The organism is Hominimerdicola intestinalis (assembly GCF_054655215.1).
This window is the reverse complement of record NZ_BAAHNZ010000007.1, coordinates 1-57671: the sequence shown is the minus strand read 5'-3', so window position 1 is coordinate 57671 and position 57671 is coordinate 1. Positions and strand designations below refer to the sequence as shown.

General features: G+C 39.2%; 55 protein-coding genes and 4 pseudogenes (1 of these 59 running past the window's edge). 42 read left to right on the top strand and 17 right to left on the bottom strand.

All coding sequences use genetic code 11. The annotated features are described in order from the left end of the window. Window positions 1-224 carry the 5' portion of a hypothetical protein gene (locus ACYQ0H_RS07755; protein ID WP_459812269.1) on the bottom strand. It extends 52 nt beyond the left edge of the window, so the window shows 224 of its 276 coding nt (coding positions 1-224); it begins with the start codon at window positions 222-224; its stop codon lies beyond the left edge, outside the window. Between the two features lie 123 nt (window positions 225-347). Here ACYQ0H_RS07755 and ACYQ0H_RS07750 point away from each other — a divergent pair, with 123 nt between their 5' ends. The 12 genes from ACYQ0H_RS07750 to ACYQ0H_RS07695 all read left to right on the top strand — a co-directional run bounded on the left by ACYQ0H_RS07750 (window position 348) and on the right by ACYQ0H_RS07695 (window position 14233). After that, on the top strand, window positions 348-677 hold the full coding sequence (locus tag ACYQ0H_RS07750) for a helix-turn-helix domain-containing protein (protein WP_459812268.1): 330 nt from the start codon (window positions 348-350) through the stop codon (window positions 675-677). 405 nt (window positions 678-1082) lie between these two features. Beyond that, window positions 1083-3740, top strand: coding sequence for an alanine--tRNA ligase (gene alaS / locus ACYQ0H_RS07745; protein WP_459812267.1), 2658 nt, complete (start codon window positions 1083-1085; stop codon window positions 3738-3740). Between the two features lie 37 nt (window positions 3741-3777). Continuing rightward, a complete protein-coding gene (locus ACYQ0H_RS07740) occupies window positions 3778-4524 on the top strand; it encodes a hypothetical protein (RefSeq protein WP_459812266.1) in 747 nt (248 codons plus the stop codon). A 21-nt stretch (window positions 4525-4545) separates the two neighbouring features. Further along, complete coding sequence (locus tag ACYQ0H_RS07735) at window positions 4546-5124, top strand: PspA/IM30 family protein (RefSeq protein WP_459812265.1); 579 nt, start codon at window positions 4546-4548, stop codon at window positions 5122-5124. Then, entirely contained in the window at window positions 5117-5458 is a 342-nt protein-coding gene (locus ACYQ0H_RS07730; RefSeq protein ID WP_459812264.1) for a histidine triad nucleotide-binding protein, read from the top strand. Before ACYQ0H_RS07735 ends, ACYQ0H_RS07730 begins: the two co-directional genes overlap by 8 nt. Window positions 5459-5480: 22 nt before the next feature. Next, window positions 5481-7430: a ComEC/Rec2 family competence protein gene (locus tag ACYQ0H_RS07725; protein ID WP_459812263.1), complete on the top strand. Its 1950-nt coding sequence runs from the start codon at window positions 5481-5483 to the stop codon at window positions 7428-7430. A gap of 12 nt (window positions 7431-7442) precedes the next feature. Next, window positions 7443-8501 (top strand): DNA polymerase III subunit delta, encoded by a 1059-nt coding sequence (gene holA / locus ACYQ0H_RS07720; RefSeq protein WP_459812262.1) that lies wholly within the window; start codon window positions 7443-7445, stop codon window positions 8499-8501. Between the two features lie 99 nt (window positions 8502-8600). Next, window positions 8601-9209: a toprim domain-containing protein gene (locus ACYQ0H_RS07715; RefSeq protein WP_459812261.1), complete on the top strand. Its 609-nt coding sequence runs from the start codon at window positions 8601-8603 to the stop codon at window positions 9207-9209. A 2-nt stretch (window positions 9210-9211) separates the two neighbouring features. Then, the gene (locus ACYQ0H_RS07710; protein WP_459812260.1) at window positions 9212-10606 is read left to right on the top strand and encodes an MBOAT family O-acyltransferase; all 1395 of its coding nucleotides are present in this window, start codon (window positions 9212-9214) and stop codon (window positions 10604-10606) included. Window positions 10607-10618: 12 nt separating this feature from the next. Next, window positions 10619-11716: a DHHW family protein gene (locus ACYQ0H_RS07705; RefSeq protein ID WP_459812259.1), complete on the top strand. Its 1098-nt coding sequence runs from the start codon at window positions 10619-10621 to the stop codon at window positions 11714-11716. 217 nt (window positions 11717-11933) lie between these two features. Beyond that, a complete protein-coding gene (pyrB, locus tag ACYQ0H_RS07700) occupies window positions 11934-13019 on the top strand; it encodes an aspartate carbamoyltransferase (RefSeq protein WP_459812258.1) in 1086 nt (361 codons plus the stop codon). A 215-nt stretch (window positions 13020-13234) separates the two neighbouring features. Next, entirely contained in the window at window positions 13235-14233 is a 999-nt protein-coding gene (locus ACYQ0H_RS07695; RefSeq protein ID WP_459812257.1) for an N-acetylmuramoyl-L-alanine amidase, read from the top strand. Between the two features lie 113 nt (window positions 14234-14346). Here the strand turns inward: ACYQ0H_RS07695 and ACYQ0H_RS07690 are convergent, their stop codons facing one another. Continuing rightward, window positions 14347-14637 (bottom strand): hypothetical protein, encoded by a 291-nt coding sequence (locus ACYQ0H_RS07690; RefSeq protein ID WP_459812256.1) that lies wholly within the window; start codon window positions 14635-14637, stop codon window positions 14347-14349. 164 nt (window positions 14638-14801) lie between these two features. On the opposite strand from ACYQ0H_RS07690, the gene ACYQ0H_RS07685 reads away from it, so the two are divergent. The 4 genes from ACYQ0H_RS07685 (at window position 14802) to ACYQ0H_RS07670 (ending at window position 19502) form a co-directional block, all read left to right on the top strand. Further along, window positions 14802-15641, top strand: a complete 840-nt coding sequence (locus ACYQ0H_RS07685) for a polysaccharide deacetylase family protein (RefSeq protein ID WP_459812255.1) — start codon at window positions 14802-14804, stop codon at window positions 15639-15641. Window positions 15642-15801: 160 nt separating this feature from the next. Then, entirely contained in the window at window positions 15802-17844 is a 2043-nt protein-coding gene (locus tag ACYQ0H_RS07680) for a hypothetical protein (RefSeq protein ID WP_459812254.1), read from the top strand. 226 nt (window positions 17845-18070) lie between these two features. Further along, a complete protein-coding gene (locus ACYQ0H_RS07675; protein WP_459812253.1) occupies window positions 18071-18967 on the top strand; it encodes a nucleotidyltransferase family protein in 897 nt (298 codons plus the stop codon). A gap of 31 nt (window positions 18968-18998) precedes the next feature. Next, window positions 18999-19502, top strand: a complete 504-nt coding sequence (locus ACYQ0H_RS07670; protein ID WP_459812252.1) for a GNAT family N-acetyltransferase — start codon at window positions 18999-19001, stop codon at window positions 19500-19502. Here the strand turns inward: ACYQ0H_RS07670 and ACYQ0H_RS07665 are convergent. The 4 genes from ACYQ0H_RS07665 to ACYQ0H_RS07650 all read right to left on the bottom strand — a co-directional run bounded on the left by ACYQ0H_RS07665 (window position 19489) and on the right by ACYQ0H_RS07650 (window position 23718). Further along, on the bottom strand, window positions 19489-20568 hold the full coding sequence (locus ACYQ0H_RS07665; RefSeq protein WP_459812251.1) for an ATPase: 1080 nt from the start codon (window positions 20566-20568) through the stop codon (window positions 19489-19491). The genes ACYQ0H_RS07670 and ACYQ0H_RS07665 overlap by 14 nt on opposite strands. Window positions 20569-20724: 156 nt before the next feature. Continuing rightward, window positions 20725-21558, bottom strand: coding sequence for an alpha/beta hydrolase (locus ACYQ0H_RS07660; protein WP_459812250.1), 834 nt, complete (start codon window positions 21556-21558; stop codon window positions 20725-20727). A gap of 27 nt (window positions 21559-21585) precedes the next feature. Then, window positions 21586-22695 (bottom strand): M15 family metallopeptidase, encoded by a 1110-nt coding sequence (locus ACYQ0H_RS07655; protein ID WP_459812249.1) that lies wholly within the window; start codon window positions 22693-22695, stop codon window positions 21586-21588. A 216-nt stretch (window positions 22696-22911) separates the two neighbouring features. After that, window positions 22912-23718 (bottom strand): DNA-3-methyladenine glycosylase family protein, encoded by an 807-nt coding sequence (locus tag ACYQ0H_RS07650; protein ID WP_459812248.1) that lies wholly within the window; start codon window positions 23716-23718, stop codon window positions 22912-22914. Window positions 23719-23809: 91 nt separating this feature from the next. Between ACYQ0H_RS07650 and ACYQ0H_RS07645 the strand changes: the two genes are divergently transcribed. The 10 genes and pseudogenes from ACYQ0H_RS07645 (at window position 23810) to ACYQ0H_RS07600 (ending at window position 32509) form a co-directional block, all read left to right on the top strand. Next, complete coding sequence (locus ACYQ0H_RS07645; protein ID WP_459812247.1) at window positions 23810-24274, top strand: GNAT family N-acetyltransferase; 465 nt, start codon at window positions 23810-23812, stop codon at window positions 24272-24274. Between the two features lies 1 nt (window position 24275). Then, a complete protein-coding gene (locus ACYQ0H_RS07640; RefSeq protein ID WP_459812245.1) occupies window positions 24276-24959 on the top strand; it encodes a DUF6062 family protein in 684 nt (227 codons plus the stop codon). 524 nt (window positions 24960-25483) lie between these two features. Next, a complete protein-coding gene (locus ACYQ0H_RS07635) occupies window positions 25484-25750 on the top strand; it encodes a hypothetical protein (RefSeq protein WP_459812244.1) in 267 nt (88 codons plus the stop codon). A gap of 226 nt (window positions 25751-25976) precedes the next feature. Continuing rightward, entirely contained in the window at window positions 25977-26786 is an 810-nt protein-coding gene (gene rlmB / locus ACYQ0H_RS07630) for a 23S rRNA (guanosine(2251)-2'-O)-methyltransferase RlmB (protein ID WP_459812243.1), read from the top strand. A 24-nt stretch (window positions 26787-26810) separates the two neighbouring features. After that, a complete protein-coding gene (locus tag ACYQ0H_RS07625) occupies window positions 26811-29252 on the top strand; it encodes a hypothetical protein (RefSeq protein WP_459812242.1) in 2442 nt (813 codons plus the stop codon). Between the two features lie 349 nt (window positions 29253-29601). Continuing rightward, window positions 29602-30062: pseudogene (tnpA, locus tag ACYQ0H_RS07620) on the top strand (IS200/IS605 family transposase). A gap of 358 nt (window positions 30063-30420) precedes the next feature. Beyond that, window positions 30421-30927, top strand: coding sequence for a hypothetical protein (locus tag ACYQ0H_RS07615; protein WP_459812241.1), 507 nt, complete (start codon window positions 30421-30423; stop codon window positions 30925-30927). A gap of 121 nt (window positions 30928-31048) precedes the next feature. After that, window positions 31049-31744 carry a hypothetical protein gene (locus ACYQ0H_RS07610; RefSeq protein WP_459812240.1) on the top strand — a complete coding sequence of 232 codons (696 nt, stop codon included), beginning with the start codon at window positions 31049-31051 and terminating at the stop codon, window positions 31742-31744. Window positions 31745-31760: 16 nt separating this feature from the next. Beyond that, window positions 31761-32099, top strand: a complete 339-nt coding sequence (locus ACYQ0H_RS07605; protein WP_459812239.1) for a hypothetical protein — start codon at window positions 31761-31763, stop codon at window positions 32097-32099. Between the two features lie 2 nt (window positions 32100-32101). After that, on the top strand, window positions 32102-32509 hold the full coding sequence (locus tag ACYQ0H_RS07600; RefSeq protein ID WP_459812238.1) for a hypothetical protein: 408 nt from the start codon (window positions 32102-32104) through the stop codon (window positions 32507-32509). Window positions 32510-32764: 255 nt separating this feature from the next. Here the strand turns inward: ACYQ0H_RS07600 and ACYQ0H_RS07595 are convergent, their stop codons facing one another. Next, window positions 32765-33361 (bottom strand): flavin reductase family protein, encoded by a 597-nt coding sequence (locus ACYQ0H_RS07595; protein ID WP_459812237.1) that lies wholly within the window; start codon window positions 33359-33361, stop codon window positions 32765-32767. A 256-nt stretch (window positions 33362-33617) separates the two neighbouring features. Here ACYQ0H_RS07595 and ACYQ0H_RS07590 point away from each other — a divergent pair, with 256 nt between their 5' ends. Further along, complete coding sequence (locus tag ACYQ0H_RS07590; protein ID WP_459812236.1) at window positions 33618-33989, top strand: hypothetical protein; 372 nt, start codon at window positions 33618-33620, stop codon at window positions 33987-33989. On the opposite strand, the gene ACYQ0H_RS07585 is transcribed toward ACYQ0H_RS07590, so the two are convergent. The 3 genes from ACYQ0H_RS07585 to ACYQ0H_RS07575 all read right to left on the bottom strand — a co-directional run bounded on the left by ACYQ0H_RS07585 (window position 33984) and on the right by ACYQ0H_RS07575 (window position 35169). Then, window positions 33984-34289, bottom strand: coding sequence for a hypothetical protein (locus ACYQ0H_RS07585; RefSeq protein ID WP_459812235.1), 306 nt, complete (start codon window positions 34287-34289; stop codon window positions 33984-33986). The two genes, ACYQ0H_RS07590 and ACYQ0H_RS07585, sit on opposite strands and share 6 nt — an antisense overlap. Continuing rightward, window positions 34286-34453 carry an HAD family hydrolase gene (locus tag ACYQ0H_RS07580; RefSeq protein ID WP_459812234.1) on the bottom strand — a complete coding sequence of 56 codons (168 nt, stop codon included), beginning with the start codon at window positions 34451-34453 and terminating at the stop codon, window positions 34286-34288. Before ACYQ0H_RS07580 ends, ACYQ0H_RS07585 begins: the two co-directional genes overlap by 4 nt. A 308-nt stretch (window positions 34454-34761) precedes the next feature. Next, the gene (locus ACYQ0H_RS07575; protein WP_459812233.1) at window positions 34762-35169 is read right to left on the bottom strand and encodes a DUF3987 domain-containing protein; all 408 of its coding nucleotides are present in this window, start codon (window positions 35167-35169) and stop codon (window positions 34762-34764) included. A gap of 307 nt (window positions 35170-35476) precedes the next feature. Here ACYQ0H_RS07575 and ACYQ0H_RS07570 point away from each other — a divergent pair, with 307 nt between their 5' ends. The 5 genes from ACYQ0H_RS07570 to ACYQ0H_RS07550 all read left to right on the top strand — a co-directional run bounded on the left by ACYQ0H_RS07570 (window position 35477) and on the right by ACYQ0H_RS07550 (window position 41802). After that, window positions 35477-35755, top strand: a complete 279-nt coding sequence (locus ACYQ0H_RS07570) for a hypothetical protein (protein ID WP_459812232.1) — start codon at window positions 35477-35479, stop codon at window positions 35753-35755. A gap of 41 nt (window positions 35756-35796) precedes the next feature. Beyond that, a complete protein-coding gene (locus tag ACYQ0H_RS07565) occupies window positions 35797-36306 on the top strand; it encodes a hypothetical protein (protein WP_459812231.1) in 510 nt (169 codons plus the stop codon). A 31-nt stretch (window positions 36307-36337) separates the two neighbouring features. Then, window positions 36338-36472, top strand: coding sequence for a hypothetical protein (locus ACYQ0H_RS07560; protein WP_459812230.1), 135 nt, complete (start codon window positions 36338-36340; stop codon window positions 36470-36472). Between the two features lie 451 nt (window positions 36473-36923). Continuing rightward, window positions 36924-39965 (top strand): AAA family ATPase, encoded by a 3042-nt coding sequence (locus ACYQ0H_RS07555; RefSeq protein WP_459812229.1) that lies wholly within the window; start codon window positions 36924-36926, stop codon window positions 39963-39965. Between the two features lie 16 nt (window positions 39966-39981). Further along, window positions 39982-41802, top strand: a complete 1821-nt coding sequence (locus tag ACYQ0H_RS07550) for a DUF2357 domain-containing protein (protein WP_459812228.1) — start codon at window positions 39982-39984, stop codon at window positions 41800-41802. Window positions 41803-41818: 16 nt separating this feature from the next. Here ACYQ0H_RS07550 and ACYQ0H_RS07545 read toward each other — a convergent pair whose 3' ends face one another. Then, the gene (locus tag ACYQ0H_RS07545) at window positions 41819-42211 is read right to left on the bottom strand and encodes a hypothetical protein (RefSeq protein WP_459812227.1); all 393 of its coding nucleotides are present in this window, start codon (window positions 42209-42211) and stop codon (window positions 41819-41821) included. A 624-nt stretch (window positions 42212-42835) separates the two neighbouring features. Between ACYQ0H_RS07545 and ACYQ0H_RS07540 the strand changes: the two genes are divergently transcribed. The 10 genes from ACYQ0H_RS07540 to ACYQ0H_RS07495 all read left to right on the top strand — a co-directional run bounded on the left by ACYQ0H_RS07540 (window position 42836) and on the right by ACYQ0H_RS07495 (window position 54285). Continuing rightward, complete coding sequence (locus tag ACYQ0H_RS07540) at window positions 42836-43693, top strand: AraC family transcriptional regulator (protein ID WP_459812226.1); 858 nt, start codon at window positions 42836-42838, stop codon at window positions 43691-43693. A gap of 306 nt (window positions 43694-43999) precedes the next feature. Next, window positions 44000-44485, top strand: a complete 486-nt coding sequence (locus tag ACYQ0H_RS07535) for a hypothetical protein (protein WP_459812225.1) — start codon at window positions 44000-44002, stop codon at window positions 44483-44485. A 31-nt stretch (window positions 44486-44516) separates the two neighbouring features. Further along, on the top strand, window positions 44517-45029 hold the full coding sequence (locus tag ACYQ0H_RS07530; protein ID WP_459812224.1) for a SufBD protein: 513 nt from the start codon (window positions 44517-44519) through the stop codon (window positions 45027-45029). A gap of 33 nt (window positions 45030-45062) precedes the next feature. Next, entirely contained in the window at window positions 45063-45527 is a 465-nt protein-coding gene (locus ACYQ0H_RS07525) for a VOC family protein (RefSeq protein WP_459812223.1), read from the top strand. Between the two features lie 86 nt (window positions 45528-45613). Continuing rightward, window positions 45614-46561: an alpha/beta fold hydrolase gene (locus ACYQ0H_RS07520; protein WP_459812222.1), complete on the top strand. Its 948-nt coding sequence runs from the start codon at window positions 45614-45616 to the stop codon at window positions 46559-46561. A gap of 85 nt (window positions 46562-46646) precedes the next feature. Further along, complete coding sequence (locus ACYQ0H_RS07515; RefSeq protein WP_459812221.1) at window positions 46647-47060, top strand: DUF3795 domain-containing protein; 414 nt, start codon at window positions 46647-46649, stop codon at window positions 47058-47060. A 126-nt stretch (window positions 47061-47186) separates the two neighbouring features. After that, a complete protein-coding gene (locus ACYQ0H_RS07510) occupies window positions 47187-47786 on the top strand; it encodes an Imm26 family immunity protein (RefSeq protein WP_459812220.1) in 600 nt (199 codons plus the stop codon). Between the two features lie 595 nt (window positions 47787-48381). Continuing rightward, on the top strand, window positions 48382-49323 hold the full coding sequence (locus ACYQ0H_RS07505; RefSeq protein ID WP_459812219.1) for a tyrosine-type recombinase/integrase: 942 nt from the start codon (window positions 48382-48384) through the stop codon (window positions 49321-49323). 247 nt (window positions 49324-49570) lie between these two features. Continuing rightward, window positions 49571-51817: a glycoside hydrolase family 5 protein gene (locus tag ACYQ0H_RS07500; RefSeq protein ID WP_459812218.1), complete on the top strand. Its 2247-nt coding sequence runs from the start codon at window positions 49571-49573 to the stop codon at window positions 51815-51817. A 326-nt stretch (window positions 51818-52143) separates the two neighbouring features. Further along, the gene (locus tag ACYQ0H_RS07495) at window positions 52144-54285 is read left to right on the top strand and encodes a hypothetical protein (RefSeq protein WP_459812217.1); all 2142 of its coding nucleotides are present in this window, start codon (window positions 52144-52146) and stop codon (window positions 54283-54285) included. Between the two features lie 905 nt (window positions 54286-55190). Here the strand turns inward: ACYQ0H_RS07495 and ACYQ0H_RS07490 are convergent. The 6 genes and pseudogenes from ACYQ0H_RS07490 to ACYQ0H_RS07465 all read right to left on the bottom strand — a co-directional run. Next, window positions 55191-55271: pseudogene (locus tag ACYQ0H_RS07490) on the bottom strand (cysteine-rich KTR domain-containing protein); the annotation flags it as partial. A gap of 37 nt (window positions 55272-55308) precedes the next feature. Then, window positions 55309-55407, bottom strand: a pseudogene (locus ACYQ0H_RS07485) (TnpV protein); the annotation flags it as partial. Between the two features lie 161 nt (window positions 55408-55568). Continuing rightward, entirely contained in the window at window positions 55569-55889 is a 321-nt protein-coding gene (locus ACYQ0H_RS07480; RefSeq protein ID WP_459812216.1) for a nucleotidyltransferase domain-containing protein, read from the bottom strand. Next, window positions 55864-56403, bottom strand: a complete 540-nt coding sequence (locus ACYQ0H_RS07475) for a hypothetical protein (protein WP_459812215.1) — start codon at window positions 56401-56403, stop codon at window positions 55864-55866. The genes ACYQ0H_RS07480 and ACYQ0H_RS07475 overlap by 26 nt, the downstream gene beginning before the upstream one ends. A gap of 90 nt (window positions 56404-56493) precedes the next feature. After that, window positions 56494-57009: an HNH endonuclease signature motif containing protein gene (locus ACYQ0H_RS07470; RefSeq protein WP_459812214.1), complete on the bottom strand. Its 516-nt coding sequence runs from the start codon at window positions 57007-57009 to the stop codon at window positions 56494-56496. A gap of 318 nt (window positions 57010-57327) precedes the next feature. After that, window positions 57328-57671 (bottom strand): annotated as a pseudogene (locus tag ACYQ0H_RS07465) (hypothetical protein); the annotation flags it as partial.

Sequence of the window (57671 nt, the reverse complement as noted above, 5' to 3'; positions counted from 1 at the left end):
GCGGTCGATTTCTTTATGGGCTTTTTTATTATTAGGAGCAGCTCGCATACGGATAGAATCATCAAAGAAATGACGATCGGAAGCAGAAACAGGTAATCCGCCAGCCGTCCTTTCGGAACGCCTATGTACTGGAGCAGAAAGCAGAACAATGTTCCTGCTGTTAATATTACAGCTGCCAATATTCTTGCGGCATTAATTTTTTTTCTGAATTTATTATAATTCATAAATATTGCTCCTTTTTAAAATAACTTTACATTAATTATACCCTTAAAGTTGTATTTTGTCAACCCTATAAGATTATATTATTTACACTTTTTAAGGTGTATGCTATAGACAGGGGTGTTAAATTGTCAAATCTCGATTATATAAGCATAGGCAACAGAATACGGAAGCGGAGGGAGCTTCTTGGCTACAGCCGGGAGCGGCTTGCGGAAATGCTGGATATAACGCCGAAGTTCTGTTCTGATATTGAGATCGGAGCAAAGGGAATGTCTCTTGCTACCCTGAATAAGCTTTCCAATACTTTAATGCTTTCCGCCGACTATATTCTTTACGGAGAATCGGATGAAAGCAGTTCAGGGGAGATAGTAAGGCTCCTGAAAAAGTGTCCGGAGGATAAGCTGATCTATGCTGAGGAGATACTCAGAACGTATATCAAGTCATGTATCGGTGAATAAAATACAGGAAAGATATCAGAATGCCTTTTGGCTCACGGAATAAATTTCTGAAAAATGTAATGAGATCGATCGTAATTTGATTTCCGTGTTTTTTGCTGTCTGCCTATTGACAATTTTAAATGCAGGCTATATAATTAAAGTATATATAAAAGGCGTTGACGGAATTATCCGAAATTAAGGATCGAAGAGAAGAGGCGGTTGGTGCGAGCCTTGATCCGAAATTCGGTGGCTGCCCCGAGCATCGCTGTGAAAGCAGCGGCGTATCTCCTGCGTTAAAGGGTTCGAGCGGTTTCGGCATTAGATTTTATGACGAAGCAATTTGGGTGGTAACACGGAGTATCTGGCTTCGTCCCATATTATGTGGGGCGGAGCTTTTTAAATAGCTATTGAAAGGATATGAAATTTATGGAATGGACAAGTCTTAACGATCTGAGGGAGGCTTACCTCAAGTTTTTTGAAAGCAAGGGCTGTCTGAGGCATAAAAGCTATCCGCTTATTCCTCAGAACGATAACAGTCTTCTGCTGATAGTTGCGGGAATGGCTCCCCTTAAGCCTTACTTTACAGGTCAGGAGATTCCTCCCAGGAACAGAATGACTACCTGTCAGAAATGCATACGGACGGGAGATATTGAAAATGTAGGAAAGACCGCAAGGCACGGTACATACTTTGAAATGCTGGGCAACTTTTCCTTCGGAGATTATTTCAAGGAGGAGGCTATTGCTTGGGCATGGGAATTTTGCACCGAGGTGCTGAAGCTTCCTGTTGAAAGGCTTTATGTTTCCGTTTACGAGGACGATGAGGAAGCGGAGAAGATATGGCATGAAAAGATAGGGCTTCCTATGGATAAGATATTCCGAATGGGCAAGGAGGATAATTTCTGGGAAGCGGGAGTTGACGGTCCATGCGGCCCATGCTCTGAAATTTACTTCGACAGGGGAGAGGAATACGGCTGCGGTAAGCCCGGCTGTACAGTAGGCTGTGACTGCGACAGGTATATGGAATTCTGGAATCTGGTATTTACTCAGTTCGAGCGTCACGAGGACGGGACTTATACTCCTCTAGCGCAGAAAAATATAGATACAGGAATGGGTCTTGAAAGACTTGCCGCAATGATGCAGGGAGTGGATTCAATATTTGACGTTGATTCGATCAAGGCTGTCCGTGATCAGATATGCGCCGTTGCAGGCTGCAAATACGGAGAAGAATACAAGAAAGACGTTTCGATCCGTGTCATAACCGACCATATAAGAGCGGTAACATTTCTTGCTTCAGACGGAGTTCTGCCGTCAAACGAGGGAAGAGGCTACGTTATGCGCCGTCTTTTAAGAAGAGCTGTCCGTCACGGCAAGCTGTTGGGTATAAACGGGCTGTTCCTGAAGGATCTGGTAAAGACTGTTGTTGACTGCAATAAATGTGAATACAACGAGCTTGAGGAGAAATATGATTATATAGTAAAGGTACTTACTACTGAGGAACAGAATTTCAACAAAACTATAGACAGAGGAATGAAGATCCTTGAGGATTATATTCTAGCTGTGAAGTCTGAGGGAAAGAGCGTTCTGGACGGCGAATCATGCTTTAAGCTTTCGGATACCTACGGTTTTCCTATAGATCTTACCCGTGAGATACTTGAGGAAAAGGGTCTTAAGGCGGACGAAGAAGGCTATGCGGTATGTATGGAAAAGCAGAGAATTACCGCAAGAGAAGCAAGAGGCGGCTCTAAGTATATGGGTGCGGACGAAACCGTTTTTCATAAGATCGATAAGGAATTCCATACTGAGTTTACCGGTTATGACAAACTGAACGGAACGTCTGAGATCTCGTTTATAGCGACAGATGACGAGCTTATTGAAAATGCCGGAGCAGGTGAAACAGTATATATCGTTTCCGCACAGACTCCGTTCTATGCTGAAAGCGGCGGGCAGGTTGGCGACAAGGGAGTTATCGTTACAGCAAGCGGACGCTGTGAGGTCCTTGATGTACAGAAGGTCACAGCAGGAAAGTTTGCTCATAAGGTAAGAGTTATAGAGGGCGGTATTTCTGTTGGTCAGAAAGCCGAATTTGAGGTCGATGAAGCAAACAGGCTTGCAGTTATGCGCAACCATTCCTGCGCTCATCTTCTGCAATCGGCTTTAAGGACGGTTTTAGGCGAGCACGTTTATCAGGCAGGTCAGCTTGTCGACGCTAACAGGCTGAGATTTGATTTCTCGCATTTCAGCGCAATGACTGCCGATGAGAAAAGCAGAGTAGAAGCGCTTGTAAACAGCTATATACTCTCCTCTTTAAGAATAACTATGGAGGAAATGCCTATTGCAGAGGCTCAGAAGCTGGGTGCAATGGCTCTTTTCGGAGAAAAGTACGGAGAGTCAGTAAGAGTAGTTACTATGGGCAGCGGAGCTAAGACTGCTTCGATCGAGTTCTGCGGCGGTACTCATCTTGATAATACCTCAAAGATCGGATTATTCAAGATAATTTCAGAAAGCTCGGTCGCTTCGGGAGTAAGGCGTATAGAGGCTGTTACAGGTACGGGAGTGCTGGAGCTTTTCAACGAAAACGAGAAGTTAATACGCAGCTCGGCGGAAACGCTGAAGCTTGCAAATCCGTCTGAGCTTTCCGCCAGGTGCGCTGCTGTAATGCAGGAGGTGCGTACTCTTGAAAAGGAAAGGGATTCGCTTCAGTCGGAAATATCCTCGCTTCGTACGAGATCGCTGCTTGACAGCGCTGTAAATGTAGGCGGTGTTAGGGTAGTAACGGCTAAAATGACAGGGATAAAACCGGATATGCTCAGAAAAATGGGTGATGAGCTTAAAGCCAGGGAAAGCGATGTGCTGGCGGTTATCGCAGGAATTGACGGAGAAAAGGCGAACTTTGCCGCAGCGGCAGGAAAGGACGCCGTTGCAAAGGGTATCCATGCAGGAAAAATAGTCGGAAGAACCGCGGCATTAACAGGCGGAAAGGGCGGAGGACGTCCCGATTCAGCTATGGCAGGAGCAGCCGATATCTCAAAGCTTGACGAAGCGCTTGAACAGGTATGCTCTATTGCAGAGGAATTTATCAAGTAATTCACAACGGCTGTATCAGTCGGATACGGGGGTATTTATGAGCAAGGGCGGAAAATCTGCCGGCTTCGGGTCGGCAGCGGCGGTAATAATATTGATCATTATTGCCGTTAACGTTATCGGCGGAAATAAAACTGAGATCGGTAAGTCAACCGTAAAACGGGAGAAACTTGAAAATACGGTTTCGGTCCAGACTGAGTATTATACAGATGAGATTGGCTGGGTAGAAGCTCCGTCGGATCTTGAGGAGGGTATGAAGACTTTCTCAGAGAAAACGGGGGTTTTGCCTTATCTGTATATTATCGGAGAGATAAACGGCGGAACTTCGCCTGATAATTCTGATATGGAGGAATTCTGCAAAAGCAGATACGGCGAGCTTTTCAGCGATGAAAAGCATTTGCTGGTGGTCTTTTTCGAGCATGAAAAGGAGCATAAGGTCATTTGCTTCAGCGGAAAGGAAGCTGCACAGGTAATGGATAAGGAAGCCCAGAGTATTCTGACAGATCATATCGAAAAGTATTATTCCCGTTTCGGAAACCGTGCCAAGAAGCTATCCAAGGCCTTTGAAAAGACGGGGATCCGTATTATGAAAATAACCAGACCCGCTGTATTCTATTTATTTATAATGGCCGTTGGAATCACGGCTCTGGCGGTAACTCAGCATATGTGCAAAAAAGCGGTACGGAAAAACCGTCTTAAAAAAGAGAATATGAAAAAGCTGCTTGAAACTCCGATCGAGACCTTTGAGGACAGCGAAGCTGAGAAGCTTGCCGAAAAGTACGAATAGCCGAAAGGGGGAGCGTTTTATATGGGAATCTTTTCGAGAATAGGAGATATAATAAAGTCAAATATAAGTGATTTGAAGAACGATGAAAAAAACGCTGATGAGATCATATATGAAATGCGTCTGAAGCTAAGCGAAATAAACAGTCAGGCGCACGAATTGATAGAACTGGAGAAAAAAGCGGAAGCGGCTCTTGAAGAAAACCGCGCAGAGCGTAAAAAGTTCAGTATATACCGCAGCAAAGCGGAAGCGGCCGGAAATACGGACGATGCTGAGGTTTTCAGCGAAAAGCTTGAAAAGCTGGAGTACAGCAAAGCGATCCTTGAGTCGAATTATCAAACAGCTCATGAAAACGCAGAGAAGATAAAGACGGTTCATGACCGATTTGCAGGTGAGATAGCTAAAGCTGAAGGAAAGCTGAAAAATATAGGCGCTGTAAATTCAGTAGCTGAGGCAAATCAGATGTTAAGCCAGTTTACTCTGGAATACGGCGATGCAGGCAGACTTTCGTATATGCTGGAACAGATGGAGACCGAAGCTGAGCTGAAACAGGAAACCGCTGAATTTCTCAGCGGAGAAACAAAGGAGGATAAAGATGACTGATTGCTTGTTCTGTAAAATAATAAACGGAGATGTTCCGTCAAAGAAGATATATGAAGATGAAACGGTATACGTTTTTGAGGATATAGCTCCGACTGCTCCCGTACATTATCTTGTTATACCTAAGGAGCATATAGCGAAGCTTGACGAGCTTACTCCTGAAAACAGCGGGGTAGTTGCTCACATTTACGAGGTTATTGCGAAGCTTGCTGGTGAAATGGATTTAAAGGACGGCTTCAGGGTAGTGTCAAACTGCGGAGAACGTGCGGGACAGAGCGTTTTTCATATTCATTTTCATATGCTTGCAGGAAGAGATTTCGGCTGGCCGGCAGGCTGACCGTGAAATGTGAGGAGCGCCTGTGACGCGTAAATTCGCCTGGTGGGGATTATCTTTCCTTTTAGGGCTTTTGCTGTTTTCCGCCGACTGGGGAAAAAGCTTTGCACCGTTTGCAATATCGGTTTCTGCCGCAGGCGTTATATTATTTACAGCTCTGAAAAAATACAGGGTATATGTTTTATCAGCGGCAGTCTGCATATTGGCCGGTCTTTTTGTCGGAAAAATATATACTGTTTTATACTATGAGCCGATCATCTCTTACGATCAGAAGACGGTTTCGGTCGAGGGATATATTACGGATTTTCAGTATACGGGCGGTGATTCATGCAGAATTACCGTCAAGGGCAGGATCAACGGCGGAAAAAAGACAAGCATTACATACTTTGCCGCAGACGATAATTATGAATATTATCAAAACGTCAGAGTTACCGGAAAGGTTAAAGTTATAAGCGATACCGTAAGCTTTGATTCACTGAGCTATAACCGTCCCAGGGGAGTGTTTCTTGAGGGCGATGCCGTTCCTGAGGTGGAATTTACCGGAGGCTGCAAAAGCTGCTTTATGCGCAGTATAATGAAGTTCAGGGATTATGTATCACAGAGCATAAGGAACAGCACCGGCGAAAGAGAGGGAGCTTTTCTTACGGCTATGCTGTGCGGAGATAAGACGAATCTGGACGATTTGACTAAAACAATGCTTTACAGAAGCGGAATAGGTCATCTTTTCGCCGTTTCCGGCACGCATTTATCGGTAATAACAATGTTTTTCAGCGTAATAATTAACCGTCTGGTTTCCTCCAAAAGAATAAGGTTTATTCTAACAGAGTCGGTCATTCTGGTATTTATTGCGTTTGCAGGATTTTCGCCGTCTGTTTTAAGAGCGGGGATAATGATGTCTGCCGTATACTGTTCGAGTGTATTCAGAAGACGTGCCGATACTCTCAACTCTCTCGGAATATGTTCTGCGGTAATGTGTGCAGCTGAGCCTTATCTTGTAAGAAATGCGTCCTTCGTTATGTCGCTTACGGCTGCATTCGCTGTGGGAACGGTCGGTCCTGCGCTTTGCAAAACGGTATCGGTAAAAAGGTTTAGCAGAGCGGTATATTCTTTTATTTCTGTAACAGCGGTGCTTTTTGTAACAATGCCTTTAGCTGCGGCATTTTTTACCGAGGTTTCGGTCATAGCGCCGATAACCAATCTAATTGCAGTACCGCTTTGCACAATAGCGTTGATACTGGTTACGGCAGGAGCGCTGTTGGGCGGAGGAGCTGTTTCGGTATTCCTGTTTAAAGCAGCCGGATTGATAACGGGCATTGTGATAAAGCTTGCCTCCGGACTTTCGGCTCTTAGATTTGCCGCGGTTCCGTCATGCCGTTTTGCAGTAATTCTGATATTTTCAGCAGCTGCGGCGGCAGGTATAATTTATTCGGTAAAGTACAGAAAATTCAGAGTATACGCAATTATGACAGTTCTTGTATACTGCGGAATCTACGCTTCTGTTACCTTTGCTGAATTTGCCGGAAGAAGGACCGTTCATGCGGCAGTATTTCCCGGGAAGGGAAGCTGTACCGTAGTAATATATCAAGGCTCGGAAGCCGTTGTTATTGATCTGAGATCAAAGGCTTCGTATTCTCAGGCCGTGCAGAGATTTATTTCATACAACGGAATAGACAGGGTTGCCGGAATTTTCATAAGCAGCGGAGTAGATTACAGCAAAAGCGTTTACGAAAGTTCGCTTGTACCGTCCCCGGAGGATTATTATTCCGATTCCGGAATATCGGAAAGCTTAATTATGGACTCAGGCGCAAAGGCGGAGTTTCTGGACTTTTCTGTAGGATCAACTGAAAGCGGCTATATCGTAGCTGCTTACGGGAACAGGCTTGAGCTTTATTACGATCATATAAGCGTTAACGGTATACTGTACGACCTGTCCGATCAGACTTCAACAGTTACGTTCAGCTTCGGCAGTAAGTAAAGGAGATTTATTATGGCTTTTATTACCGCAGGCGATCTTTCCAAAAAAATTAAGGCTGGGGATATTGAAAGCCTGTATTATTTCTGCGGTCATGATTCCGGAGCATTGGAGGCGTATGTAAAAAAACTGATAAAAAGGCTTTGCCCAGCTGAAGAACAGACCATGAACCTTCACAGCTTTGATGGCAGGAAGCCTGATATAGCCGAAATTGCAGGAGCTTGCGAAATGCTTCCGATGTTTGCTCAGAGAGTAGTTGTAGCTGTAAACGATCTTAATATGGATACCGTTGTTAAGTCAGACGCAGACGATCTCAGAAAAATTCTTTCCGATCTTCCTGAAACGACTACGGTGATCATTTATTCCACAGGAGTTGATCTGTATAAAAACAAGCGCAGTCTAACGGATAAAAACAAGCGTTTTGCGGATTTCTGCGCCAAGCACGGAAGCGTTTGCGAGTTTTCATACAGGCGTGTGTCGGATATGGGAAAGAGCATAGCTTCAGCCGTAAAAAAGGCAGGCTGTGATATATCAAAGCAGGACGCCGAATACCTTGCGGACTGCTGTCTTTGCGATACCTCGTTTGTCGGACAGGAGATAGAAAAGCTTACCTCTTATGCGGCAGGCAGGAGAATAACTCGTGAGGATATAGACACTTTATGCGTAAAAAGAGTCGAGTCTGACGGATTTGCGTTGGCGCTCAATATACTCAGGAGCAACGCCCCTATGGTATTCAACCGTATGAAGGAGCTTTCAGATCAGAATTATGAGGCTTTTGAAATATTGGGAGTTATCAGCTTTTCCATGACTGATCTTTACAGAGCGAAGCTGGCAAGGTCATCAGGACGTTCGGTTTCCGACTGTACGACGGATTTTAAATACGGAAGAAACAGGGAATTTGCTGTAAAAAACGCTTATTCGGAATGCGCAAATATTACCTGTGAAAGGATCAGGCAGTCGCTTAAAATATTTTCCGATACGGATATACTGCTGAAAACGCGTTCCGGCGGAAAAAGCGCCGACCTACTGGTTCTGGAGCAGGCTGCCGCTAAGGCTATGGCGCTGCAGTGCTGATAATACTGACTGACATATAAAGCTTCGTTATATTTTGACGGGCGATGCTTAAAACTATAAAGGAGAACATATTCGCCTGAGTGCGTAATGGTTATTTGTATGGAAAAGATAAAGCTGAAACAGGCTGTCGTAGTCGAGGGAAAATATGATAAAATAAAGCTGTCCTCCTTTATTGACGGTGTTATTATCTGTACTAACGGATTCGGCGTATTTAAGGACAAGAAAACTGCGGAGCTTATTCGGTATTACGCTGAAAACTGCGGGATAATAATTCTTACAGACTCCGATTCGGCAGGCTTTAAAATCAGGGGACATATAAAAGGGATATGCCCGGAGGGTAAAATCATTAATCTTTATATACCGGATATTTTCGGCAAGGAAAAGCGCAAGGAACGTCCCTCAAAGGAAGGGAAGCTGGGCGTTGAGGGAATTGATACAGAGCTTCTGAGAGAAACCTTTGAAAGGGCGGGAATACTGACCTCTGAGCCGAAAAAGGCTTGTATTTCTAAACTCGATTTTTACGAGCTGGGGCTGTCTGGAAAGCCGAACAGCGGAGCTTTAAGAGCAAGGACGGCAGAAAAATTGGGACTGCCGTCGCTTATTACGGCTAACGCTTTGTTGGAAGCGGTCAATACTATGACGGATAAAACAGGCTTAGAAAAGCTTGTTAAGGAACTGAAGGAGAACAGCGAAACGGGGGAGAGCTGAAATTGACTTTTTCAAGCATATTGTTTCTGTATTTTTTTCTCCCTGTTTTTATGGGGATATACGGGATCTGCAAGCCTGAGCAGAGAGCGAAGATCCTTATGCTCGGTAGCTGTTTTTTTACTGCGTGGAAAGATCCTCTGGGACTTATAAACCTTTTTGCCGCTGTTTTGCTTGCTTACATAGGCGGGATATTGATATATAATTTCAGGACGGACGTGAAAAAGAGCAGAATTTTGCTTGGCTTATGCTGCGCTGTAAACGCGGCAATGCTTATAATTTTTTCCTACAGCGGATTCAGCAGAACAGGACTTTTCGGTTTGTTATCCGAAGCTGACGGGCGGTTCAGACTATATGCGGCGTTTGGAGTTACAGTTTATACGCTTCACAGCATTTCCTACTGTACTGATATTTACAGAGGGTTAATAAAGCCTGAAATTAAATTTTCCTGCGTATTTTCGTATGTGGGATTTATGCCTTCGCTTATCTGCGGTCCTCTGGTAAGATTCGGTGATATATCTGACGGACTTAGATCTCCGCAGATCAACAGTCAAAAGCTGTCAGACGGTATTCTGCTTTTTATGTTCGGATTAAGTGAAAAGGTGATAATATCAAATCAGTTGGGAGCTTTATGGAAGGATATAGCTTTAGTAGGAACAGATTCTATGTCGCTTGTAACTGCGTGGCTGGCGCTGTTTGTTTTCGGGTTCTGGTTTTACTTTGAATTTCTTAGCTTTTCACATATGGCCAGAGGCTTTGCACTTATGCTTGGATTTGAGGTAAACCCGAACTTCAGGCATCCGTTTGCAAAGAAAACGGTAAGGGATTTCTGCTCTTCCTTTAATATTTCACTAAATAGGTGGGCGGAGGATTATATATATTTGTCTTTTGGTAAAAGTAAGATATCCTCTGTTGCTGCTGCCGCAAAAATGCTGCTGTGTGCCTTGGCTGTAGGTTTGTGGTACGGAACAGGGATAAACTTTGTTCTCTGGACGGTTTTTATTGCTCTGCTCATATTAGCTGAGAATAGCCTGAAAAGCGTTTTATCGCGTATCCCTTCAGTAATAAGGTTCATAATGACTCAGCTTACGGTGCTTTTCAGCTGGTCGGTCTTGGCGGGCAGAGATCTTCACGAAACATTCGGATATATAAGGGCTATGTTCCGTTGGGAAATATCCTCCGGTGATAACGGATTGTGGTATTGGCTCAGATCCTCATTCCTGCTGTTCGGTATATGTATTTTACTGGCGTCACCTTTGCTCAAGACGCTGTATTCAAAGCTAAATGATCTGAAATTCAGCGTTATAAGCTTTTCAAAGCCTATGATAATACTGGCTCTGCTCATTCTTTGTACTGCTTTTATGGTTTCAGGAAACAGCAGAGCGGCTTTTGCTTTCTGACAGGAGGATAGAATGAAAAAAATATTGAATTATATATCTGTATTTCTGTTTTTCGCTTTTATTTTAATGTTTGCAGTAAGCACAGTTTTATTCCGTAATACTGGATCGGCTAAAGATAAGATCCGTGAGGGTGATACTGTTCAGAAGCAGCTGCAAAGCTATATAAGCAGCCGTTTTCCGCTCAGGAACAATTTCAGATCACTTTACAGTACAGTTATGGTAGGCTCGGGTCAGAATCGTCTGGGCAGTATTTATGTTGACGAGAACAGGCTTATAGAAATTTTCGATAAAACTGATGAAAAAAGGATAAACAACGCGGTAGGATATATCAACAGCTTTAAGGAAAAGCATAAAAACAGCGCAGTTTGCGCTATGCTCGTTCCAACGGCTTCAGGCATATATAAATCACAGCTTCCGTCCTTTGCTTCTGCAGTAGATCAGCAGAAGCTTATTGACGATATTTATTACCGTCTGGATAAAAGTATTGTAACTCTTGACGCATTTAATCCGCTTTTTGCGGCAAGGGACGACTATATTTATTTCAGGACGGACAGCAGATGGACTTCGTTTGGAGCTTACGCGGTCTATAAAAGCGTTATTCCAAAGCTTGGCTTTCAGCCGGTCGATCTTTCAAATTACGATATTGAATATGCCGACAGAAGCTTTTACGGCAACCTGTATTTAAAAACCTATTACGGAGGAGTATCCGCTGATACCATTAATATATTCAGAAACAAAAACGGAAGCTATGTTACCGGTACGGAAGGCTATAAGAATGAGCAGAAATTTACGTCTAAATCGGTATACTACGATTCTGCGCTTCAGTCCGGGGATAAGTACGGTATCTTTCTGAACGGAGATCAGTATAAAAAATATGTTGTAACTACATCCGTCAGTTCAGGGCCGGATATTCTTATTATAAAAGGCAGCTATGCTAACTGCATGATCCCTCTGCTTACGCCTCACTACAGGAGCATTACGCTTGTTGATCTTGATAAGCTTGAAAATGAGACCCTTGAAGATGTTGTAGATATTGAAAGCTATGACCAGATCTTGTTTTTGTATGATATAAAGCAGTTCTGCAGAAGCGGCAGCTTTGAACTTCTGTAAAAGTAAACATAATTCAGTCTTGATTTTAATATTTGAACGTCGGCTAGTTCTTTACCCTACGTCCTGCCGTAAAAAGACGGAAGGATCATATCATTCTCCCTGAAATTCCATTTGATTGCTATATATTTTATCCTCAGAAAATCAGCTGAACTATTGAAAATCGGGAGAATTTGTGGTATAATGTCAGAAACGTGTTTTTGATGAAAGGTTGGTTTATATGAGCGGCTATAATGATTTTATACATCTGATTGACCTAAACGACTATCCGGTTTCGTGGTGGAAGCAGCTTCTGGAGCTTGGTCATGCAATAAAGGAAGATCCTCAGGATTACAGTGAAGCCTGTAAAGGGAAAATAATGGGTACTCTCTTTTATGAGCCTTCAACCAGAACGCAGATGTCTTTTCAGACGGCTATGCTGAGATTGGGAGGAACGATCATAGGCTTTGATAACCCTGCGACCTCGTCTGTTGCAAAGGGGGAGAATATAAAGGACACTACCAAGATAGTATCCGGATATGCTGATATTCTCGTTATGCGCCATCCTGTTGCTGGTTCGGTAAAGGCAGCGGCGCTTACTGCCGAATGTCCGGTAATAAATGCTGGCGACGGAGGTCATCTTCATCCAACTCAGACGCTTACCGACCTGCTTACGCTCAGAGAGGAAAAGGGTACGCTTGAGGATCTGACTATCGGGCTGTGCGGCGATCTTAAAAACGGAAGAACTGTACATTCGCTTATTAAGGCGATGTCCTGCTTCAAGGGTAATAGGTTTGTGCTTATATCAACGAAGGAGCTGGCGCTTCCTATGTACGTTAAGGATTTACTTGCCGCAGGAGGTCATGAATATAAGGAGGTTTCAAGTCTTGACGAAGCTATGCCTGAACTGGACGTTCTTTATATGACAAGGATCCAGCAGGAGCGTTTTGCTTCTAGAGAGGAATACGAGGCTCAGAAGGGCAGCTATATCCTGGATAAGGCTAAGCTTATAAACGCAAAGCCGGATCTTGCGGTTCTTCATCCGCTTCCTAGAGTAGATGAAATAGCCGTCGAGGTTGATGACGACAGCAGGGCAATGTATTTTAAGCAGGCAAAATACGGAATGTATATCAGAATGGCGCTGATACTGACTGTTCTCAGCGGAAAAGGTACTCCTGCGCCGCTTGTATACGGCAGAGTCCTGCCGTATGTAAAATGCTCAAATCCTAAGTGCATTACAAATCACGAAGAATATCTGCCTAAATATTTTATCGGCAAAGGTGATACTGTTATATGCGAATACTGCGACGAGAGAACTCTGATATAAAGCGGATATGCTGACAAAGGCTTTTGGGCTTTACTATAACCGTGCGGCTCGGTATTATCTTTACCGTACGGTTAGTTTTTGTAATAATATTATGTAGTTTGGCGTCTTATTCCTAAATACATCTGACGTTCATGTAAAATTAGGTGTAACTTAATTGATTAAAGGTGTAAATTGTAGTATAATAATACTTATAAAATATAAGGAGTTAATTTTTCATGGCGAATATTTCAGATGAAGAATTTGAAAGACTGTACGGAAGACCGCCGGTAAGGACTGCCAGAAAGAAGAGAAAGATATACTGGAACCGGATAATTATAGCTGCTTTTATCTTTATACTTATAATTTTCGGGATATTTCAAATGATAAAAAGTATAATAAATCATTTTAAAAAGGAAGATAATATTCCTGCCGCAGCGCAGACCGACTCTGTTTTGGAAAGCGATACTCAGAGTACGGCAGAATCTCAGGTCAAAGTGTCCGAACTGCAGTTTAAGGTATGTATTGATCCAGGACACGGAGATACCGACGGCGGAACGGCAAATGCGGACAACACAAGGCTTGAAAAAGACGACAATTTAAGAATTGCCCTGCTGGTCCGAAAATATCTTGAGGAATACGGCGCGACAGTCGTTATGACAAGATCGGACGATACCTTTGTTGAGCTTGAGGAACGCTGTACTATCGCAAACGACGCAAAGGCGGATATGTATGTTTCGCTTCACCGCAATAGCTACGATGGAGATATTAGAGGCGTTGAGATCTGGGTACATAATAAAGAGCCTAAGGAGGATACCGTATTGGCTCAGAATATAATGAGCAGGCTTTCGGAAGCCGGAATTTCGGAAAACCGCGGCGTTCAGTACGGATATGTCGGAATTCCCGGAGATAATTATTATGTAAACGCTGATACGAAAATGCCAAGCTGTCTTGTTGAACTGGGATTTATAACCGACGAAACGGACAACAGGCTTTTTGATAAAAATATTGACGCTTATGCTAAGGCTGTTGCTGAGGGAATTATCCAGTCGGCAAAGGATCTTGGTGTTATTGATGATGACGGAACCAGACTCTTGAATCAGCAGCTTATTTCTAAGGATAAGGAATATGATTCATCTCTGACCGACAGTACGGGGTCAGGAGAAAACAGTGCATCAGATTTTCCGCCCGGAGGACATTTATATAATCAGGGAGAACAGCAGAATTATAACAGGTAATAATCGCAGATAAAACAGCAGCGCAAAAGCAGATTGCTAAAGCGCTGCTGTTTTTAATTGCGATAAATCAGTTTAGGATCAACAGCTTCTGATTTTCATTTATAGATGCAAAACTAAAAGCTTCCGCCGTTTCTGCGGTATTCGTCAGCCTTTTCGTTTATTTTTTTTGCAAGTTCGTCAAGCCCTGCGGGAGAGTATTCCTCATGAAATTCACAAATATAGCTTTCTGGTCCAGTCAGATCAAAGCACTTTTTTCCTAGCCAGATAACTCCGTACAATTCATCGGAGCCGTCGTTTTGTCTGTACATTATCCTATAGTTGAATTCCTGAAAGACGCTGCCTGTCCATATGTTTTTAAAATCAAAAAAGGTAAATGTAGGCAGATCCAAGTAACCGTTAAGCATTTTAATTCCTCCGTAGTCATGCATTTTTATGTTTAATGCTATTATATCATAAAAGCCGTTTTATATCAAGTTTAAAAAATACAGAATTTTCATAGACCTTTTCAGATAAGTTTTGAAATTTTAGTGGAATACTAATTTTAAAATATTTGAAAAGGAGCAATGAAATGAAAAAAGTTTTGTTACTGGCATTGGCTGCGGCTGCGGTGCTTACCTCCTGCGGCAAAACAGAAAATGCAGCTGACAGCAAATCCTCGCCTGAAACAGCGCAGTCCGAAAATCTCGTAGAACCGGTCATAATCGGCGCACAGACGGCTGTAAAGAATTTTTCGTCACTGTCAACTGAAAAGCACGGTTACGGTCAGGGAGTTCAGCTGGACGATAAAAACCGTCCGACGGGAGCTTTGGATTTTAACAGTGCATACGGAAAATATAACGCTAAAGCTATTACCGAAGATAAGGGAAAGATATATCTTACTTTTGATCAGGGCTATGAAAACGGATATACCGCACAAATACTGGATACGCTTAAAGAGAAAAAGGTAAAGGCTACGTTCTTTGTACTTCAGGACTATGCGGAGAAAAACCCTGAGCTTGTAAAGCGTATGATAGACGAGGGTCATACTGTCGGAAATCATTCGGTAAGCCATTATTCAATGCCTTCGCTCAGCGAACAGGAATGCCGTGACGAGATCGAGGGACTGCATAAGTATATCAAGGACGAGTTCGGCTATGAAATGACGGAATTCCGTCCTCCGATGGGAGAGTTTTCCGAGCTTTCTCTTGCCGTAACTCAGGACTGCGGCTATGAAACTGTTCTCTGGAGCTACGCTTATGCTGACTGGGATGTAGATAATCAGCCGTCTGAGGAGGAGGCTTTCGGTAAGCTTACCGGAGCGGTTCATGACGGAGCGATCTATCTTCTTCACTCGGTATCCTCAACTAATACTGAGGTACTGCCTGATTTTATTGACGCGGTAAGAGAAAAGGGATATGAGTTCGGCTGATCATATTAAAGGGTTATATTCCCTAAAGTGCGGAAACAAACAGTTTTCCGCACTTTTTTTGTTTCTGTTTTGTAATATATGACACCTTGACATTCTGTTAATAATGTGTTATATTTTATTTATTAAGTTATAATCATAATTAAAATTTGGAGGGAACAAAATGCTGAAAAAATCATTCTTGACGCCGGTGCTTTCAGGAGTTCTTGCGCTGACCGTAGTTGGTTCAGGCGTATTGTACTATTTCGACAGAAGCGGTGAAAAGGACGGCGGTAAAGATAAAACAAATGAGAAAGGCATTTCTCATGTATCCGAAAATATAGGGGATACTATAGATCTTGCGGAAAAAGCTATTAAGGGAGAGCTTGATTTTTCGTATTCAGCCGAAGCAGAGCTGAAGCTGGGAGAAGGGCTTACTAAAGATATCGGTTACGAGGTTAAGCCGTTTGCTGTTTCTGCGGCAACAAAGCAGAAGGGCAAGAAAACTGCTGCCGATATGAAGTTTAAATACGATTCCAAAGATATTGTTACCCTTAATACCGTTTATGATAATGAAACTGAAACTGTTTACATAAAATCACCTGAACTGAGCGATGCTTATCTCAGCGCGTCCGCCGACGATATAACTAAGCTTATGGAGGGTTCTGGCCTTGCTGATGAATTAAAATCAGTTTCACCTACCGGTTCTTCTGTTACTGCAATGGCGTCAGGATATGCTTATGCGGATATTTTCGATGCTCTTTCGGAAATTGATTACGGCGCGCTTGCTGACGATATGGAAGGATATTGGAAGCTTATCGTTGAGAATTGTCCTGAGGGCAAGGAAAGCGGCAATATTTCTGGAGATATAGACGGCAATTCCTATAATTATCAGGTAAAGACCTATGAGGTTACGGGTCAGGTCATGTATGATATAATGATTGACGTAACGGAAAAAGCTAAGAGCGATGAAGTAATTAAAGACCTGTTTGTTAAAATGGGAATTAGCGAGTCGGATTACGATACAGTTTTAGACAGCATGATATCTGAGATTGAGCCGGAGGAGGAAGAGCTAAAGGAAGTTCTGATGTCGGTTGACGTTTACTATGACGGTGAAACAGCGGTTGGATTCTCAACTTCAATTGAAGATGAATTAAATGTTAAAATGGTATCAATTGAAACTGACGAGGTTTACGCTGTTGATATGACTATGGATATAGACAATTCACAGATCTTTACGTTTAAAGGTTCTGCCAGAAACGACGGCGGAAAGGTAAACGGAAAGTTTGATCTCAGCGTTGATGACGGTTCTGATAATGTAGGAATGAGCATGACATTTACCGATCTTCAGGCTCAGGGAGAGTTATTTTCCGGATCTATGAAGTATGATCTTACAGTTGTCGATGCGGGAGAAACTGTTTCTCCGAGTATTGAGCTTGTTTCAAACAGCACTGAGGATAAGCTTGATATTACGGTAAATATTGAAGAAAGCGGAACGAATTATCTTACTGTAACAGTAACCGGAGAGGAAACAGACGCTTCAGATATTACTGTTCCGTCCGATAACATATATTCGTTTGACGAATCCGGCGTTGAAGCTTACATAGCTACCTGTAAGACTGACGAGCTCGAGGAAAACATTAAAAATGCATTGGGCAGCGATCTGTATAACGATATATTCGGAGGAAGCGAAAACGGCGATCCAGATTATAACGCTCCTGACATAGATAACAGCGACGGAAACGAAGGTAATACCGGGATCAACGAAAATATCGAAGGCTACGATGAGTATGAATATCCTGAACTAAGCGGCTGTGAGTTTAAGCTTAACGGAAAGGCAATAAAGTTCCCCTTGAAATACAGTGAGATCCAGTCTGGTTTTGATACAGATATTGATTCCTTGGACAGCAAGCAAAGCTATTTCCTGTCTTCTGCTGATTCAGATGTATACGCAAACGTATACAATATCAGTGATAAGAAGATAGCGATCAAGGATGCAGAAGTGACCGGGATCACTTCATACGGAGGCGATGAATTTACCATTGAAGGATTAGGCTGCGAATCGTCTGTTGCAGACTTAGAAAAGGCTTTCAGCGGCGTAAAGGTAAACGACCCGGATTTCTCTACTGTTTGTGTGTATTCGGAGGAGTCCAGTGTTATGTTCGGAATAACAAACGGTAAGATCGATTATATAGCTTGGTACAATGATGCTTCAAATCAGTATTGATAATATTTTAAGCCGCCTTTAAGGGCGGCTTTGTTTTTGCTGAAGTATCAGTGTTATATTGACAAACTAAAAGAAATATGTAATAATATAAATATAAAGCAATTAAATAGACAGAGCCTTGCGGGACACGCTCATTCAGCAATGAGCATATAAAAAAGCTTCGCAGGTATTTACGGAACACGGAAGGAGGATATGCTCACGCTTATTCTGTGAGCATGAGTATTAAATGAAAGACTGCACTTTGGTCATAATGGCGGCAGGTCTGGGAAGCCGGTTCGGCGGTGGTATAAAGCAGCTTGAGCCTGTTGGCCCTAATAATGAAATAATAATGGATTATTCGGTATACGACGCTTTAGAAGCGGGCTTCAATAAAGTGGTATTTATAATCAGAAGGGATATAGAAGAAGCTTTCTGCAAAATGATAGGCGGCAGGATCGCCGAGCACGTTAACGTTCAGTATGTTTTTCAGGAGACATCGGATATTCCTGAAAAATATAAAGCTTTGGAAAGAGTTAAGCCATGGGGGACCGGACACGCTGTGCTGTGCTGCCGCGGAACTGTAAATGAGCCGTTTGCGGTTATAAATGCAGATGATTATTACGGTAAGGAAGCCTTTGTCAAGCTTTATGAACGTCTTACTGAGGAAATTAGCTCCGACGGAATGAACTTAAGCATGGCTGGATTTATCCTGAAGAATACGTTAAGCGATAACGGAGCCGTAACAAGAGGGATCTGTATGGTCGATGATGACAATAACCTGGTAGAAATAAAGGAAACCTATAATATAAGGCGTGAAAACGGCAGAGTTCTTGCAGGAAACGGCTATGAGGTAAGCGAGGACAGCTATGTTTCAATGAATATGTGGGGCTGTCCGCCTGAATTTATTGATATTCTCGGCGGAGAGTTTGAAGAGTTCCTTGAAAAGTACGGCAATGATCCGAAAGCAGAATTTCTGCTGCCTATAGTTATAGATAAGCTTCTGAAAAGTAAGACCGCAAGCTGCCGGCTGCTTGAAAGCCGTGACAGGTGGTTCGGAGTTACATACGCCGAGGATAAGCGGGCTGTTTCCGAATCAATATGCCGCCTTATAAGCGAGGGTGTATATCCCGAAAAGCTTTGGTAAATAATAATCTCCCGTATATGCGGGAGATTTTTTGGATTATTTTTTATTTATGAAAAAGAAAGGAGTCTGCGCTTATACGCAGGCAGATGTGAAAATGATACGCAGATTTAAAGATACCGACAGGGAGATATTTATTGAAATGGCTGAGGAATTCTATAATTCCCCCGCCGTACTTCATTCTATTCCTATAAGCCGCCATTCCGATACATTTGACGAGATAATTAAGGGAGGATGTTATCTCGATGGGTATATGTTTGAATATGAAGGACAGCCTGCCGGCTTCGGAGTTACTGCCAAAACATATTCGCCCGAAGCAGGAGGTATAGTTATATGGGTAGAGGATCTGTATATAAGACCTCAGTTCCGTTCAAAGGGACTCGGAAGACTGCTGTTTGAAGAGCTTGAAAGAAACGGAGATCCACGGTTAAAAAGAATACGCCTTGAGGTCGAGGAAGGTAATATAAAGGCGATCTCTCTTTATAAAAGGCTTGGATTCAGACATCTGCCGTATGGACAGATGGTCAAGGAGCTTTAGACGCTCTGCTTTCGATCTCCTTTATGATCTTATCGGCTGCTGAATTGAGTTTATCAAAATCCATTGCTGAGATATAATACTTTTCGATCTCGTCATGGATCTCCTTTGCAGTTTTTATCGTCCTTACAGCTTCCTCTGTAAGGTCCTTGCAAGCTGCTTTATTCATTTTAAGTCTTACTCTTCGCTCGGAAATAAGCTTCTTATCATAAAAACGAGTAAGATTGAGATGCTTTCCGGCAGTAGTATCAAAGTCGTTGACCGAGCTTCCATTGATAAGCGCTATACCAAGCTCAGGAATAAGCATATGCTCATAAGCGGTATTGTTAAACATCTGACTCGGACAGATAATAACATCGTAATCCCTTACAGCCGCTTCATCTGCGAGAACCGAGATAAGATAATTTGATACGGCGTAATAATCGTCTGCCATGTAATAAACGTCGAAATAATCATTAAGTGTTTCAGTAAGAGTATAAATTCCGTATTCGGTAAGAGCAGTCAGCTGACGGAATTTTTTTGCGCCTGTTCCGCTTCCTTTCCTGCCGAGGATCTTTTTCTTAAAGCGTTCAATAAATGAATCCAGCTTTTCAGCGGAAATACAATCAGAGCCTATCTGATATGTATCGGAATAAATATTTGAAACTGCACCGGTAAACCGTTTGGCTCTTGCAAGCATAGATTTGTTTGCCGCCGTTACCTCTGAGATCATCGCTCCGTTCTCTTTAAGCAGCTCTTCGTTCCAATAATCACCCAGATTTATTATCTTCTGATTTACGCCCGGAATAAGGGGATCAAATACATGAGGCGAGGTTCCGTCAACTATAGCCGCTTTAGAGCCTTTAAAAACTACTGCGTCCAGTGAAGCTGGGTCTGAGGAGCAGTAATATCTCTCAACGTGCTGAGTTTTTTCAAAGTAATTGGCGGCTTTTTTCATAAGCGAGGACTTTCCCGTACCTGCGCCGCCCTTTAAAATATAGGTAAACATTCCGTCCTCAGCAATAACCTTACCAAATTCAGTGGAAAACCCATTCGAGGTCATTGCACCTAAAAAATAAACTTCTGACATATAAATCCCTCCAAAATTATTGTAATGATTTATAATATGTAAGACGCTTGATTTCTGTTAAGGTGTTTTCTCGGTAAAAAAGGCTGTTTTGCAGTAAATGCGAAACAGCCTTGATATTTATTTAATAAACTAAAGCAATAATTCCTTTGATGCTTTTTATAAACGTAAGACCCATTCTATTGCGAGCTTTGCCCAGCCTGAAGCTACGGGCTGATAATGAACTTCGGAGACCGCAGTCGTTTCGTCGCAGAGCGCAAGACCATGACCGCCGTATTCATAGATATGGCTTTCAAACGGAATATGATATTTTGACAGAGCCGACATATAAAACAGAGTATTTTCAACAGGAACACAGCCGTCGTCGGCGCAGTGCCAAAGAAATGTCGGCGGAGTGTTTTCGTGAACTCTTTTTTCCAGTGATACAAGCTCTCTAAGCTCAGCTGATTTTTCTTCTCCGATAAGATTAAGTATAGAGCCTTCATGGGTATATTGCGGATCGCTTGTGATTACCGGATAGCAGAGTATTGAGCCGTTTACCTTTATATCTTTCGGAGTACATTTCAGCGGTTTAGTAAGCAGTTCGCTGTCCCAGAAGTTTGCAGCCGTACCGGCAAGATGTCCTCCTGCCGAAAAACCGACAACTATGATTTTATCAGGATCTGTATCATATTTATCTGCGTTTTCACGGATATGCTTCACTGCCGCCGCACATTCAAGAGCCGCTGTGGGGAATTTCTTTTTTACACATGAATATCTGAGTACAAATGCGTTTATCCCCGCGCCTAAAAACCTCAGGGCAATAGGCTCTGCCTCGCGTTCCGAGCAGTAGTCATAGCCGCCGCCGGGGCAGATCAGAACCGCTCTTCGTTTTCTTATTCCCATTTCGGTATTAAAGGTGCTTGTATAACAGTCGAGTACCGGCGTACAGCTCTCTTCGCTTAATCCGGCAACAGAATAATCGACTTTAATTTTTACAGTTTCCTTGTTCAAGATAATTACTCTCCTTAAAAATATGCTTTAGTCAGCGCTTTCGCTGTGGGACGCTTCGGAAGATCTGTCCGATACGGAAGAAGTATCGTCAGCTTTATCGTCCTTTTCTTCGGAGGATACAAGCTTGACGCACACAGCGTAGCCTCCTATATTGTCTCCTGAGATCTCATATTCGTATTCCTCGTCGTTTTCGTTAAGAGGGACAGGGCAGTTAGTTGTTTTCTCACTGCTCATAGGTGTATAATACAGGGCATAGCAGTCTCCGTTGAAGCTCTTAAAGCTGTATGGATTTTTAAAAGTATACTGCTTGATAAAATCAAGATATTCCTCAAGACAAAGATCGTTAGCATGCATAATCTCAGCGTGAGGAAGTCCGACATATCTGAAATGATTGGCAAGTCCGCTTACTCTGGTAATGGCTGACTTGGATTCGGTATATCTCTGTATAAATCCGTATTTCCAGCAGTTTTCCGAAAACCATGTGTACTTTCCCGTACCGTCGAAGGCAGGATATGTGCCTTCGTCAGCAAGATAAAGCTGAAGATCAACTGCAAGTCCGGAGTCATGCTCAAAGCACGGCTTCTCAGTATGGGCTTCGTTATCGGCTTTGCTGTTTTCCTCTTCGTCCGAAACAGAGCCGGTATAGATATCACTGACCATTATTGTTTTCAGCTTCGTATCCTCATAAAAGCCGCAGAGAAGCGAATTGAAAGCTTTAAGCATTTCCTTTCTTCCCATTACCTGAGTGCTGCTTGTAGAACCTATCTGTGCGCCGCTCTTATCGAAAAGGTAGCCGTAAACGCCGTCAAGGTCTGAGGGCGCTCCTCCGCTGTACTTATATGTGGAATTAAGCATGATCAGGTTTCCGCTGCCCAGCGATTCGCTGTTTTTAACGCTTATGTATTTATAATTTCTGGTAAGTTTCTGAGCCTGAAAAGTCTCAGAGGATTCGTCTTTTACAGATGAGCCGTCGTCTTTCGCAGCCGAACTGACAGAAGCGGCAGGTTTCGTTTTTTCGCCGCCGTTTGAATTGGAATTGCACGATGTGGAAAGTGCGAGAATACCAATCAGCAATATTGCCATAGCGGCGGCAATATTTTTATATTTATAATGTTTTACCGCAGTTTTACTGCTCATAATCTTCAGCCTTCTTTCCGAATATCATACAAGTTAATTATAACACATTTTCTGCCTGCTGTGAACACTATTTTTGAAGCTTTTGAGTATTTCAACTTTTTGCACAAATAATCCAGTGCGTATTTAACATATTACACAAAATCCAGAACATAAATCGTTATCGAAAAGTAATGCGGCACAATATATTGTGTTTTAAATTCAAAGGCTGACAGGTTTTTATTCTTCAAGATTCCTTATGTAATGGAAAAGATACTGCTGAGCAATTCCCTCATAACCCTTTACACAGTCAGGAAGTCCGTTTGGATACCACCGTTCCATAACGCGCTTTACCCATACGTCGACCGGAAATGCTTCAATACGGTACATTCCGAACAGAAGAGCGCATTGAGCTACCTTTGGGCCTACGCCTTTAATCGTCATCAGAGCCGCTCTCGCTTCGTCTATAGGCATTGCGGAAACTGCGTTTAGATCAAGTTCTCCCGAATTTAATTTTCCAACAGCGTCAACCAGATATTTTGCCCTGAAGCCAGACCTGAGAAAAGCAAGGCTGTCAGCCGTTTCCTCTTTCATCATTTCGGCTGAGGGATAGCTGCCGTAATGCTCACAGAGCCTGCCTATAATTCCTTTTATTCTCGGAATATTGTTATTCTGTGATATTATAAACGAGGATAGAGCTTCCCAGCTGTCCTGACGGAGTATCCTTATCCCTCCAGCATACGAGCAGGCCTTTGACATAGTTTCGTCTTCGGAAAATCGTTTTTTTAGTTCTGAATAGTCAGTGGACAAGTCCAAATAATTGCACCATTTGTCAAGAAAGTCACGCTCCGAAGTATCTTTCAAGCGGAAGATATGTTCAGCTGTATTTTCGCATGATATAATAAGCGGCGTGTTGAGATAATATCCGCTGTAGCAGTCTGTTCCGATTTTCTGCCAGCGAAACGCCTGTCCGCAGTCAAGGGTATCGTCAAGGTCGAAATCCTCCTGACATAGCAGAATATCCTTTCCGTCAACCTTATAATCCATAAAATTTCCTCTTTTCTATTGCAAAATCGTTTTAAAACCATTATACTATAAATATATAAATTTTTCAACAGATTTTATAAGGCGGTTTTTTATGGAGATCAGGAGAGCGGTATCTTGTGACGCTGAAACAATAATGCAGATCACTCATGCGGCGATAGAAGCGGTTTATCCGATTTATTATAACGGCAGCTGTGTAGAATTTTTTCTGAATTTACACAGCTTGGGGAACATAAAGAGCAGCATAGAAAATGACAGTGTTTTTATTTTGGAGGCTGACGGTAAGCCTGCGGCAACCTGCGCTTTTAACGAAAACCATATATTAAGGCTGTTCGTGCTGCCGGAATTTCAGAATATGGGTTATGGAAGCAGACTTATGGATTATGCCGAGAAAATAATAAAAGGCTCATATTCTGACACATATCTTGAAGCATCGCTTTCCGGGTGTATCATGTATGAAAAAAGGGGATATAAAACTGTTTGTCACCGAGCTGAGAAAACAAACGGCGGCATTTTAGTATATGAAGTAATGAAAAAAGATTTTGATCCGGAGGTTTGAAATGAGAGAAAGTATTTTAACCATACCTGTAAATGAGATATTTGAGCCCAAATGCGGCTGTCCTATATGCCGTATGAGAGATATGCTTGAGCAGCGTACTATCGAGTATATAATGGGAGCGGCAATGATGGAGCCGGATGTGAGAATGGAAACAAACCGCTTAGGATTCTGCAAGACCCATTTTGAGCAGATGCGTGCTTGTAAAAACCGTCTTTCGCTGGCGCTAATGCTTCAATCCCACTTACAGGATATTCAGAAGCATATTTTTAACCGCAAAAGCATATTTGAGGGAAAGACTGCAAAGCAGAAAAAGGTATCATCCGTAAACAGCGAGTGCTTCGTCTGCTCGAAGATTGAATGGGGAATGTCTAGGCTTATGGTGACCTTTTTTGAAATGTATGAAAAGTCTAGGGATTTCAGGGAGCTTTTCAAAGCTCAGGAAATGCTTTGTCTGCCCCATTATGACCTGCTGGTAGGTATGACAGCTGACAGTATGGATAAGCGCTGGCAGAAGCAGTTTATAGGTGACTGCGGTGAGCTGACTGAAAAATATCTTGATCTCCTTGAAAAGGACGTATCTCATTACTGCAAAATGTACGACTACCGCAATACTGGAAAGGACGCCGACTGGGGCAATTCAAAGGATTCGATAGAGAGGGCAATTCGTTTTCTTACAACAAGGTAATTACATACCGGTTACAAATATTACGCAGTTCATTATGCACGGCTGTAGAATAAAAGTACGATTTTACAGACTCATTATCAGCAAATCGGGAAAATCAAAAGTTTTGATATTATCAGGGAGTTTTTTTGTACTTTTTAATATAAATTAACGTCGTTTATACAAAACAAATTAATAATAAACGTAAACTGCTTTAAAATCAAAGTATACGGAAAGCAAAAAATTTAGTACTGATTCTTTTAACTGAAAATTCATATTTGTAACTGTATTTTATTCCATTTAGTGTAAAAACAGAAGCTGATTTGTACGTTTTTTTAGACTTGAATGTTTTTCAACATATAAACAAGCCCATAAAAAGCCGTAGTTTTCAACGATTTCAACAGGATTATCAACACTTTTTAATATCAGAATTGGGTTTTCAACAGGCTTTTCAACAAAATCTTGAAAACTCCGTAGTTTAAACCTTATTTTTGTGTCAATAATATCATTGCAAACCAAAAATGTGCAAAACGGAGTGTTGATAATAAATGTTGAGAGGAATTAATAAACAAATCATTGAAGTTAAGTGTACGAATAATGAATACTTTGAAAAAATATTGTTATTTGTAAAAGCTGAAAAGTCTGATTCTCCCAGTGAAATATTACACGTTCAGGCAATTAACTGCTGCAGCGCTTTTACGTCTGCTTTCCCTAAAAGAAAGCGCCGAAGCTTTACCAAAACAGCGGCGGCAGTAGTTCTGTTATGTGCGCTTGGACTGGTCATAGGAATTTCAGCAGCGGCTTTGCTGTTATAGAAACGTCAGGCATAACGACGGCAAAAATCCGCTTTTATCGGCATATTTACCTCTTATAGGCTGTACGGGTGCCAAAGTTCAGTGAGAATTTTTGTTGAAAATGTATAAAGTAAATAAAAATCTTCAAAGGCTATTGGCTTTTGAGGATTTTTGTGTTATAATTTAATTTGATATAATGTTTTTCAGACGTTGAATTTTATGTGTTATTACAGGAAAGCAGTGAAATATGAATAACAGAGAAAAAAGCTTTGATAAAAGCAGGGACAAGCGTACTTATGACGGAGCTAAAGCTGACTGCGGCGACGAAAAGGGTTTGATAATAGGAAGAAATCCTGTTATTGAAGCGCTTAAAGCCGATAAGCTTATAGACCTTATATTTGTTAATTCCGAAGCCGGAGGCTCAATATCCCTTATATGCAGAATGGCTAAGGAAAAAGGTATACCCGTTAAGCAGGTAAACGAGCAGAAGCTTGCAAATATGAACAGGGGAGCGTCGCATCAGGGCGTTATAGCTATGGGCGCCTGTGCTGAATATGCGGATATTGACGATATACTTAGATTAGCTCAGGAAAAGGGCGAGGATCCTTTTATTATTATCTGCGACGAAATAGAAGATCCTCATAATCTGGGCGCAATAATAAGAACTGCCGAGGCGGCGGGAGCTCATGGGATGATTATTCCTAAGCGAAGAAGCGCTTCGCTGAATCAGACTGTATTCAAAACCTCTGCCGGCGCTGCCAGCTGGCTGCCTGTCGCAAGGGTTTCAAATCTTGCTGCGGCTGTAGATAAGCTGAAGGAAAATGGCGTTTGGATATACGGTACCGACGGTGCCGGAGAAGATTATTCAAAGGTCGAAATGACAGGTCCTATAGGTCTGATAATAGGCTCAGAGGGTTTCGGAATGAGCAGGCTTTTAAAAGAAAAATGTGATTTTCTTCTGAAGCTTCCGATGGCAGGTAAGATCACTTCTCTTAATGCCTCGGTAGCAGCGGGGATATTTATGTATGAGATAGTAAGACAGCGCAGAGCTGATTAAGTTAGAAATTAAGGAGTGAGAAATTTGGCTGATAAATTTTCGTTAGAAGATATAGTGGCTGAGTATTCCAACAAATCTGCCGTCGGCGGAAATGAAAATGACGATATCAGTGTTGACGAAATTGTAGAAGAAGCAAACGAAGAAATCTTAAATACCTCTGAGATGCCCGTAATTAAAGGTGCAGATGAAATGCGTGAAAGTATTTTTACAGCGAAGGAAACTGAGAGCGGACTGAGCGGCAGGGAAGAGGCTGTACAGGCGAGTGCAGTTATAGAGGATAATCCTGCGGAAGCTTATGAAAACCCTGCCAGAAGGCTTTTCAAAAGGAAGACCGGGCAGGAAAGAGTAAATATCAAGGAACTTGAAGATTCTATTAGAGCTGAAAAAGAGCGTGATATGAAGCGCAGCGAGGAAAACGCTCAGGTGATCGAAAATCTTATGAAGCTGAAAAAAGAGCGCGGAACGGTAAAGAAGAACAATGACGTTTCACCTGTAAGCCGACCTACAGTAAAGGATATAGATATGGGTCTTACCGGTAAAATAATCCCGAAAACGGAGGAGTTCGATAAGGCGGCAGATATACCTGAAAACGCTACATATGAGGAAAAATCGCGTCTGCTGTCTGAAAGAAGACAAAAGAAGATAGACAGCTTTAAGCTTAAAACTGAGGAGAATTCAGCCGAAAATGCGGATCAGAGGGACGGTGAAGCAGCTCAGAAGGAGTTTGAAAGCTTTGATGAAGCTCCTAGAATACTAAGAGATATTCTTCAGGTAAAAAGCAATTTGGTTATGCGTATGTGCGTACTTATGTTTACAGGAGTTTTCAGCCTGCTTATAACGCTTGCCAACGACTTTTCTCTGCCTCTTGTTAAAGTTTTCGATAAGACAATGAGTCCTTCGGCATATCTTTTTACAAATACTATACTGGGTCTTATTTCGATAGCGGTTTCCTATACCGTTTTGTCTGGCGGTATTAAGAATCTGTTCAAGCGCAGAGCCGACTGCGACAGCATTGCGGCAATAGGGATTTTTATGTCAGTTATTGCAGGAATAATCACGCTTTTTGAGCCGTCCGTTGTAAGGGAAAGCTTCTATCATGTGTATACGTCTGCGGCGATTTTCGGACTTGTATTCAATACGCTTGGAAAGCTGATGATCGTAAAGAAAACGGAACGTAATTTCCGGTTTGCGGCAGGGGATTACGAGCGCTATGCTCTGGTCAATATTAACGACGAGGATGTTGCAAGCAAGTTTACAAAGGGTGCGCTCAACGATTTTCCGGAATTGGCGGCAATGAGAAAAACCGAATTTGTGAATGACTTTATGAAAAACTCTTATTCAGCAGATATATCAGACGGTTTTGCCAAGAAAACTGCACCGTTTATACTTCTGGCAGGACTTTTAGTGGGATTACTTTCGCTGATATTTGAAAAGGGAGCTTCGGGCGGAACAGAGAAATTCTTTACTCTGCTTGCAGTAATGTCAGGGACTATCTCAATGTGCTCCTCTCTGGCTCTCATGCTTGTGGTAAATGTGCCGATGGGCAGGGCACAGAAAAAGTTCTTACAGTATTCGGGCGTAATGCTTGGATATTCGTCGGTTGAAGAATTTGCAGATACAAATTCAGTGCTGGTTGACGCAGAGCAGCTGTTTCCTAACGGAATGGTTGATTTCGTAAATTTAAAGCTTCTAAGCTCTGCAAGGATAGAGGACTGTATACTTATGGCGGCAAGCCTTGCCTGTCAGGCGGGAAGCGTACTGAAGCCTACCTTTTATAAAATGCTCAGAGGAAAAACGGAAATGCTTTATCCGGTTGAAAGCTATATTTATGAGGACGGACTGGGACTTTCGGGCTGGATAGAAAACAAGCGTGTTCTGCTCGGAACGAGAGAGCTTATGGAAAATCATTCGATAGAGGGAATACCTACTGAGGCAAAGGAACAGGAGTACGCTAAAGGAAATATTGTTCTTTATTTGTCTGTATCCGGAGTTGTTTCTACATTGTTCGTAGTTCAGGCAAACGCCAGTCTTTCAGTTACGAGATGGCTTCAGGAGCTGGAGGAAGAGGGTATTACCGCAGTAGTCAGGACGGCTGACGGATTTATAAGCGTTAATTTCCTCTCAGAGCTTTTTGGAATAACTCCCAACAGTATAAAGCTTCTTCCTTTCAGATTCCATAAGGAGTACGAAAATCAGACAGAGTATATTCCCAAAATTTCTTCCTCAATGCTTTGCTCAGGACATTTCCCATCTTTTGCAATGCTTTTAATCGGAGCTAAAAGGCTGAAGTTTATTACAAATCTCGGAATAGCGGTTCAAATGGGAGCAGCGGTTCTTGGCGGTGTTCTATCGATCATTATGATGCTTCTGGGAGCGTTTTCACAGATCACGCCATCTTTGGTAATATGCTATAATATGGCGTTTGTACTGCTTACTCTGATTATACAGCACTTTAAGAAAATATAGAGTTATTAAATTGACCTGACCTATAAAAGCTTATCTGCCGATATTATCAAAATGCTTATAGTTGTCCCTTGATTTTGCATACGTCCGAGGAATAGGGGGATTATGAACGGTTAAGATTTGCAAACAGAATAGAAAGCGTCAACCGTAGGTAATTATTAGTTTTTAAACGACATACTGACTCCGTTTTTTAGCGGAGTCAGTTTTTTTGTGTAACGAAAACCACCCGTATAGCAAGTGGTTTCAAAAAGCTTTAGCTATGAGTAGAAAAAAGAAACTTCCAATGGTATAATAAGTTAAGGTCTGCGAGCCTAACTAAAACCAAAAGAGGTCATCGTCATGACAAGGACGTATATCAAGTTTAGCACATTCGAAGTGGAATTGCAAGTATCATGTGGTATTTGCCCCAAAATACAGAAGAATGGTGATATATAATCAGATAAAAAGCGATATAGAAAAAATTCTTAGAAAGCTGTGTGAGCAAAAAGGGATGGAAATAATAGAAGCAGAAGCGTGTGCGGATCACATTCATATGCTGATAGCAATACCGCCCAAATACAGTGTGGCGCAGATAATGGGATATTTAAAAGGAAAAAGTTCTTTGATGATATTCGATCGACATGCAAATCTCAAGTAAAGCATGGAAACAGACACTTTTGGTGTAGAGGTTACTATGTGGATACAGTAGGAAAGAACAAAAAGAAAATAGAAGAGTACATAAGAAATCAGTTGCAGGAGGATATTGCAAGCGATCAGTTAAGGCTATTTGAAACAACTGATCCATTTACAGGAGAAAAGTATAAAAAGAAATAATAAAACCCCTTAAGGGGCAGTGTCAGTATCAAACCCTTATAGGGCTTTATTAAACCACCCGTTTAACGGGTGGTTTTGATTGAATTATTTTTTTACCAAATTTATAAAAGAAACAGACTCTGGGGATCAAGAAGAAAAATGGGACAAAATATTGCCTAAATCTGCTAAAAATATATTGCTAATTTTATGCAAATTATAGATTTTTTAAAAATTGCCAAGAATTATTAATTAAACTCTTGAATTATTGTGTATATTGTGCTAATATTTTAATTAATATAGGTATATTAAGTGATATTTTATAATAATTGATATAAAAATAAAAAATGTTTATTCGTCGTTTGGCGAGAAAGGAAATGTTATGAAATTGCAAAAACAAATTACAAATGAAGAGCTGCTTGAACTTACAAAAAAAGCATTCGAAAATGACGAGGTTGCTGAATTCCTATGTGGAGAAAATGGATATTCAGTTATGGGAAACAGGGATATACCTACTAATATTCCTACGGATTTCGGACGCATTGTAGAAAAAGGAATATATATATATTATAAAAATACTAATGATGAAACTATTGTTTTGAAAACTAAACAAGCACTTTTAAAGTTGATTAAGGGAACGCCTATAAATGTTTGGGTAGCTTTTATGATTATACGACGTCAATTTAACAAGTATGATAAAAATTTAGCACCTTTTAAAATCGAAGATGAGAATATTCTTTTCTTATTAAAGAATGCCCTCAGAACTAATGAGGTTCAACTTCGTAACTGTAAAAAGTTTTTAGGTACTAATTGCGAGAATGGATTATGGCAAAATATTCTTAGAATTGATAATAACTACAAAGAAGATATGGGGGTTAGTCTAATATGAGCAATCAAGTTAACAAATACTTTTTGGATTATGGTGCATCATTTATTGTTACAAAAGATGATTATTTATATAATACTTAATAATATCAATAATTTTAACTACTGAATTAGATGGAGGTTCTATGAAAAGAAAACTTGTTTTATTTATGGCGGCTGCCTTTTTGGTTTCTAATTTAACAGCCTGCAAAAATTCTGAAAACACATTATCGTCCGATAATGATAAAAGCCGAAGTACACAAAGCAGTATTTCCGAATCGGTATCGGAAAGTACAAATAGCGATACTGAGAGCAAAACTGAGATTCAGCCGGAAATATCTGTACCGGAACAAGGAACATTCGATATTGAATATGTTCGCAAACAAATTAGCATCAAAGGTCAGCCGTTTGAAATTCCTATGGCGTTAAAGGATTTAAAAGATGGGTGGACATGGAAAGAACATGAGAATACAAAATATTGTGATGAAGGTCACGGATTAGCGTATATTTATTATAATGGCGAAGAAATGTTTGTTGCTGGTTTGGAGAATTATTTTGATGGAGCAAAGGACAATGGAATTATATATAATCTGACGATTGAAACTAATGATTGTTCAATAGATGGATTATTCCCAATAAAGTCAACAAAACAGGATGTTGTTGGCAAATATGGTGAGCCAGTTAAGATAAATAAATATGGTTCGTATTATTATGGGACTGTAAATGATTCTGATAGTATTGGTGGTATAATAAATGAGCAGAGGATTTGTGTGGAAATTAATGATGATGATACTATAAAATCTATTAGCATTACTTATGCTGATTTGACAAAAGAAAATTAAGAAAAGGAGAATTATTATGGCTAAAGAAAAGAAATTTGACAAGAATATATCGGTAATGAAGGTTTTGTTTGCATCCAATTCAATAATAATCGAGTTGAGGGGTTTTGACGCTTTTGATGGCAGGACTTTAATTGTTAAATGGGAAGCAATATTAGATGATTCTTTTAACAAACAAGAAACTATCAAATGGGCAAAGCCGTATGAAAACGAGGAAATAGATAGTAAAACAAAAAGAGAGATACTTTATCATCTTTGTGTAGAATTAGCTAGACTGGATTACAAAGGATACAGAAATGAATATGTCGGTGACGAAATAAGAAAAGCTGTTGATACAGTATGTTTAAAAGGAGAATGATTATGGCTTATATTAACGAAAAACTTACTATACTGCAAAAAGAGGCGTTTGAAAAGAGAAAAATAAATAATCCACTTTATTTAAATAAAGTGTTAGTACCAAATTTTTGGACGGTAGATCATGACCGAAATTCATATCTAATAAATGTTGGTGCTTATCATGATGTGTCTAACGAAGAATTATTTGTGTTTATATATAATCTAAACACATATTTATTTACACTTCAAATGAGTGATGTTGATAATGGTACGAAAAGGTGGAAGTTAGTAAAATATGCTATGCTAAGTGGCTCGCAGAAATTTAATGAAGAGCAATTACTGGATAACTTTAAAGATGCGTTATCGGAATACAAATACAATGGTTTACCAAGTGGTTATAAACAGCAGTTCCAAATGAAAATAGAATTATAACGAAATGATGTGATATGTCTGTTCTTCGATGTTGGCTCAGCGCTGATAGACGAAACAGAATGTTATAACCACCGAATAAGAGATGCTATCACAGAAACAGACATTACCTTTGAGCAGTTCAACGAGAAACGGTTTTGTGTTGAAATATAAGGGTTATGTGTTATTTCCAATTATAACATAAAATTTAATAAAGTTCAACATAAAAGCATAGCCGCAATCGAATTTGCACGGTTGCGGATCATACATATATTACAATTATCTTGAAAAATCTCCGATTTCGCCCAGCAGTTTACCGATACTGTGATACATTCCTGAATAAATAACAGGGTCAAGCTTAGTTAAATCTACATCAAAAATATCTCTGAGCATAATATTTTCATCAACCTGAATATTCATAATCTTGCAGAAGAATGTGGTTGACTCTCCCGTATCAACAGATTTAATTACCTCGCATTCATATATCCAACGGCTTGCATCAAGAATAGGAACATCTAGAACTTCGCCTCTGCAAACATTGTAAGAAAATTTATCTTTGCTGTCATCTTTAGCGTGATGTGTTCCGAAATAATCCATAAGTTCAAGCATATCTTTACTTACTAAATTAACGCTTAGCTTACCTGTTCTGATGACATTTTGTTTAGTCCGTTTTGTTCCAAACATACTGACAACCAATAAATAATCATTATCTTTTTCATTTGTAACGCTTACCCAAGTAATAGGCGCAAAATTATATGTTCCGTCTTCATTGTTTGTTCCGATGATAAATGCAGGCTGGACGCACATTGAAAAGTGAGTGCCTATTGATTTCCTTTTTATGTTTTTCACATTTGCTTTATTGCTGTTTATGAGCATGAGCTGTTCTCCTTTTTACGATTTCGTAATGGTATTATACCACAATTTTCGGAAAAGTTCAATATAAAAGTGCAGCCGAATTCGGATGCTCCGTTTCGGCTTTCTGTGATAATTATATGAGGGTTTTTATAGTAAGGATCAGTAAGGCAAAATGAAATTATTAGATATATTATATGAGGAATGGTTTTGTGTTGAAATATCAGGGTTATGTGCTGTATTTAAATTGATATAATATAGTTTTTTAGGAGGAATTGTAATGAATGAATCCATATGTCTGTTCTTCGATGTTGGCTCAGCGCTGATAGACGAAACAGAATGTTATAACCACCGAATCAGAAATGCTATCACAGAAACGGACATTACCTTTGAGCAGTTCAACGAGAAACGGTTTTTCTTTGCAAAACAGAATCTCAAGGGTGATATTGAAGCAATAAATTTTTTCGGACTTACAAAAACACCTTGGCATACAGAGGATGAAAAGCTCTATCTCAAAGCTGAAAGTGTTCTTAAGGCTTTATCGGAGTACGGCTGCAAGATAGGCATAATTGCAAATCAGAGCTTAGGAACGCAGTCCCGTCTTGAAAACCGGGGACTCATGCAATATATAACATTTCGGGTTTTGTCATAATAGCACCTCCCCACAATGATATATGATATCCTTGCCGCTATTTTTCGCATATTCAATTTCATTACGAACTGATTTACCAATGTAACCGCCTATATTGACAACATAAATTCCATCACTTAAATCAATCTTTCTATAATGAGCTTTTTCAAGTGTTTTCAATTCATCATCATTGGGCTTAATATTATCAGGGCAATACACGCATTGAAAAATATTATAATTATTCTCAGTTTCAAGATAATAAGCTATATCTTTCATCTCATCACTAAATCTCATACTGCCGCAAATTGTAAGTGTTTTCATTTCAGCACCTCCAAAATATCCTGCAATTTCTCCACAACATAATCCGCATTCTGAAATTCATTAATAGGCTGTTGATATACGCTGAAGCCTTGTCTAACCCATATAGTTTTCATTCCAAGCTTTTTAGCAGGCTCAATATCATTGTCAAGCCTGTCCCCAATCATAAAAGCATTTTCGGATATACATCCGCACGATCTAACGCTCTTAGAAAAATTCTCTTGCCGGGCTTTGCAACGCCTTCCTCGGCTGACGCTATAACAAGGCTTATTTTTTGACTATGGACACACACTTTTATATGAGCCTGATTGGAACTCTGACCGTGGTAATGCGGAGCTTTTAAAATTCGCTATAAAAAATCCTCATAATTGTATCGTTGAGGATATAAGAAAAGGAGCAGAGATTATCTACGGTGAGCATGTTGCCAAAGTGCGTGAGTACGGATATGAAATCAGCGTCTGCGTCATCATCTTTTTTAAAGAGCAGAAATCTGATTTTCAAGAATTTTCCGTTCAGCCTGTACCTTGTAAATTTCCGTCCTGTGATTTTCATTCCAGTCCTGTGTAAACTGCACAAAGGGACGTTTCCCCATAGAAACAACGGGAGATTTCCTAAAGCTCGGTTCGGCAACGGTGAGTGAATTGAGTACAAGTGGTTCGGTGTGGTCTGCTTTACCGCACATACGATACATTTCGGTAAAGCAATAACTTATTGCCGAGAGTATTGTTGTGCCTGCCATGGCAACATCTGTGGAGGTCGTTTTCGCTATGCCTTGTGCCATTTCACGAAGTATGGCTGGCAGTGCGTTTACAGGAAAAGGCAGGGTTGGTTCTTTTCCGCCTCGGAGTGAAGTGGGCGGCACCCACTTGGTCAGTTCATTCAAATTATCAAGCCCCTTCTGTAATATTTTGTGAGGGAACGTCTTCTATATATAGGGTTCAAGAGGGTAAAAATTGCATTGCTTTATACAACTATCAAAAAATTCATAAAAATTATTTTGTATTAAGAAACAGCCTGCAACTTTCTTTCTCTCGCTGACAATTTCATCATATCATGGCAGATTTTCAGGTGTTGGGACATTGCGTATTTGCGCAAGTATATACGCAAAAGATATATATGATACGCAAAATTATTGATATATTGCGTATGAAATGATATAAAAACAAAGTACAGAAAACGAGGTGCTAAAAATGAAAACCACTGCAATTAACTGTATAAATGAAAAAGACCGCACAATTGAACTCGCACAGTCTGTTATAAATATTGATGAAAGTCTGCATTGTGCCGTTTTGAATGCAAGGATTTATACTATTGATGAACTGATGTATCAGCACAAGATTTTTACCGAAAACACCGAGATTTTCGACACATTCCGTGACAAAATTCACAGTTGTTTGCGTGTACCGAGGAAATGCTTGCAAGGTTTACTGCTGAACATGGGGAAAATGTTTTCTTTCGTGGGTTTGTGACGGCTGTAACGGAGTTATATGATGCAGAACGGCAAAAGATTTTGAATCCTGATGATATTGTAAAAACCAAGCTGAACAGAAACAAAATATGTTCAGATATTTCTGAGCGTATCAATGCCTGTTTTGACAGCACATTGAATCTTCTGTGCAGTAATGCATATTTTGATTATCGCTGTAATATTGAGTATTTTTGTGTAGAGTCTATGCGGACGATTATTGCAACAGACGAATACACATTCAATGTGTTCCGTGAGAGCGACAATGCACTCACTGTACTGTTTGCGGAACTGGGGCAGATTGTACATCGGAATAAGTGGGTTATTTGTAAATGTGGATTTTGCAAGAAAAATTTCATTGACATCGAGGACGCTGTATGCTGTCACAGTGCAGAGTGCAAGTCTGACCACGAAAAGCAGAAAAAGAAGGTTTATGACGGATATGCTAAGGAGTATTCAATGGTTAAAAGTAATTATGATACCTATGTCCGCCAATTTGTAAAGGCTCTTCGTACAGCAAAAATATACACGCAATATCCTGCCGATTTTGATTAATTTAAACAGGATCAGGAGGAGAAAAGCTGATATGGACAGGCTCAAAAAGTATCTTATCCGCAATGGTTTGTCCGTTGGCGAGCTTGAAGAACGTGGGAATGTGTATCGGGTTGAGATGAAGGCTTTGGCGGAGGAGATTTTGGAGAGGTGTAATATAGTCAGATGATGTTATGCTCATACTTGATTATTTATAATTAATTTATCATAACGAAAGGTCTTGAAAAATACGATAAATTATAGTATAATATAATAAACTTGGATATTATACTCAAAAGGGGCGTTTTAATGAAATATTATTAAAAAAATGCGGCTTTCGGGAACTGGGAAGCTTTAAAAACGGAAAACCGCATAGAGGACGTTATCTTCTTACTTCTACGAATAAAGAAGTATTGTTTATATTTCCACCGCTATCTGTAACGCAATTAAATGATTCGGCGATATTGCCAATTATTCCTCTTTATTCTGGTAAAAAGGTTTACTGCAATTATGTCTATTACAATGATAAATTTCATGAGTCATTTGCCGTACAAAAAACATGTAGAATTCTATTGATTTTTATAGCAAAAAGTGTTATAATTAAACAGAATTTATCATTTTATAAAGTGAGGTGAATTCGTATGCTTGATAAAGAAAAACTCTTTGAAAAAGTTATCTTGTTTTACCAATCATTGCCGCAAGACTTACTTGATAATATTATTAGTACACTTCCCATTAATAGAGAAGATAAGCGAAGGATAATTAAACTCAAGTCGACTAAGAAAAAAGTTGATATGCTTATGTCACCACAGTTCAGAAAAATCTTTGCCGATACAGCATACAAAGCCATCATGCCGCACATTTCCCTTGAGCTTGAAAGTACTACTTACGATGAAATAGTTAACAGTATTAAAGATGATAATAAGAGCTACATTGCAATTTTTTTCTTCAGGTGGTGTTATGAGGACGGAATTGACGGGTCATCTAATGACGATAAATATTTTGATTCTTTTGTAGACTCTGAGGTATTTGATTGTATACTTAATGGAGAGAAGATAGAAAAAATGCCACCTGCTCCAAAGAGAAATGATCCTGCATCAGAGAATGATACTGGTGTATCTACAGAAGAAGCTAAAACACCATCAGCTGATATAAATAATGACGAGGTGAATACGATGAAATTATTAGGACGAATTGAGAAAAGAAATACATTTTATAATTTCTTCCCTCAGTATGAATATGAGAATGGAAGGCTTAAAGAGATACCTGGTGACAAGCTCAAAGCTGATTACCCTACAAACGGAGGAATAAACCTTGCTTATAATCCTTATACCGGCGGAGCTGCATCGTTTCTCGATGATATAACCACAGATATTGATGAAGATCAGTATGTTAATAATGTGTATGTAATAGAAATAGACAATTGTGATTTGGAAGAAAACGACAATTCTACTTATCAGGTCAAGCTTGATTTGCAACGTTTATTTCAACAGGGTAAAAAATTGCATGATATTATTCGCTATGCAGACGAATATGGAATATATAAAGTTGTTCACAATGAAGCAGATAGTATTTCAGATAAGACCTTTATAAGCGGTAATATTAATCTTCTTGAAACAAATATTACTGATGGTGAAATGGTAATTCTATTTTATAATGAAAAACACTATGGACCTTTTAAAGCATCACGCAGGCAATATGATGAAAGATACTACGTCAATACCTTAGCCAGTGAAAATAACTATCTTGTTCCTTTTTTCAATTTAGCAGATGTAGATGTTATAGAGCTTGAGAAGCAAGCTTATTATAAAGATCCAACGTACACCAGATTTATTCAAACTTCCCCGAAGAATAAACAGTTTGAAGATGTAATCACAGATGAGATACTGCTTGAAAAAATAGCCGATGATGTGTCAATTGAACTTGCAATAAATAACCCAGAAGAATTCTCTCATCTGTGCAGTAATTCCCCTTTTCTTGCTGAATTGCCACAGGAGATCGTTTCAAAACGTCTTGACAGACTTGTAGAAATAGTCAATAATGTTGAGAGGTTTAAAGAAAAGAAGCATGAGGTTTTTGAGTCTCTGCTCAAACTCTATCAGGAAACACCATCCGATAAGATGATAATCGAATCAGATGTTTATAAAGACTTGCAGAGCAAATATATCGAAGAAAGAAGAAAAAGTGAAGATGCTGATAAGACTATTCAAGAGTTGAGAAAAGTACAGGAAGAATTAAATGCACAGATAGTAGAGCTACGAAAAAGTTCAGAAGGTACTGCATCTTCAGAAGAAGTATTAAAACTAAAAGAAGAGATTTATAGGCTATCATCAGAACTTGAAAAGAAGGATAATATAATTCAAACAACCGAAAATATAGAAGAATTAGAGGAAAAGCAAAAAAGACTTCAGAATATCAATGAGGGTCTGATAATCCAAAAAGATAATTACTCACGGCAGATAGAGGAATTACGTACAGATGTTAGCAATGCAATTAAATCGGGCAGAGCCGAGATGGCATCTTTAGCTTTTGATCCATTTATTTCAAGCGAAATGATGAGGCAAGCTGCATCGTGGGATGCAACAGAAGAAGGCAGGCAATATAAAGATAAGCTAGGAAGAATAAGTTCAGTTACTCCTTCCACATTAAGTGACAATGATCTTATAGAATATGTTGTAAATTATGTTAAAGAACGAAGAGAGTACAGTCGCAATGACATAATCAATATCTACATCAGTATCGCCCAGAACTTTATCACTATTTTTTCAGGTGAACCAGGCACAGGAAAAACATCAATGTGCAATATCGTCGCTGAAACTCTTGGCCTGCTGCAGTATGGGGAAGAGATAAACCGTTTTGTTTCTGTATCAGTAGAGCGTGGGTGGTCTTCCAAAAGAGATCTTATCGGATACTATAATCCTCTGACAAGAAAATATGATAAGAGCAATGGCAAAATATATGATGCTCTTCGAGTACTTGATGAAGAGAGGAAAAAATCCAAATATCCATTTATAATTATGCTTGATGAGGCAAATCTCAGTCCCATAGAGTATTATTGGGCAGATTTCATGCGCCTTACGGACAGATCATCTTTGAATGATATGTATATAAATATAGGAGCGGAACGAGAATTATATGTTCCTGAAACACTTAAATTCGTAGCTACCATCAACACTGATCAGACTACCGAAACACTGTCTCCAAGACTTATTGACAGAGCCTGCATCATAAAACTGCCAAAAGTTGAACCTAAATATAGTATTGATGTTTCATCAACATCAACAGAGATAATCACATGGGACAACTTTGTTAAGGCGTTTTCCAAGACGGAGGAACTGAATCCTATTACACAAAAGGGAATGAAAGAAATATATAAGCTATTCAATGATTATGGAATGAGCGTTAGCCCACGTACACAATTAGGCATAAAAAAATATGTGATGGCAGCTCAGGAAATTATGGAGGACGAGCCTAATACCCTTGCAAGAGAGAAAGCTCTGGATTTCGCAGTGGTACAAAAACTGCTGCCTAAAATCAATGGTTACTATTCCGTTTATGAACGTTTCTTTGATTCACTGAAACAGTTGTGTAAGGAGTATAACCTTAACATGACTGAAGATGCTATCCTAAAGATAATTGATACGCAGGAGCGAAATATGGGTTATTGTCAGTATCTAATCTGAGTAAGGAGGGATTCCTTTGGATACAATAACACTGAAACTGAAACCAAAGTATCGTGAAGAAATAGAATTAATACTCCAAACCGACAAAGAAAGCGAATATACTGATATACCTAATGGCAAAGAAGTTGTATATAATGATAATCCGTATTTGTTTTTATTGTCAGGTGCTACTTCTATTCCATCAAAAGTGTATATCAATGATGAAGCATATGATGCTGAATTCTGTAGCGGAGGAGCGGATGGGATTCAGTTCAGGTTGAAAGGATGCGATAGACCGTTTTTACAGAGTTTCGGTGCGATAAGAATAGAAGTGTGGTTGGACGGAAAACAGTACGACTCCAAAAGCGTTGCTGTACTGGTATCAGATTCCGAAATCAACAACGGCGTTATAAACATGATAGAATATATATATGAGAATTGTGAGGATTATCTTTACGAAGAACATAAATATTCTACGATACTGTCGGGAATTAAAGCCAACGAAACTATCTCACTTGAAGCAAAAATTGCATTTCTGGAACAAACACTTGAAATCTATAAAAAATCATATCAGTATCTGAAAACCAATCCATACTGTAAACTTGAAAAAACAGAAGCCGTAGATTCGTTCGATAAACTACAATCTATCTCACGGAAAACCATACAGTATATAACAAATAATATTGATGAACTTGCAGTTGCTAATTACGACACAGGAATAAGGTATAATAATCAGTATTATCAGCCTAACAAAGTGCTGGTGGAAAGAAATTCATATTCATATGATGTTTATGAAAACCGTATCATTGTAGGTTTTTTAAAAACTATTGTATCCGAGATCAATATAACAATTAAAAGTCTACTGGAGAAAACGTATCTTAAAAACAAAACTTCTGCACAAGACGGATATATTGATTCAATGTATCAGATTTTTTCAAGGAGTATCAAACGGATAAATGGATATATAGAATCCCTGAAATCTCTGCATAATAAATATCAACAGTTGTATTATTTTTATACTCAGCTTTTCAATCTTTCAGCAGATGCAGTTAGGATGATTCCTGTTTTCACTCCTGTTTTCCGTTCTATAAACGCTTATAGACAGATATATACAGTTATACATAGATGGTTTTCTATAGGTAATTATGATCTTGGAAAAGATGAATTGCTGTTAAGTTTTATCTCTACAAGCAAAATATATGAATACTATTGTTTGATTAAAATGTTGTCTCATATAACTGAAAACACCGACTATGCTTTAACAGAATCGAAACGCATATCTTATTGTGTAAATAATAATTACTATGAAGATATGAAATATAATAATACATTCATTTTTTTCAATAGTGATAGTAAACTCACGCTGTATTTTCAGCCTGTAGTGTATGGTGATAGCAGAGCATTCAATGGTTTAGATTTATTCCGAAATACTTCATCAAACGCTAAAAAAGATAACAGTAATAAAGGGAAAACATATACCCCTGACTATATTATAAGAATTGAATATAACGATATGATCGATTATATTATCCTAGATGCCAAATTTAGTACACCTGAAAATATTCGGCTTCATCAATTGCAGGAATTGGTGTATAAGTATTTATTCTCAATTAGTACATTACATGAAAAAGATCGTATAAAAGGACTATACATACTTTGTGGAAAAAAACTTGGTAATGATATGGAGGATAATATTCACGATTTAGCACAAAAAATTGGTTACAGCGTTACTCCTTTTGCTGATATATTGGTAATGAATGGCGTAAAAACAGATGACTATTCTATGACTAGTATGATATTTAATAATGTAATATCAACGGATGCACCCAAAAGCACAGCCATTGAAAATCAAATATAAACCATACACTCAAACACTATTTCTCTCTCGCCATACTGATGAAGTAGGCTATAAGTTCAAGCACTTTCTCGGTATCTCCGTTGAGGACAGTTCTTTGATAACAACTATCAGTTTGTTTCCAAAGCTCCACTTGGCGATTGATTGCTTCACTGACTTGTAACTTCAGATCATCAAGGTACTGAACAATTCTGCCCTCATTGACGAGCTTGCAAAGCCTATCGGGGCACTTATTGTCAGAATAATGAAGATGATACCTGATAAAGTCTGTGTGATAGAACTTGATCTCCTCAGTGAGCGTGTCGGTATTGAAGTGGGTAAATGTCACAGTATTGGTGCCAAGTCTCCAAATCGGCATATTCTTCTTTTTCTGTGGATTGTATGCAGTCTGTTCGCTTTTGTATCTGCTCATAAATTTTTACTCCATATCAAAAATATTATACAAGGGTATGTCGGATATTTTGTCCGCTATGGTTACAAAAACATAGCCCAAAACAGCGTAATCGAATTTTTGTAAATTGTTCTAAAATACCGTATTTTTAGGGGTTTCTGCACATCTCATTGAATCCCTCTGTGTATTTTGAGTTGCTTTTTAATGATATTTTTACTCCTCCTGCTTGCCTGTTTTTTTACTTCCTTATTTTTCATACCCGTTTACTTTTTAGTATACATTAATACAGGTAAATATTCCTTCAGATACGGGAGCATATGCGAAAAGCTGGACAGCTAAGAAAATTAAGGAAACATTTTCGATTTACGCAATTTTTATCAGTATATCCTATTCGAGCTTCAGTCATCAGAGGACTGCGAATCATGCCTGTGGATAATGATTGTTTTGTATATCCCGGATAAATAAAAAGCTAATAACTATTATCCGTGTAATGTATGGCGGGCGGGATATTGATGTGCGGTTTGAAAAATATGCAAAGATGTAAATCAGAAATTTTCATATCTGATAAGACAAAATAGTGCAAGTTTTGTCGGGCAAGAGAGTCATTCATAAGATACAATAGTCTTACAGCGGGAGGTGATACAAGTGGAATGGATGGATACAATACAGGAGAGCATAGAATTTATTGAGTCGCATATTACCGATGATATTTCTGCTGATAATGTGGCAAGTAATGTCTTTATGTCAACGTTCTATTTTCAAAAAGGATTTAGTATGCTATGTGGCTATACCGTAGGTGAGTATATCAGAAATCGCAAACTTGCTTTAGCTGGCGGCGAACTTGCAACATCAGATACAAAAATCATTGATATTGCGATGAAGTATGGATATGAATCTCCAGACAGTTTTACAAAAGCATTCACAAGATTTCATGGAATATCGCCGACTATGGTGCGAAAGGATAGCGTGATGATTAAGACATTCGCTCCGCTGAAAATAGAAATTTCATTGAAAGGTGGTTATCTTATGAGTTACAAAATTGAGAAAAAGAACAGTTTTACAGTACTTGCAGCTGCAAAAAGATTTAACTATGAAACTTGCAAACAGGAAATTCCGCAGTTTTGGAAAGAGCATTATGAAAAAGGAAACGGAAAAATCGTCTGCGGTATGTTTGGTATTAACATTGACGAGAAGATGGGCAATCAGGATTTTGAGTATCTGATTGCTGACATTTATAACTCAACATTGGAAATTCCGGAAGGTTTTGAAATTCGCACTATTCCGGAATTTACTTGGGCAGTATTCTCTTGTGACGGACCAATGCCAACAGCATTGCAGGATGTTAATAAGAAAATATTTTCCGAGTGGCTTCCGGCATTGAAGGAGTACGAGTTTGCAGCAGGTTATTGTGTAGAGATGTATGATGATCCGAATAAATATCCAAATGGAACACAGGACGCAAATTACCATTCGGAGATTTGGATTCCGGTCAAAAAGAAATAATAGTTATGACTAAGCTTTGATATATCTTTGACTCAAAAACAGAATAAAGCAACATGAGCATCAATTCTTAATTGGGTTGGTGCTTTCTTAATGTTCAGGGAAATCCGGGCCATTTTTTTGCACATCGGAAACATCTCTGTGGCACAGCTGGACGAAGATATTCAGACAAACGGTGCAGTGCGCTGCAGTAAGGGCAACTTAATGACTTTATGCGGCTTTAAGAATATTGTCATATAATTTTCACTTGGATATGCTATAATGATAATTTAAGGAAGAGACAATTATGAATTTGAGGAGAAAAAGATAATGGCAAATGAAAAGGTTTCATTCAGAGAGTTTCTATCGGCAGTTGAACCAGAACACCGGGAGTTTGTCGAGAAACTTAATAATAAACTAATAGAGCAAGGCTGTAACCTTGTAATTAAGGAAGCAAAGAGCGGTTACGCCGCTTCATACCAGCTAGAGAAGAAAACAGTAATGAATTGGGTGTTTCGGAAGTCGGGGGTTTTAGCACGAATTTACGGTGACAACGCTGGCAGGTATGAGGATATAATCACTTCTCTGCCTGCTGATATGCAAAAGAAAATGACTACTTCCCGTGACTGCAAGAAACTGATAGACCCCAATGCTTGTAGCGATACCTGCGTAAAAGGCTTTATTTATGCCTTGAATGGTAATATACATAAAAAATGCCGTAATGATGGAATGTTCTTCCTGCTGTCAAATGAAACAGCGGAGCATATATCTAGGCTGGTCTGCGCAGAGGTTGCTGCCCGCAAGTCAGCTTCATAGAGACCGAATATTTTGTCTGATAAGTCCCAGTTTGACAGGTGGAAAAATTTCAGGTTATTTGGTCGAAAAATCTGAAGTCGTTAAGGAGAATATTGTGCCACTTAATATAGCAGATACATTTGAATTATTGTTTAATAAAAATAATAATGTTGCATATAAGGCATTACAGGAATTACAAAAAGAAAGTAAAGAAACGGATTGTGTCTATCCCTATGTGGATAGATTAAGTGATATGCTTGACAGCGATAATTCTTATATCCGTACAAGAGGGCTTACACTACTTGCCTATAATGCAAAATGGGATAAAGATTATAAAATTGATGAAATCATTGATAAATATTTGAAACACATTACAGATGTTAAACCTATCACGGCAAGACAATGTATTAAGCTGCTCCCGATTGTTGCAAAGTATAAGCCAGAATTAAAAAATGATATTCTTTCTGCACTTCATAAGGCGGATATATCTATTTATGACGATAGTATGCAATCCTTAGTTCATAAGGATATTCAAAAAGCATTGAAAGAAATAGAAAAACTATAAAAATACAACTTCCAGTTGAAAGGTGAAATTTACATGAAACATACTTGTATAGTATTATCGGTAGCAGACATCAATACTGCCAGAAAATTTTATGAGGATTTATTCGGACTGGAATTATACCAGGATTATGGAATCAATATATCTTTTACTTGTGGTTTGTCTTTGCAGCAAGACTTTAATTGGCTGGTTAATTTACCGAAGGAAAGCATAATGAAAAAATCTAACAATATTGAAGTATGCTTCGAAGCACAGGACTTTGACGGTTTCTTAAATAAGCTGAAAAAATACCCGAACATCGAGTATCTTGGGAATGTTGTTGAGCATGAGTGGGGTCAGCGCGTCATTAGATTTTATGATTTAGACGGACATATCATAGAGGTTGGAGAAGATATGAAAATGGTGATAAATCGTTTTCTTGCTTCCGGTATGACTATGGAAGAAGTATCTGTAAAAATGGACGCTTCTATTGAAGATTTAACAAAATTGCTGAACAATTAAATTCCAGTTTATCGAGCTGGAGATTTGAATTTGAAGGAGAAATGTAAAATATTCAGCGATCAATTTGCTGGGAAAAGGAGTTTACTATGAGTAAATTTGAAGAAGAATATGTTGCAGTGAATGGCATTGAACATTTTCTGCTGCACTACCCCAAAGCGCCGGACGCTCCCATTTTATTATATCTTCACGGGGGACCGGGCAGCATTGAATCGCTATTTGCCTATGAACTGGATAAGGCGTGGGGAAACCTGTTTACCCATGTACACTGGGATCAGCGTGGAGCCGGTAAAACACTCCGCAGAAACAAGAAGAACGGTTTGCCGAAAACAATTGATCAGATGCTGGAGGACCTACACGGCATCATTGGATATCTGCAGCAAAAATATCGTACCGACAAGGTTGTCCTCCTGGGCCACTCCTGGGGCAGCGTGCTGGGCAGTTTGTATGTGCTGCGGCATCCCGAAAATGTTTTGTCCTACATTGGTGTTGGGCAGGTAATCAGCATGAGGGAAAACGAACGGACTGCTTACCGGGAAGTATTGGACATGGCAAGGAGAACCGAAAACCAAAAGCATATACAGACATTGGAACAAATGGGCGATTATCCTCCCGATGATCCGGAATTGCTGCTTAAGCTGCTGCCCAAAATGCGCAAAATACAGGCAGCCTACGATAACGGTTCGGTTTCCGGCTCCAGCACAGGTGAACTGCTCAAGATTCTGCGGCACAGCCCCTCCTTTCGGTGGAGCGATCTTGTCAGCCTGATGCAGGTCATGAAGGTTAATTATATGCTTGACCTGCAACTGCTTTCCTTTGATCTTGCCGAGATCACACCACATTATCAGGCTCCGGTCCACTACATTCTCGGGGAGGCGGACACCATCGCACCCACTTCCCTCGGCCGGGCATATTATGATACCATTGAGGCTCCCCTGAAAACGATCACTGTGATTTCAGGAGCAGGACATAATCCAATGCACGAACAGCCTGATGAGTTTGCCGCTGCACTGCGTGCGGTGCGTGAAACGCTGTAAGTCTTATTAATTGATTTGGTCGTCTTTGGCGTATTTGATAAAACGGAATTTAATAATATTGATTTCCAGAAAGGGGTAAATGATTATGAAAATGCCGGAAGAAAATATTGATACGAATATGTTTGCCCCTTGCGGAATGAATTGTAAGGTTTGCTATAAACACTGTTATCACAAAAAGCCGTGTTCTGGTTGCTTGAACAGCGATAACGGGAAACCGGAGCATTGTCGTAAGTGCAAAATAAAGGATTGTATCAAAGAAAAATCTCTGTCCTACTGTTTTGAATGTTCCGAATATCCATGCAAGCTGATTAAAAACCTTGAAAAAAGCTATAACAAGCGGTATCAAGCAAGCCTTATGAAAAATAGTTGTTTTGTTCAAGAGCAAGGGTTAAAGTGTTTTATGAAACAGCAGAAAGCAAAATATACTTGCCTTAAATGCGGTGGCATCATTTCTATTCACGACAGAGAATGTAGTGAGTGTCAGGAAAAAATGAAATAGTAAAATCCCAGTTTGAAAACCACAATTTTATAAGTGGTTATTGCAGCTCACAGAGCTTTAATAAAATTCTCCGAAATCCTTGAGAATAAAGGTTTTATATTAGTAAACACAGAAGGTAGGAAAAGTATGTTTCAGAAAGAAAATATAATATCGTTGGAATGGAAAAAACGGTATGAAAGTCAGCCGGAAGAAATAAAAAGGGAATTAGATGATTTATCAGAAGCTTTTGATGATTATAAGGTATTTAAAGAAAAATACCAGTTAAAGGTCATAAAAAGAACAAGGAAATTAGCTGAGAAAGGTGATATATTCGTTTTTTCACCAAGAGAAGGAATATACTTTTACGGTCTTGTAGTAAAAGACGACTTAAAAAGTGATGAGGAATATAACTGGTATGTCATTATGCTCTTTAAGAATAAGACAAATTCATTGGACAAAATTAATTTTGTGCCGGATTATAATGAACTTTTAATTCCACCATTAGTTGTCACTCGTTTATATTGGACAAAAGGATTTTTCTATAATGTTGGACATTTAGACAATGTTAATATAACTACTACATATGGATTCTACAGCGCATACTGGAATATTATAGAAGATGAGTATCACAATAAGATAATAGAAAAACCACATTATTTAGGATTAGCAGGTATAGCAACTGATATTGGAGTTGCCTATGATGTTAATAGGGAACTAATAATAAACAAGGATTTATTGAAATTCTAATAATTATAATGTAAGGGTATAACTTCGGCTCCAGTGGAGCCGAAGTTATTCCTTATTTTATATCTATAGATAATCATTATGAATTGAAATTAATAGTTAATTGTCAGAGTTATTTTTGCTATGTTCATATTGGAGGAAGTTCTGCTATGTAGAAATAAATAAAAATAATCAGACAATATTGGTAATTATGCCCATTTACAAAATTATCTTATAATGATAAAATATATATGTTCTCTTTATATGTCTACTAATTGAAATACCGCTTGTTTCTATACAAGCGGTATTTCTTTATATTAAAATAATTTTCCCTTGAAAAACCCAGCCCGTTGATATATAATTAAAATACAGTTAAAAATAAGGAAATAAAAAAGCGAGTATCTGGAAAGATACCCGTCGAAAGATGTCGTAAAATAAATCGTTTTATGGTTTTTTATTGATTTTATTTAACTGCTTATAGTATAACATATTAATTTAAAATTGTAAACTGTTAATATACCAAAATTAGACAAGTTATAACTGTGCAATTTGCACAAATTTACTGTCGATTTTTGTAATAGGTGTAAAAACTTACAATTCGACAAAAGGAGAAAAAACTATGTTTGGGCTTATAGGAAAGAAAAACATGACAATAAAGTACCTTGGCGAGCAATGGCTGGCGGATAAAAAAATGACCGTTAAACCGTCTACATATGCTAATTACAGCAGACTTTTAAACGATCATATTATTCCGGCGTTAGGAAATTTGAAGTATGAATCGCTTGATAAAAGCGACATCAATAAATACATATCTAAACTTGCGGAATCCGGCAGAAAGGACGGAAAAGGCGGTCTGTCGGTAAGCATGACAAGAGATATTATCAAGGCATTAAGAGCGATCGCTAAGTTTGCTCAGCTTGAATATGGACTGAAAAATATCTGCGACGGTATAACTATGCCAAGAATAAAAAAGCCCGAAACAAAAACGCTTTCAGACAGAGAAAGAAGAAAACTTGAAAAGTACCTTTTAAGCAATCAGAATCTGACTAATATCTGCATTCTGCTTTGCCTTTACACAGGATTACGGGTAGGAGAGCTTTGCGGTCTGCAATGGAAAGACATTGATTTTAGACGAGGCTGCCTTACAGTCTGCAAAACCGTTCAGCGTATTTCTTTAGGTAACGGTAAGACCGTTATTTCCATAGATACGCCAAAGACGGACAGCTCTGTTAGGGCGGTTTACATACCGTTATTTATCATCGAAATGCTGAAAAAGTTCAGGCAGAAGCCGGACATTTTCGTATTGTCAAATAGAATAAAACCTACCGAGCCAAGAACCTTACAGCATAAGTTTAAAAGAATACTTAATAACTGCAAGATCAGCGATATATCTTTTCATGCTTTGCGCCATACCTACGCTACAATGTGCGTGGAAAAGCAGTTTGATATTAAAACTCTGAGCGAACTTTTAGGACATTCAGATGTAAAAATCACACTCAATACTTATGTGCATTCGAGTGAAAAATTAAAGCGCAAATACGTCAAACGATTGGCGTGTTAGCGCTGTTCTATGCCTGTTCAGGTTTTTCGTAAAACGATTTAGTGTATGGTTAATTCGATTTTTTCACAACAAAAATCTTAACATATAAATATTTGTTGAGGAAAAATAAAATGTTAATTTTATTTAACTATTTGAAGCTTGACAATAGAATATTGAATAACAAAGTGCTAAAGTCAATTAAATTTATTGATAATAATTCCGGAATTTATTATATAAGAAAATGGCTCAATAGTGAAAGGAGCATGGAATGTTCAAAAAAAGACTATTATCAATGCTGTCTGCTGCTGCGCTGACTGTAACAATGGCTCTCAGTGCGTCGGGAAGCGTATCGGCAGAAAAGGACATGAATATTAACGGAACGTATAATCAGGGTACAACGATCAGTACGTTTCTAAAGGAAAATTACGAAGGCTACGGCTCAATAGAGCTTAACTATGAGTATCTTTCCATACCGGAAACACCGTCCGCAACATTCGGTCTGATAGCATTTGATACGGAATGGGGAGGCTGGACTACTACCTCGGTAGGACAAACCGACCCAGAATTAGGCGTGAATTATACGAGTATTGTTGGCATGGAACAAATCGAATCAACGCTTAATACAGGAAAAGACGCTTACGGCTTTAATCTTATAACGGACAATTTCGGAGAAGGATCAGTAAAACTAAATTATGTCAAGTTAAATGACAAGCAAGGAAAAGAAGCTGAAATAACCGGAGCATGGACAAAGGGAACAGCTTCTGCTATGACTGTAACAGGCGATGCCGATATAAAGGTTGACGCTAATGCGTACAACATATATATGTCGGGATTCTCTACCTTTGGATTTACCAATCCGACAGTAGACGTTACAGTGACCTACAATGCACAGGCTGAGGGCTATAAAGAAGCCGCTTTGTATTACGTTGATAACTATAATACTTCAACGGAAACATGGACGCCTGTAGATTCCGATACATATAAGGCAGTTGAAGCGAACAAGACAGTAACTTACTCGTTTAAAGTTGACGATACCCGTCATTCGCTGTATGCTTGCTTTGACGCTTGTACGGTAACGGAGATCAAAATTTATGATAAAGTACCTGATGATATTGTCATCACAGGAAATTGGACAAAGGGTACTGAATCAACTATGACAAGCAGCGATCCTGACGTATGGCTTTATGCAGGACCTGATAACATTTATGTGTTTAATTTCACATTGGACGGTTATCTGAATCCGACAGTTGAAGTAACAGCAAACTATACATCAATCCCGTCAGATGGAAGCTATAAGCAAGCTGAACTTTACAGCGGAGACGCTAAAATTGCGGGAGATTACGTTCCGGTTACGGAAACAGGCGAAAAGGTGTATAATTTTGATATAAGCAGACAGCTTACATCATTTAACGTATGCTTTGACGGCTGCACAGTGACAAAGGTAAGAATTTATGACAATCGTTCACAGGTGCCTGAAATCATTATGAATAAAACTGCTTCGCAGTTAGTTCCGATGATGGGTAAGGCATGGAACTTGGGTAATGCACTTGAATGTACTTCTGACGGTACAGTCGGTGAGACCTTATGGAATAATAAAGTGCCTGTAAGCAAGGCGCTGTTTGATTTGGTTAAGGCAAATGGTTTCGATACCGTAAGAATCCCTGTGTCTTACATGGATAAGATCATTCAGACTTCTGACGGAACATACACTATCGACACTGCATATATGGCAAGGGTTAAACAGGTAGTGGACGCAGCTCTTGACGCGGGACTTTTTGTAATCGTTAACATTCATCATGACGGAAGTGACGGAGTTCAGGGCAAGTGGATAGACATAAGCAAAACCGGAGCTGAATTTGAAGCAGTTAAAACAAAGTTCTCTGATGTATGGGCTGAGATTGCCGGAACATTTTCAGGTTACGACCAGCATTTGATTTTTGAGGGCATGAACGAAATTATGATAAGCGGTCAGAATAATACGGCTTCTACATCTGCTTATACTAATATCAACGCACTTAATCAGGCTTTTGTAACGGCAGTAAGAGGTGTTGACGGAAATTCAGACAGATGTTTGCTTATACCGGGCTACAATACAAATATTGACGCTACTGTAAGCGGTATGTTCGTAAAACCTGTTGACACAACCGAAAACAGACTTATGCTTTCAGTTCATTACTATGATCCGTATGACTTTACCCTTAATGAAAATGGTACAGACGAATGGGATTTCGATACAGAGTATATGGAAGGTCAGATACAAAAAATAGCTACATTTGCAAACGGGCTGAATATGCCTGTTGTTCTTGGGGAATACGGAGCTATTGATAAAGGAAATGATGATTATAGAGTTTATTATATTGGAAACCTGAATATTATAGCTGACTCATATAATATAGTTACTTCATATTGGGATAACGGTTATACCGGACAATATGGATTCGCTTTATTTGATAGGACCAATAATACCGTTACATCATCTGGAGAGATTTTAATTAATGCGATTAACGGTATTTGAAACTAAAAACTGCTTAACATCAGAATAAATAAAAAATTGCTATTGCCTTTGTGGTGATAGCAATTTTTTTAGGAAAAATTGGAGGGATTAAATTGGGTTTTAGATTTAAACGTATATTAAGTGCCATTTTAGCAAGTATGTTAGGTGTTGTAACTTCAATTTCTGGATTATGTTTAAGTTCAGATTTTTCGCATATTTTTACTTATAAAGAGAACAATGGCAATAATATTTTAATGGGTTTAGTAGATAATTATCAGGATTTATTGGGCGGTATAACTGAAATTACATTACCGGAAACTTACGATGGTAAGGTTTGTAAATTGAATATGTCAACATTTCAAAAAAATACATATTTCACAAAGATTGTTGTGCCAAAAACGTATGTGGATATAACTGGATTTGCGAAATGTTCATCAGTTAAAGAAATAGTATTATTAAATGATAATGAGATAGCTTTTAAAGCACTTTGTTTAAATGGCTGTACTTCACTTGAAAAATTAGAAATATATGCTGCTAAAATATCGGAAACACCTGTTGCGTCTACATTTAAAGATGTTCCGACAACGGCAGTCGCATATGTTAAAAATGAAGCAGTAAAAGAAAGCTTGGTAAACTTTCCGGGAAATATAATTATTAATCCGAATATGGAATATGGGCAGGGCAACGATTCCGAAGTAAATAAAACAGCGCTTGAAAGTAAAATTCAAGAAGCAGAAACATATTTGACAGAAATAGATAAATCTCAGTACAATAATATAGAGGCACTGGAAACAGAGCTTGAAAAAGCAAAAACAGTATATAATAACGGGTCTGCAACACAGGACGATATTAATAATGCGCTTCTTGATTTATCAACAGCGCTGACTAACGTTGTGAAAAAAACAGATAAAACAGCTTTGGCAGCTAAAATAACCGAGATAGAAAGCTTTCTGTCTGGCATTGATAAAACAAAATATGTAAATATATCGCTGCTTGAAAAGGAACTTGAAAACGCCAAAACTCTGTATAAAAATGATAAGGCGACGCAAAAAGAAATCGACAGCGAAGTGGAAGCCCTGATAACGGCTCGAAATGACGTTAAGGAAATTCCTCAGACTCTAAAGGGTAATCTTCTGAAAGCGGTAACGAATTACGAAAGCTGGTATGCTGAGCTTTCCGCAGACGATTATACAGCTTCAAGCTTATCAAGTGCAAACGCTTTGTATACAAGAGCTAATAATATGCTTCAGGGAAAAGGAAATACCATATTTGCAACACAGGAAGAAATAGACCAGATGACAAAGGAAATGAATGATTTCAGAAATCTTCTTGTAAAAAACGACGCAAGCGAACAGAAAGCTGCTCTTGAAAGTCTGATAGCTTCTGCTGAAAAAATAGAAAACAGCAATTATTCCTCAGCAAGCTGGGAAGCTTTGCAGACAGCGATTTTATCAGCAAAGGAAACTGCTTCGGCTGATAAACTGAGGTCTGAATATAATGCTGAAAGCGAAGCGCTTCAAAAAGCAATTGATGGACTGACAGTAAAAACAGATACAAAGGAAGAAGCCGGAGAGCCGTTTGCAAAAATTTATACAGGCGGGAAAGAGGTAACAGCAGCGGACTTTAACGCTGATGAAAATACAGCGGGAGCAACGAAAATAAGGATAACCTTTAATTGTGCAGAAGATGTTTCGTTCAATCCTTATTGTACAATAGAAATTAATGCAGCAGTAAGCGGAGCAGAAAATTATATGAAATTCACCGGAACAGACAGTTCGTTTACTACCGGAGCTAAAGGATGTATAGTTGATCTTCCTTTGACCTCTGCAATAAAATTCGGTGACAACATAAAGATATTTGCAAGCACATATTCATGGGAAACGGCTGCCGATTATGTATTTGCGGTAACAAAAATAGAGCTTATAGACGATATAGGTACAGTTCTGAAAACTGTAACCGACAGAACAATCGCATATGACGAACTGAAAACAGCAATCGCAGAAGCGGAAAAAATTGAATCAGCCAATTACACCGAGGAAAGCTTTGCGGCACTTACCGCCGCTTTAACAGCCGCAAAGGAACTGCCGGAGGATTCCGCAAAAGCAGACATCGAAGCCTCTAAAACAGCGCTTGAAACGGCTGTTGCGGGTCTGGTTGAAAAGACGGATGATTCCTCATCAGAGCCAACGCCGGATTCAGAATCTGAGCCTGATTCAAAACAGGATTCTGAAAGTTCGTCTGATACAGACGCCGATTCGTCATCAAAAACAGATTCCAAAACCGATAATTCGTCGAGTAAAACCGACGATTCCAATAGCAGCACAACAAAGACAGATTCCGCAAGCTCTAATAGCAATGCAAATACAACGAGCAATGCCAACTCAGGAGCAAACGGATCGTCCAACCCCAACACCGGAGCAGCTTCGGCTACGGCAGCGGGAATAATCTTATTGTCTGCAATCGGCGTTATTTTTTCGAAAAGAAAATAAACCTCCTTTACAATAATGGTTTAAAAATTAACAGTTTCTTTCAAACTTGGACTTTAGCGCCGAAGTATATAAAACAAGGGTACAGATTTCTGTACCCTTCATATAAAGAAGTGAGTGAACGAGGGTGGCTCTGGTAAATTACGGTATAGTCATTCGTGGCTATGCCGTTTTTTCTTTTTTTAAACATTTCTGTTTTAAGTATTCTTGAAACATTGCTTCATATTCATCGTTAATTGGATATACGGTTTTGCCGTCTATGACTTGCTTTTTTGAAACCAATCTAGCCGATAAACTCATTAACAATGGCAGGAGCAAGCTCCTTGATTTACGTGTATCGCCTCAATGGTGCTCACCGCAGTTCCTCAATATCTTTTCTTTGGCTTCTTTCCAGATACGCCATTTCCTTTCTTCTCGTCCGTGGTTATATGCCATTCTTGTTTTCCTCCAATTTGAATTTTTTTGAAAATCCAGATTGTGAGGTGGGGAACGACAGCCCACGCCAGAAACAGGCTTGTTCTGTATCCCGACAAAAAACGACATAAGAAAATCCGCAAAGGTCATCAGACCAATGCGGATATAGGCGTTAATATTTCTATTATGTAGATATTTGACATCCGATTTTAGGGTATAAGAGTGCCACGCAGAAGCAAGGATTTTTTTAACAGGTTATCCTCACTAATCCGTGAAATTATGTAGATAGCTGCTGCTTCTAATAAGCAGCGTTGCAGTGGTACTTGACCAACACATAGGAAATCCCCCCAAACTCAAACGGGTCTGGAGGGAAACTGTTAATCTGGGCGTAGAGAAACAGCCCACCAAAAACACCGTTTTTTTTATTCGGTGGGCTTGTCCAACTTATATTATACGAAACAGAAAGAGCCGACAAACTGTGATTACTCACAAGTTCATCGGTTCTGCGTCTCGGCGTCTGGCTCTTTGATAACTGATATATTTAATTGTCGTACATTGATTAGTGTTTCTTGTTTAAAGCGGCAGGAATTTTTCACCCTGCCTCCCATCTGCCTATGCGAAGATGATTTCCTCATTCACAATCTCCCTTGCACACGCCAGAATGTTGTTCATTCTTCCTGCCCATTCTAAGACGTTTTCCGCCTTTAGCTGGTGCCTGTTTCATCTACTCTGCGAGTTGTTTCAAAAATCTATGGGCTGTTAGGGGCAAAAGCCCCTAACAAGCGAATTTGGCTAACCCAATTCAGTGCTTGGTAAGACATAACAAAATCATTTGTAAAAATAGAAAAGCTAAGTAATCTTCATTAGCATATTTATTTTAATTTTAAGCAATGGGGCTGAATCCTATTTAAAAACTTAATTTCTTTTTCTTCTTCAACGCTTAGTGATGTTATATCAATGAATATACTGCTTTCCTTTTCTAATTCATTTGAAAATAGAATTAAATCATTTCCAAGTTCGTTTGAGTATTCTGAGTAGATGATTAATATATCAATGTCATTGTTAATCGTATTTGGCTCTAATGCAGAACCGAATAAGAATACTTGCTTGAAAGAATCGAAAGGCAGTATATGCTCTCTTACGCGTTCGATAATATCATTATTCAATCTACATGATTTCATTAATATATCCATAAAAAGCTCCCATAGTTAACAACCGGACATTCATTCGTTTTGCCTCCATATATGCTTGACTGGATATGCAGCTCTCTCCATTCCAATTATGTAGATTAACTACAATACTGTTTTTCTCTGGAGCAAGATGTATCAATTCCGATTGACTCAAGCAATATTCGTAAACAAAAATCAGTTTTGTACCTTGTATAGTGATTTCTCTTAGATTGCTGTCAGATAAAAAATTAAACCTAACATTTCTTGAACGAATATACTTCAAAGCATAATTCAAACTTTCCAAGCGAACCTTCGCTCCCATAAAACAGCTATAATCATAATACAACTGCCGCATTCTGGGGGTGTCATCCAAAAAGACTTGGACTGAATGCCCTCCCTCATTCATCTGGATGTATGGATGGTCAATACCAATACCTATAGTTTCATACTTGCCTTGCGCCTTTAACTTTTCAATTAAGAGTTCCAACAATTCGGTGGAGGGAAGAATGAAATCTTCGACAGGAGCAATTCCAAACATTGAATTTATTTTTGCTGGAAAAAGAACTTCTCGTGCTTTTTCTTCTTCTGTGCGAGTTGCTTCAAATTCGTCAACATGTAATAAAAAAGATTAAATGTATGCCAGATTAGGATAAGATTTCTCTTGATGTCGTTGAATTAGACTATAATTTGCTAAAAACAGCATCTTCAGTTTCCTGTTATTGACCAGTATTCTGTACTCAAATTTATCCCACAGAGTCTTGTTATCATTTAAATAATATCTTTCATAAATTGTTTTGTTTTCCTGGAGTATAGGGGCAACCTCTTTTTTTAAATCCTCAAATGTTTCGTGTTTTTTGCTGAAAAATCTTTCTAGTTCCTTTTTTCTGCTCTCCTTCCATCCCAATACTTCGTCTGGTGTAAAAGCATGGTTTTTATCAAATTCTGTATGGCAATTTGGGCAAAGTAAAACTAAATTTTCAAATGAGTTGTCGGCTGTTTCACAATAGGGATCAATATGAGCCTTTTCAATTATGTCTCCATTTTTGCAAAACAACTCTCGCTGGCAACTTGGATTCATACATCGTCCCATTGATTCCGCATATAATTTTCTTTTAATAGCTTCGTCTATGTATCTGCTAACCATTTTCCATTCTCCTTGAGTCTTGCTTCAAAAATAAAAATTAATGAGAGCTGACAATACGCAAAAACTCCCAAACATTATAAGTATTATAACACATAATCGTGACTTTTACTACAAATTCATCATATCCAACCGTCATTACAAATACTTATAAATGCCTAAAGGGGTACTTCTTTATGTGAAGTGTCCTTTCTGTACCCTTGTTTTATTTTTAACTTTATTTTTTTGGATTAAATAAGAGAATAATTGCATAGCATTTGTTTGTTCCTGTATAAAAAAGGCTGTTTCAATTAATGAAACAGCCTTAACTTTAGCTATGTATTATTTGCCGTAGTTGCACTCAATAACGTTTCCGTCTTCATCTTCAAATGTAATATCAGCTATGTAGAAGTCAGCCTGATTAGGCATACCCCATCTCATTAAGGAGAGGAACTGAGCATCTTTTGACTCAACGAATGCAGCGGTAGGCTTGATTCCCGGACGGATCATAAGCTCGTAGGAACCCCATTCTGAAGTCCATTCAGCCTCGCCGAATTCAAGAAGCTGATTCCATGTGTTGCCTCCGTTGCCGTCAGTAGGCTGTGTACATAAAGCGCCCATGAAGTTTCCGGGAACCATTGATTCTGTACCGTCATCAGCTGTGAAAGGACCTACTGCCTTTGTTA

What these genes read in the sequence shown, in the direction of transcription:
- holA (WP_459812262.1), top strand. Translation starts at nt 7,443, where the DNA reads ATGGCTTTTATTACCGCAGGCGATCTTTCCAAAAAAATTAAGGCTGGG.
- ACYQ0H_RS07510 (WP_459812220.1), top strand. Translation starts at nt 47,187, where the DNA reads ATGTTTCAGAAAGAAAATATAATATCGTTGGAATGGAAAAAACGGTAT.
- ACYQ0H_RS07665 (WP_459812251.1), bottom strand. Translation starts at nt 20,568, where the DNA reads ATGTCAGAAGTTTATTTTTTAGGTGCAATGACCTCGAATGGGTTTTCC.
- ACYQ0H_RS07650 (WP_459812248.1), bottom strand. Translation starts at nt 23,718, where the DNA reads ATGGATTATAAGGTTGACGGAAAGGATATTCTGCTATGTCAGGAGGAT.
- ACYQ0H_RS07470 (WP_459812214.1), bottom strand. Translation starts at nt 57,009, where the DNA reads ATGGTTAGCAGATACATAGACGAAGCTATTAAAAGAAAATTATATGCG.
- ACYQ0H_RS07735 (WP_459812265.1), top strand. Translation starts at nt 4,546, where the DNA reads ATGGGAATCTTTTCGAGAATAGGAGATATAATAAAGTCAAATATAAGT.
- ACYQ0H_RS07520 (WP_459812222.1), top strand. Translation starts at nt 45,614, where the DNA reads ATGAGTAAATTTGAAGAAGAATATGTTGCAGTGAATGGCATTGAACAT.
- ACYQ0H_RS07555 (WP_459812229.1), top strand. Translation starts at nt 36,924, where the DNA reads ATGCTTGATAAAGAAAAACTCTTTGAAAAAGTTATCTTGTTTTACCAA.
- ACYQ0H_RS07560 (WP_459812230.1), top strand. Translation starts at nt 36,338, where the DNA reads ATGGACAGGCTCAAAAAGTATCTTATCCGCAATGGTTTGTCCGTTGGC.
- ACYQ0H_RS07585 (WP_459812235.1), bottom strand. Translation starts at nt 34,289, where the DNA reads ATGAAAACACTTACAATTTGCGGCAGTATGAGATTTAGTGATGAGATG.
- ACYQ0H_RS07705 (WP_459812259.1), top strand. Translation starts at nt 10,619, where the DNA reads ATGAAAAAAATATTGAATTATATATCTGTATTTCTGTTTTTCGCTTTT.
- ACYQ0H_RS07595 (WP_459812237.1), bottom strand. Translation starts at nt 33,361, where the DNA reads ATGCTCATAAACAGCAATAAAGCAAATGTGAAAAACATAAAAAGGAAA.
- ACYQ0H_RS07545 (WP_459812227.1), bottom strand. Translation starts at nt 42,211, where the DNA reads ATGAGCAGATACAAAAGCGAACAGACTGCATACAATCCACAGAAAAAG.
- ACYQ0H_RS07615 (WP_459812241.1), top strand. Translation starts at nt 30,421, where the DNA reads ATGAAATTGCAAAAACAAATTACAAATGAAGAGCTGCTTGAACTTACA.
- ACYQ0H_RS07605 (WP_459812239.1), top strand. Translation starts at nt 31,761, where the DNA reads ATGGCTAAAGAAAAGAAATTTGACAAGAATATATCGGTAATGAAGGTT.
- ACYQ0H_RS07590 (WP_459812236.1), top strand. Translation starts at nt 33,618, where the DNA reads ATGAATGAATCCATATGTCTGTTCTTCGATGTTGGCTCAGCGCTGATA.
- ACYQ0H_RS07685 (WP_459812255.1), top strand. Translation starts at nt 14,802, where the DNA reads ATGAAAAAAGTTTTGTTACTGGCATTGGCTGCGGCTGCGGTGCTTACC.
- ACYQ0H_RS07695 (WP_459812257.1), top strand. Translation starts at nt 13,235, where the DNA reads ATGGCGAATATTTCAGATGAAGAATTTGAAAGACTGTACGGAAGACCG.
- ACYQ0H_RS07480 (WP_459812216.1), bottom strand. Translation starts at nt 55,889, where the DNA reads ATGGATATATTAATGAAATCATGTAGATTGAATAATGATATTATCGAA.
- alaS (WP_459812267.1), top strand. Translation starts at nt 1,083, where the DNA reads ATGGAATGGACAAGTCTTAACGATCTGAGGGAGGCTTACCTCAAGTTT.
- ACYQ0H_RS07500 (WP_459812218.1), top strand. Translation starts at nt 49,571, where the DNA reads ATGTTCAAAAAAAGACTATTATCAATGCTGTCTGCTGCTGCGCTGACT.
- ACYQ0H_RS07535 (WP_459812225.1), top strand. Translation starts at nt 44,000, where the DNA reads ATGGCAAATGAAAAGGTTTCATTCAGAGAGTTTCTATCGGCAGTTGAA.
- ACYQ0H_RS07690 (WP_459812256.1), bottom strand. Translation starts at nt 14,637, where the DNA reads ATGCTTAACGGTTACTTGGATCTGCCTACATTTACCTTTTTTGATTTT.
- ACYQ0H_RS07680 (WP_459812254.1), top strand. Translation starts at nt 15,802, where the DNA reads ATGCTGAAAAAATCATTCTTGACGCCGGTGCTTTCAGGAGTTCTTGCG.
- ACYQ0H_RS07675 (WP_459812253.1), top strand. Translation starts at nt 18,071, where the DNA reads ATGAAAGACTGCACTTTGGTCATAATGGCGGCAGGTCTGGGAAGCCGG.
- ACYQ0H_RS07640 (WP_459812245.1), top strand. Translation starts at nt 24,276, where the DNA reads ATGAGAGAAAGTATTTTAACCATACCTGTAAATGAGATATTTGAGCCC.
- ACYQ0H_RS07740 (WP_459812266.1), top strand. Translation starts at nt 3,778, where the DNA reads ATGAGCAAGGGCGGAAAATCTGCCGGCTTCGGGTCGGCAGCGGCGGTA.
- ACYQ0H_RS07610 (WP_459812240.1), top strand. Translation starts at nt 31,049, where the DNA reads ATGAAAAGAAAACTTGTTTTATTTATGGCGGCTGCCTTTTTGGTTTCT.
- pyrB (WP_459812258.1), top strand. Translation starts at nt 11,934, where the DNA reads ATGAGCGGCTATAATGATTTTATACATCTGATTGACCTAAACGACTAT.
- ACYQ0H_RS07580 (WP_459812234.1), bottom strand. Translation starts at nt 34,453, where the DNA reads ATGATTGGGGACAGGCTTGACAATGATATTGAGCCTGCTAAAAAGCTT.
- ACYQ0H_RS07715 (WP_459812261.1), top strand. Translation starts at nt 8,601, where the DNA reads ATGGAAAAGATAAAGCTGAAACAGGCTGTCGTAGTCGAGGGAAAATAT.
- ACYQ0H_RS07495 (WP_459812217.1), top strand. Translation starts at nt 52,144, where the DNA reads ATGTCAACATTTCAAAAAAATACATATTTCACAAAGATTGTTGTGCCA.
- rlmB (WP_459812243.1), top strand. Translation starts at nt 25,977, where the DNA reads ATGAATAACAGAGAAAAAAGCTTTGATAAAAGCAGGGACAAGCGTACT.
- ACYQ0H_RS07505 (WP_459812219.1), top strand. Translation starts at nt 48,382, where the DNA reads ATGTTTGGGCTTATAGGAAAGAAAAACATGACAATAAAGTACCTTGGC.
- ACYQ0H_RS07525 (WP_459812223.1), top strand. Translation starts at nt 45,063, where the DNA reads ATGAAACATACTTGTATAGTATTATCGGTAGCAGACATCAATACTGCC.
- ACYQ0H_RS07730 (WP_459812264.1), top strand. Translation starts at nt 5,117, where the DNA reads ATGACTGATTGCTTGTTCTGTAAAATAATAAACGGAGATGTTCCGTCA.
- ACYQ0H_RS07645 (WP_459812247.1), top strand. Translation starts at nt 23,810, where the DNA reads ATGGAGATCAGGAGAGCGGTATCTTGTGACGCTGAAACAATAATGCAG.
- ACYQ0H_RS07475 (WP_459812215.1), bottom strand. Translation starts at nt 56,403, where the DNA reads ATGTTTGGAATTGCTCCTGTCGAAGATTTCATTCTTCCCTCCACCGAA.
- ACYQ0H_RS07515 (WP_459812221.1), top strand. Translation starts at nt 46,647, where the DNA reads ATGAAAATGCCGGAAGAAAATATTGATACGAATATGTTTGCCCCTTGC.
- ACYQ0H_RS07600 (WP_459812238.1), top strand. Translation starts at nt 32,102, where the DNA reads ATGGCTTATATTAACGAAAAACTTACTATACTGCAAAAAGAGGCGTTT.
- ACYQ0H_RS07570 (WP_459812232.1), top strand. Translation starts at nt 35,477, where the DNA reads ATGAAAACCACTGCAATTAACTGTATAAATGAAAAAGACCGCACAATT.
- ACYQ0H_RS07655 (WP_459812249.1), bottom strand. Translation starts at nt 22,695, where the DNA reads ATGAGCAGTAAAACTGCGGTAAAACATTATAAATATAAAAATATTGCC.
- ACYQ0H_RS07635 (WP_459812244.1), top strand. Translation starts at nt 25,484, where the DNA reads ATGTTGAGAGGAATTAATAAACAAATCATTGAAGTTAAGTGTACGAAT.